Source organism: Shewanella olleyana (assembly GCF_023283825.1).
GTDB lineage: Bacteria > Pseudomonadota > Gammaproteobacteria > Enterobacterales > Shewanellaceae > Shewanella > Shewanella olleyana.
Window position 1 is genome coordinate 1 of the sequence record NZ_JAKILD010000006.1, and the last position, 57671, is coordinate 57671.

The 57671-nt window shown below is 38.9% G+C and carries 49 protein-coding genes (1 of these 49 running past the window's edge); 13 read left to right on the forward strand and 36 right to left on the reverse strand.

Annotated elements, in window-relative coordinates:
• Positions 1-181: 181 nt before the first annotated feature.
• Positions 182-1900, reverse strand: coding sequence for a sodium:solute symporter family protein (locus tag L2735_RS05680; RefSeq protein ID WP_248983788.1), 1719 nt, complete (start codon positions 1898-1900; stop codon positions 182-184).
• Positions 1901-1910: 10 nt separating this feature from the next.
• Entirely contained in the window at positions 1911-2177 is a 267-nt protein-coding gene (locus L2735_RS05685) for a DUF4212 domain-containing protein (protein ID WP_248983789.1), read from the reverse strand.
• Positions 2178-2753: 576 nt separating this feature from the next.
• Between L2735_RS05685 and L2735_RS05690 the strand changes: the two genes are divergently transcribed.
• Together L2735_RS05690 and L2735_RS05695 are read left to right on the forward strand one after the other, a co-directional pair.
• Positions 2754-3143, forward strand: a complete 390-nt coding sequence (locus tag L2735_RS05690) for a substrate-binding domain-containing protein (RefSeq protein ID WP_248983790.1) — start codon at positions 2754-2756, stop codon at positions 3141-3143.
• A gap of 145 nt (positions 3144-3288) precedes the next feature.
• A complete protein-coding gene (locus tag L2735_RS05695) occupies positions 3289-5481 on the forward strand; it encodes a diguanylate cyclase (protein WP_248983791.1) in 2193 nt (730 codons plus the stop codon).
• Here the strand turns inward: L2735_RS05695 and L2735_RS05700 are convergent.
• Entirely contained in the window at positions 5468-7072 is a 1605-nt protein-coding gene (locus L2735_RS05700; protein WP_248983792.1) for an alpha/beta hydrolase, read from the reverse strand. The genes L2735_RS05695 and L2735_RS05700 overlap by 14 nt on opposite strands.
• A gap of 140 nt (positions 7073-7212) precedes the next feature.
• Here L2735_RS05700 and L2735_RS05705 point away from each other — a divergent pair, with 140 nt between their 5' ends.
• The gene (locus tag L2735_RS05705; protein ID WP_248983793.1) at positions 7213-7812 is read left to right on the forward strand and encodes a DUF6942 family protein; all 600 of its coding nucleotides are present in this window, start codon (positions 7213-7215) and stop codon (positions 7810-7812) included.
• Positions 7813-7869: 57 nt separating this feature from the next.
• On the opposite strand, the gene nadE is transcribed toward L2735_RS05705, so the two are convergent.
• The gene (nadE, locus tag L2735_RS05710) at positions 7870-8700 is read right to left on the reverse strand and encodes an NAD(+) synthase (protein WP_346348125.1); all 831 of its coding nucleotides are present in this window, start codon (positions 8698-8700) and stop codon (positions 7870-7872) included.
• Positions 8701-8901: 201 nt separating this feature from the next.
• Positions 8902-10206, reverse strand: a complete 1305-nt coding sequence (locus L2735_RS05715; RefSeq protein ID WP_248983794.1) for an inosine/guanosine kinase — start codon at positions 10204-10206, stop codon at positions 8902-8904.
• Between the two features lie 312 nt (positions 10207-10518).
• On the opposite strand from L2735_RS05715, the gene L2735_RS05720 reads away from it, so the two are divergent.
• Positions 10519-11397 (forward strand): LysR family transcriptional regulator, encoded by an 879-nt coding sequence (locus L2735_RS05720; protein ID WP_248983795.1) that lies wholly within the window; start codon positions 10519-10521, stop codon positions 11395-11397.
• Between the two features lie 24 nt (positions 11398-11421).
• Here the strand turns inward: L2735_RS05720 and L2735_RS05725 are convergent, their stop codons facing one another.
• The gene (locus tag L2735_RS05725) at positions 11422-13335 is read right to left on the reverse strand and encodes an ATP-binding response regulator (RefSeq protein WP_248983796.1); all 1914 of its coding nucleotides are present in this window, start codon (positions 13333-13335) and stop codon (positions 11422-11424) included.
• A gap of 295 nt (positions 13336-13630) precedes the next feature.
• Here L2735_RS05725 and L2735_RS05730 point away from each other — a divergent pair, with 295 nt between their 5' ends.
• The 6 genes from L2735_RS05730 (at position 13631) to L2735_RS05755 (ending at position 19228) form a co-directional block, all read left to right on the forward strand.
• Positions 13631-14032, forward strand: coding sequence for a hypothetical protein (locus L2735_RS05730; RefSeq protein ID WP_248983797.1), 402 nt, complete (start codon positions 13631-13633; stop codon positions 14030-14032).
• A gap of 2 nt (positions 14033-14034) precedes the next feature.
• Complete coding sequence (locus L2735_RS05735) at positions 14035-15204, forward strand: EAL domain-containing response regulator (protein ID WP_248983798.1); 1170 nt, start codon at positions 14035-14037, stop codon at positions 15202-15204.
• A gap of 10 nt (positions 15205-15214) precedes the next feature.
• Entirely contained in the window at positions 15215-15802 is a 588-nt protein-coding gene (locus tag L2735_RS05740; RefSeq protein ID WP_248983799.1) for a response regulator transcription factor, read from the forward strand.
• 13 nt (positions 15803-15815) lie between these two features.
• A complete protein-coding gene (locus L2735_RS05745; protein WP_248983800.1) occupies positions 15816-17162 on the forward strand; it encodes a GGDEF domain-containing protein in 1347 nt (448 codons plus the stop codon).
• Complete coding sequence (locus tag L2735_RS05750) at positions 17152-18471, forward strand: response regulator (protein WP_283104556.1); 1320 nt, start codon at positions 17152-17154, stop codon at positions 18469-18471. Before L2735_RS05745 ends, L2735_RS05750 begins: the two co-directional genes overlap by 11 nt.
• Positions 18472-18601: 130 nt before the next feature.
• Entirely contained in the window at positions 18602-19228 is a 627-nt protein-coding gene (locus tag L2735_RS05755; protein ID WP_248983802.1) for a response regulator transcription factor, read from the forward strand.
• Positions 19229-19445: 217 nt separating this feature from the next.
• On the opposite strand, the gene adk is transcribed toward L2735_RS05755, so the two are convergent.
• From adk to L2735_RS05825, 14 genes are all read right to left on the reverse strand, one after another.
• Positions 19446-20090 carry an adenylate kinase gene (gene adk, locus L2735_RS05760; RefSeq protein ID WP_248983803.1) on the reverse strand — a complete coding sequence of 215 codons (645 nt, stop codon included), beginning with the start codon at positions 20088-20090 and terminating at the stop codon, positions 19446-19448.
• A gap of 133 nt (positions 20091-20223) precedes the next feature.
• Entirely contained in the window at positions 20224-21087 is an 864-nt protein-coding gene (locus L2735_RS05765) for a co-chaperone YbbN (protein ID WP_248983804.1), read from the reverse strand.
• Between the two features lie 110 nt (positions 21088-21197).
• Positions 21198-23117, reverse strand: coding sequence for a molecular chaperone HtpG (htpG, locus tag L2735_RS05770; protein WP_248983805.1), 1920 nt, complete (start codon positions 23115-23117; stop codon positions 21198-21200).
• Between the two features lie 213 nt (positions 23118-23330).
• Positions 23331-23930 (reverse strand): recombination mediator RecR, encoded by a 600-nt coding sequence (recR, locus tag L2735_RS05775; protein ID WP_248983806.1) that lies wholly within the window; start codon positions 23928-23930, stop codon positions 23331-23333.
• 185 nt (positions 23931-24115) lie between these two features.
• On the reverse strand, positions 24116-24349 hold the full coding sequence (locus L2735_RS05780) for a helix-turn-helix transcriptional regulator (RefSeq protein WP_248983807.1): 234 nt from the start codon (positions 24347-24349) through the stop codon (positions 24116-24118).
• Positions 24342-24839, reverse strand: a complete 498-nt coding sequence (locus tag L2735_RS05785; protein ID WP_248983808.1) for a hypothetical protein — start codon at positions 24837-24839, stop codon at positions 24342-24344. The genes L2735_RS05780 and L2735_RS05785 overlap by 8 nt, the downstream gene beginning before the upstream one ends.
• A 386-nt stretch (positions 24840-25225) precedes the next feature.
• Positions 25226-26155, reverse strand: coding sequence for a DMT family transporter (locus L2735_RS05790; RefSeq protein ID WP_248983809.1), 930 nt, complete (start codon positions 26153-26155; stop codon positions 25226-25228).
• Between the two features lie 599 nt (positions 26156-26754).
• On the reverse strand, positions 26755-27084 hold the full coding sequence (locus L2735_RS05795) for a YbaB/EbfC family nucleoid-associated protein (RefSeq protein ID WP_153916128.1): 330 nt from the start codon (positions 27082-27084) through the stop codon (positions 26755-26757).
• A gap of 130 nt (positions 27085-27214) precedes the next feature.
• Positions 27215-29980: a DNA polymerase III subunit gamma/tau gene (dnaX, locus tag L2735_RS05800; RefSeq protein ID WP_248983810.1), complete on the reverse strand. Its 2766-nt coding sequence runs from the start codon at positions 29978-29980 to the stop codon at positions 27215-27217.
• 368 nt (positions 29981-30348) lie between these two features.
• Positions 30349-30900: an adenine phosphoribosyltransferase gene (gene apt, locus L2735_RS05805; RefSeq protein ID WP_194945092.1), complete on the reverse strand. Its 552-nt coding sequence runs from the start codon at positions 30898-30900 to the stop codon at positions 30349-30351.
• A gap of 158 nt (positions 30901-31058) precedes the next feature.
• The gene (locus L2735_RS05810) at positions 31059-31424 is read right to left on the reverse strand and encodes a YbaN family protein (protein WP_248983811.1); all 366 of its coding nucleotides are present in this window, start codon (positions 31422-31424) and stop codon (positions 31059-31061) included.
• Between the two features lie 335 nt (positions 31425-31759).
• Entirely contained in the window at positions 31760-32521 is a 762-nt protein-coding gene (locus tag L2735_RS05815; protein WP_248983812.1) for an HvfC family RiPP maturation protein, read from the reverse strand.
• A complete protein-coding gene (locus tag L2735_RS05820; protein ID WP_248983813.1) occupies positions 32521-33360 on the reverse strand; it encodes an HvfB family MNIO-type RiPP peptide maturase in 840 nt (279 codons plus the stop codon). Before L2735_RS05820 ends, L2735_RS05815 begins: the two co-directional genes overlap by 1 nt.
• Before the next feature lie 144 nt (positions 33361-33504).
• Positions 33505-33912 (reverse strand): HvfA family oxazolone/thioamide-modified RiPP metallophore, encoded by a 408-nt coding sequence (locus L2735_RS05825; protein ID WP_248983814.1) that lies wholly within the window; start codon positions 33910-33912, stop codon positions 33505-33507.
• 314 nt (positions 33913-34226) lie between these two features.
• Between L2735_RS05825 and L2735_RS05830 the strand changes: the two genes are divergently transcribed.
• Positions 34227-35174, forward strand: coding sequence for a tRNA-dihydrouridine synthase (locus L2735_RS05830; RefSeq protein WP_248983913.1), 948 nt, complete (start codon positions 34227-34229; stop codon positions 35172-35174).
• 154 nt (positions 35175-35328) lie between these two features.
• Positions 35329-35697, forward strand: a complete 369-nt coding sequence (locus tag L2735_RS05835; protein ID WP_248983815.1) for a TraR/DksA family transcriptional regulator — start codon at positions 35329-35331, stop codon at positions 35695-35697.
• Positions 35698-35829: 132 nt separating this feature from the next.
• Here the strand turns inward: L2735_RS05835 and L2735_RS05840 are convergent, their stop codons facing one another.
• The 16 genes from L2735_RS05840 to trmJ form a co-directional block, all read right to left on the reverse strand.
• A complete protein-coding gene (locus tag L2735_RS05840; protein WP_248983816.1) occupies positions 35830-38478 on the reverse strand; it encodes a TonB-dependent receptor in 2649 nt (882 codons plus the stop codon).
• 460 nt (positions 38479-38938) lie between these two features.
• Positions 38939-41704, reverse strand: coding sequence for a TonB-dependent receptor (locus L2735_RS05845; RefSeq protein WP_248983817.1), 2766 nt, complete (start codon positions 41702-41704; stop codon positions 38939-38941).
• Between the two features lie 728 nt (positions 41705-42432).
• Entirely contained in the window at positions 42433-42864 is a 432-nt protein-coding gene (gene ndk / locus L2735_RS05850) for a nucleoside-diphosphate kinase (RefSeq protein WP_055024661.1), read from the reverse strand.
• A gap of 208 nt (positions 42865-43072) precedes the next feature.
• On the reverse strand, positions 43073-43720 hold the full coding sequence (locus tag L2735_RS05855) for a TetR/AcrR family transcriptional regulator (protein ID WP_248983818.1): 648 nt from the start codon (positions 43718-43720) through the stop codon (positions 43073-43075).
• A gap of 267 nt (positions 43721-43987) precedes the next feature.
• Complete coding sequence (locus L2735_RS05860) at positions 43988-47032, reverse strand: Lcl domain-containing protein (RefSeq protein ID WP_248983819.1); 3045 nt, start codon at positions 47030-47032, stop codon at positions 43988-43990.
• A gap of 95 nt (positions 47033-47127) precedes the next feature.
• Positions 47128-48519, reverse strand: a complete 1392-nt coding sequence (locus L2735_RS05865) for a sensor histidine kinase (RefSeq protein ID WP_248983820.1) — start codon at positions 48517-48519, stop codon at positions 47128-47130.
• The gene (locus L2735_RS05870) at positions 48516-49196 is read right to left on the reverse strand and encodes a response regulator transcription factor (protein WP_248983821.1); all 681 of its coding nucleotides are present in this window, start codon (positions 49194-49196) and stop codon (positions 48516-48518) included. The genes L2735_RS05865 and L2735_RS05870 overlap by 4 nt, the downstream gene beginning before the upstream one ends.
• 559 nt (positions 49197-49755) lie before the next feature.
• Positions 49756-50094, reverse strand: a complete 339-nt coding sequence (gene fdx / locus L2735_RS05875) for an ISC system 2Fe-2S type ferredoxin (RefSeq protein WP_153916606.1) — start codon at positions 50092-50094, stop codon at positions 49756-49758.
• A gap of 8 nt (positions 50095-50102) precedes the next feature.
• Positions 50103-51965: a Fe-S protein assembly chaperone HscA gene (hscA, locus tag L2735_RS05880; protein ID WP_248983822.1), complete on the reverse strand. Its 1863-nt coding sequence runs from the start codon at positions 51963-51965 to the stop codon at positions 50103-50105.
• Between the two features lie 76 nt (positions 51966-52041).
• Positions 52042-52566 (reverse strand): co-chaperone HscB, encoded by a 525-nt coding sequence (gene hscB, locus L2735_RS05885; RefSeq protein WP_248983823.1) that lies wholly within the window; start codon positions 52564-52566, stop codon positions 52042-52044.
• Between the two features lie 48 nt (positions 52567-52614).
• Entirely contained in the window at positions 52615-52938 is a 324-nt protein-coding gene (gene iscA, locus L2735_RS05890) for an iron-sulfur cluster assembly protein IscA (protein WP_102526361.1), read from the reverse strand.
• Positions 52939-52951: 13 nt separating this feature from the next.
• Positions 52952-53335, reverse strand: a complete 384-nt coding sequence (iscU, locus tag L2735_RS05895) for a Fe-S cluster assembly scaffold IscU (protein WP_102526360.1) — start codon at positions 53333-53335, stop codon at positions 52952-52954.
• A gap of 39 nt (positions 53336-53374) precedes the next feature.
• Complete coding sequence (locus L2735_RS05900; protein WP_153916602.1) at positions 53375-54589, reverse strand: IscS subfamily cysteine desulfurase; 1215 nt, start codon at positions 54587-54589, stop codon at positions 53375-53377.
• A 79-nt stretch (positions 54590-54668) separates the two neighbouring features.
• Positions 54669-55130: a Fe-S cluster assembly transcriptional regulator IscR gene (gene iscR / locus L2735_RS05905; RefSeq protein ID WP_248983824.1), complete on the reverse strand. Its 462-nt coding sequence runs from the start codon at positions 55128-55130 to the stop codon at positions 54669-54671.
• A 312-nt stretch (positions 55131-55442) separates the two neighbouring features.
• Complete coding sequence (cysE, locus tag L2735_RS05910; protein WP_248983825.1) at positions 55443-56264, reverse strand: serine O-acetyltransferase; 822 nt, start codon at positions 56262-56264, stop codon at positions 55443-55445.
• Between the two features lie 59 nt (positions 56265-56323).
• On the reverse strand, positions 56324-57067 hold the full coding sequence (trmJ, locus tag L2735_RS05915; RefSeq protein WP_153916599.1) for a tRNA (cytosine(32)/uridine(32)-2'-O)-methyltransferase TrmJ: 744 nt from the start codon (positions 57065-57067) through the stop codon (positions 56324-56326).
• A gap of 151 nt (positions 57068-57218) precedes the next feature.
• Here trmJ and suhB point away from each other — a divergent pair, with 151 nt between their 5' ends.
• Positions 57219-57671 carry the 5' portion of an inositol-1-monophosphatase gene (gene suhB, locus L2735_RS05920; protein ID WP_248983826.1) on the forward strand. It continues 351 nt past the right edge of the window, so only the first 453 of its 804 coding nucleotides appear in the window; its start codon is at positions 57219-57221; its stop codon lies beyond the right edge, outside the window.

Here is a 57671-nt window from a genome sequence, read left to right on the forward strand (position 1 = left end):
AACCAACAATATTGCTCAAGATGTGTTTTTAAATAAACGTCGTGAAATGCGTATAAACCAATAAAATAAAACCCCCACTTTAAAAAAAGTGGGGGTTTGTCATTAATCTGAAGAGCGCCTAAGCGCTCTTTTAGTGAAAGCATTTCCGAATACGTTAATGCTATTCGATTAATCAATGATTCTAGTGATCGTGCGCTTCACCTGAACCTTTAGGGAAACGAATTGACTCAACCATTGCCACCACATCATCAGGTATTTTCTTAGTCACTTTCGTTACTGCAAATGCAACACCAAAGTTAATGAACATTCCCACCAAACCAAAGCCTTCAGGTGAGATACCTAAGAACCAGTTATCACTGACGTTGGCACTTGGATTAATAAACTTAAAGTAAGCAATATAAGCCGCTGTACATAGTAGGCCAGACAACATACCTGCAATCGCACCTTCTTTATTCACAGTCTTAGAGAAGATACCCATGATAATTGCAGGGAACAGTGATGATGCAGCTAATCCGAATGCAATTGCTACCACCGCGGCCACAAACCCTGGAGGGTTAATCCCGAAGTAACCGGCCATCACAACACCTAAACCTGCTGCAATACGTGCATACTTGAGCTCTTCCTTATCGGAAATATCCGGCATTAAATTCTTCTTCAATAAATCGTGCGATACCGAAGTCGAAATAACCAATAATAAACCTGCTGATGTTGAAAGTGCTGCAGCTAAGCCACCCGCTGCAACAAGTGCAATAACCCATGCAGGCAGTGAAGCAATCTCAGGAGTTGCTAGTACCATGATATCGCGGTCAATCTTCATTTCATTAGCATCACCATTGGTATAATAGATGTTGCCATCATTATTCTTATCATCCCAAGTAATAAGACCTGTTTTTTCCCAGTTCTTAATCCACTCAGGCGCTGATTCATAAGAAACACCAGTTGAATCTGGACCATTGATTGTTTCAATCATATTTACACGAGAGAACGCTGCTAATGCTGGAACTGTTGTGTACATGATTGCAATAAATACTAATGCCCAACCTGCAGAAACACGTGCATCTTTAACTTTAGGCACAGTGAAGAAGCGAACAATAACATGTGGTAAACCTGCCGTACCGAACATTAATGCACCCGTGATAAAGAACACATCAATCATGCTCTTCGAGCCTTCGGTATATTGGGCAAACCCGAGTTCAGCCGACAATCCATCGAGCTTATCAAGTAAGTACACCCCCGTACCATTACCTGCAGCATCAACCATTTCAGCACCAAAACCGATTTGAGGTAAAATATGACCTGTCATCATCACTGAGATGAAAATAGCTGGCACCATGAAGGCAAAGATAAGTACGCAGTACTGAGCAACCTGAGTATAAGTAATCCCTTTCATGCCCCCTAATACAGCGTAGAAGAACACCACAGCCATACCAATATATACACCGGTTTCCACGTCGACTTCTAAGAAGCGAGAGAACACCACGCCTACACCACGCATTTGACCTGCAATATAAGTAAAACAGATAAAGATGGCACACACGACTGCAACGGTACGTGCAGCTTGTGAGTAGTAACGGTCACCGATAAAGTCTGGCACAGTAAACTTACCAAACTTACGTAAATAGGGAGCCATACATAGCGCTAGCAGAACATAGCCACCCGTCCAACCCATTAAATAAACTGAGCCGTCATAACCTGTAAATGAGACAATACCTGCAAGTGAGATAAATGATGCCGCTGACATCCAATCTGCTGCAGTTGCCATACCATTCATGACTGGTGGAACCCCACCACCAGCTACATAGAATTCTTTAGTAGAACCAGCACGAGACCAAATGGCAATACCGATATATAGGGCAAAAGTGACCCCAACAATGAGATAAGTTAACGTTTGAACATCCATGATTTATTCCTTAGTCTTCGTGTACATCATATTTTTTGTCTAAAGCATTCGCTTTCGCTACATACACAAAAATTAGTGCAACAAACACATACATGGCACCTTGTTGTGCAAACCAAAAACCTAATTTAAACCCCATAAAAGTAATTTCGTTTAGTACGTCCACTAATAAAATGCCGCACCCAAAAGATACAAACGCCCAAATTGCGAGTAGTTTTAAAACTAATCGTAAATTTTCGCTCCAATATCCATTTGCCTTGTCTTCATTTTCAAAAGCCATTGTGACTCCCCTGTGCTAATTATTTTTAAAGTCGATTGTTAATCTAGCAACTCAAAATGTGACGACAATCACGACCTTAGTCTATAGCTAAGGATGCACGGCAAAGTGCCAATACAATAAAAACATTAAATTCATCAACTTAACCAACCTAATTTGATTTAACACTTATATTGGCAATGCTACCTGTTTAGACCAAGGTCGAATTAAAAAAGTATTAAAATGATGAGAAAGATGAAGAAATAGATAACTAATAGATGGAAATTAATAAAATAACGAGGAAACACACAATCGTTTTGTTGTGGGTGTACCATTTTTAAGATATTGAGGCAGGGAAACTTAATGAGAGAATACTAATCATATCCTCTTTAGAAAGGAGTAAATTAAGTTCGTTGGAAATAAGAGCCACCGAAGAATGCTCTGATTACTGACAGATTGAATAATCGAAAAAATTAACATACCAGAATGGCTTTTACTGAATATTTATTAAGGGTCACTGTCTAGGGATTATGTTGACGTCTGAAGTATTCATAGCGAAAGTAAAAAGAGGGATGGCGCGTCGAGAAATGCTTTCACTTTTTGACAATAGTACAGCAGTTCCCCAGTAGCCGCTTAGATTGGTTTCACGACAAAAAGGGAGCGGGAAGCCAACATCATTTAGAGCAATGCTTACCGAACAAAACGTCAATATCAATGTCATTTTATATCGCTACTGCTCAACTTGAGCGTGTACTTGTAGTTTATATAGCTCGAGGTAACGCCGACATTGGCTTTGGTTGTCAGGCGGTTGCTGTAGAAAGTGGCCTGCACTTTATTCCCAAGCTTACCGAGTCATTTGAGTTTGTTATGTCCCAAAGTATCTTTTTTAGACGTCAGCTGCAGACATTAATCACCTTGCTGAATCAGCCACAAACCAAGCAATTGGCTAACTTACTATCAGGTTATCAACTAAAAAAAAGTGGCGAATGACTTTGGCGTGGACAGTAAAGAGCGCCTCATGAGTTTATAAGTCTTTCTGATGACATAAAACAAAATGATCCTAATCACGTCAAAGGCTTGTACTAGCTGAATAAGGCAGGTAGTATTTTTTTATAATAATGACAAGGATGATTCATTGAATAAGCAATCCATTAATCCACAACACCTTATTTTTGCACTTGTTCTTGGTGTACTCGGTTTCGCCATCAACTGTTACCCCATCCCCATTTTTGCCAATGTTCAATTGGTGATAGGTAATACTTTTACCATTATTTCTGCAGTTATTTTGGGACCTTGGTATGCCTTAATCACTGCTATTTTGAGCGCTTCAGGTTTAATGCTGACTTGGGACAGCCCTCACGTCTACTTAATATTCGGTGTCGAAGCTTTGTTTATTGGTTATTCTCGCAGGAAAGGCTTATATCCATTATATGGTAGCGCGCTCTACTGGCTAACTATCGGTATGCCACTGACCTACCTTTATATGAAAACCTTTAGTGATTTACCTGACAGCCATATGCCCTTTGCTATTATAAAACAAGGGATTAACGGATTAATCTACGCAAGCTTAGCTTCATTACTCATTATATTAATACCCAAACTTTGGTCATTCAATGGCCAAAGTATTGCTAAAGCTCGCCGCTCTTTTAATGATCAAGTCACCTATTTCATGACGCTTATGCTGACCTTATGTCTGTTAATTTCGGCGCTGACATTCAATTATTTATTCTTAGATAAACAGCAAACCCTATTACATCGAAATTTAACCGATACTACGGTTCACTTAAGCTACGCTACTGAGCAATATATTGATAACCATATAAAAGTTGTCGAATACGCAGCAAACTTTCTCAGCTTAGCCAATACGAGCAGTGATGAATGGCAACCTATGCTGAGTAAATTACACAGTAACTATCCAAGTTTTATCACCATGCTTATTGCTAATGATAAAGCCCAAGTGGTTGCAGGCAGCCCAGGTGTGATGATGTTAGATGAAAATAACATCATCAAGGATATGTCGATTAAAGATAGAGATTATTTCATTGAATCATTTCACAACCGTCAGGTATACGTTTCACCAGTATTTCAAGGGCGAGGATTTGGTAACGATTCAATCATTGCCATAAGCGCACCGTTTTACAATGGCAACAACGAAACCAAAGTAACAGGTATTATCGAAGGCTCACTTGATTTAAGCTTCTTTTCCAGTATTGATAACCAAAATAACTTTGGTGATAAAGAACTACTTGTTTTAGTCGATAATAATAATCAAATTATTTATGCCACATCAGAACTTGGATTAACTAAACACGAAGAGTTTAAGTACTCAAATGATAAAGGCCAGTACCACATTGCGTTAGATGTGATTAAAATTAATAATTTAGAAGCCACTTCACCTGATCATGTTTATACCAAAAAGCAATTGAGTAATGGTTGGCAACTTTATGTACTTCAGCCACTTTCGCCATTATTAAAAACAGCCGAAACCCAGATGTTGGGTACATTTATACTGCTGATTATCTCAATTATCCTCACTTCATTAATTTCGAGAAAAGTATGCCAGTTACTCACTGCCCCATTAGAAATTGTCGCGAATCAATTTGGACAAATGAGTAATGAAGCACTAAAAAGACAAGTTATCGATGAAAACTCCTCTAAAGAAGTATTTAATTTGTATGAACGCTTAACTTCCAGTAAACGGGCTTTGTTGAAGCACCAACTCGAATTGGAAGAAACTGTAGCGATTCGCACCGATGAGTTAGAGCAAGCCAATAAAAAACTATTGGCACTGGTGGACGAAGACCCACTTACTGGTTTAAAAAACCGCCGTTATGCCGAAGATAAATTTGATGGGTTATTGGATTTTTGTTTACGTGGCGAACATGCAATTACAATCGTTATTCTCGATTTAGACTTTTTCAAAAAAGTAAATGATACCTACGGACATCTAGCAGGTGATGAATGTTTACGAGTGGTTTCTAAACTGCTTAAAAATGAATTTAAACGTGATACTGATATCGTTGCCCGATATGGCGGTGAAGAGTTTTTATTGATTTTACCGCTATCCAATGCGCTTAAAATTGAGCAACACTTAAATAACTTCAAACAAAAACTTTCCGAAGTTGTTATCACCTCACCTACAGATAACCAAGTGTTCTCGGTTACCACCAGTATTGGTGCGATCACAGCAAATGCGAGTTTCTCACCTGAGATAGATTTGTGGATTAAAATCGCAGATGACAACCTATATACTGCTAAAGAGCAAGGTAGAAACAAAGTCATTATTAATGTGGTTAATGAAGATTCAGAGGAAATTAAGGCTCAATAAATGCCTCCATTTGTTCAATCATAAATGGATAAAAGGGATTCCATTTTTGCCTTAACATTTCAGCAGCGGGGATCCCAAATAATCCTCGCTCGCCAGTAAATTTCGCTTGGCCAATTTGAATATGGTTTGTTTCCTTTAGATAATTAGGGCCATATAAAGGATCTGATTCAGGAAAAGGCAATGCTACATGGGAAAGTGAGTAAACCCCGCGAGGCCATTCAAGCGCTAATGGCTTAGAAGTTTGACTATCGCCCCCCCCCATTTCATGTTGTTGGACAATTGCTTGCTGGGAGGTAGTTTGTTGAGCACTTGTCATTTGAACACTGCTTTGTTGAATACTAGTTTTTTGAACTCTAGTTTGTTGAACATAGTGCTCACGTTTAATGTCATTTTCAATCATGGTTAGCTTATAGTTCATGGCATTAATTAGCCATATAGATGACATCTCTTCCATAGGATCATTAACGATAAGTTGGCGGTTATTTGGGTTACGATTAATATCAAAAATAACAAGTTCATGTTTATCAGAAGGTAAAAATTGGTATAAATGATCCACTACAGCAGTAGAAGACACAGTATCGTCAGCCAATGATTGAAAGGTGAGTATAGGCGGCAATGCCTGTAATTGCCGATTGTTCATTGTCGATGTGATTTGATAATTCCGCTGTGATAGTTGATAAACCACATCACCGGCATTCACCGCAAATGAGGCGTATTTAAACGGGTCATATTCAACAGAAATGCTGTTCCAAAATAGCTTTTCATAACCTAATACATTGCCTAACATCGCTTGCCACTTAGCGCCGGCAGCAATGGGCTGAAGACCAATAGCTGGTGATATAAATACCATCCCCGAATACACAGGTTGAATAGTTTCTGGCTTACTAGCGCTTACTGAATCATTAGACGTTACAGAATCAATAGAAAGAGTACCCGAAACAGTCTTAGCACTATTTTCCAACTCGAGATTTAATGCCAACGCTGCCCCCGTTGAAAAACCAACAACATATAAAGGCTTACCATTAAGCTTACTTTTCATGTGCTCAGTAGCAAGTTTTACCGCGCTAGCAAGATCTGGCCAAGCTATCCCGGTTAATCCAGCAGGAATGGTGCCGTGTCCTGGAAGTCTTAGGCCTAACACATAAGCAGAATCCCGAAAGTGTTTAGCTAAATGGGATATCGCATAGGGCGAATCAGACATACCGTGAATAAACAACACACCGTATTCAGCCGAAGGATTAGACCACTCAAATGAACGGTTCCAGTTGGTCTGCCACACTCTAGGGTCTGACAAGCTGCCCGTTTCATAGCGATTGATTGGTGAAGGTTTACTTGGCTGATAGGTTTGATAAATCTTATTATCGAGTTCGCTAAATAAATCCTTCTCAAGTGCCATGTACTCATCAAAGTTTTTTAAGCCAGATTGTTGATGATATTCATGTTTCAGCTCGGTAGTATGCCAAAGATCAAGTTCTGAGCGAGCATTAAGCAACCACACTGCAGCAGCTAGAAAAACAATGATACTGCCAAAGAAGCCGTAAATTGCAAAAAATAGCAGTTGCTTAGTTGAGCCAATAACAATCGCTTTCATTTATCTATCCTTGAAGTCAGTAGGCAAGCTTTATGAACCGAGTTGATTTCTGCGCTAATTAACCATGATGTGTTCTCTATTAGAGTCTACCTTACAATAGTGATAATCTAATAAAAATGATTGAATTCACAGACATTAATATGACATCAGACCTGTATAACGATAAAAACTCTGGCTTTAAAATGGGTGTCGATAATCCAGACATTGCCTTTTACCTGCCAAACTTTCCACTCATGCCGAGCCCTAATATCGAGATTGATACTGAAACTAATAGCGAAATTGATAGCACTCTCAATATAGATATCGAAAAGCTAATCGAGTTGAACGGCAATCACTGGCGTAAAATTTTTACCATCATGGCAAAAATTACCGTGTTATATAACAATCAAGACAGCTGGCGTAGCCACAGAAATCAAGTGTTAAAGATCAATGATACTGGCTTGAAAACAGCACTTTTTATCAAGGCTAATAGGTTATGCGTAAACGCCAAGTTTCACATTATTTGTGGTCAGCAAGCATTTGATGACTTAACTGATGATTTGACTGATGATTTGACTAGCATAGGACATTTTACTCACTTAACAGATAGTAAAACTGTAACAGTCCTTGGCGACAAACAAAAAATAATGGCGCATAAGCAAATACTTATTGCGCCATATTTAGACTATCGTCAATTTCCAAACCAGCTCATTTCCGAGCTTCGTGATTACATCAAACAGTCTGGCTGTATAAACGACTAAGCGTTAATAAACTAATCAACTTTTATCAACGGATGTTGCTTATATAAACAATCAAGCCTAGTCGTAAATGGTCGGAATTGGCTGACGTTTATGTTGAGTGCGTTTATAAATAGCAATGAGCTTATCTTCTACACTTGAATCAACAGACTTACCTTCTAAAAAGTCATCTATTTGATCGTAAGTCAATCCAAGTGCCACTTCATCTTCAAGTTGCGGCTTATCATCTTCTAAATCAGCTGTAGGCGCTTTTTTCACTAGCACTTCTGGCGCACCTAAAAAGCTCGCCAATTGACGTACTTGACGTTTATTCAAGCCAAATAAAGGCGCTAAATCGCAAGCGCCATCACCAAACTTAGTATAAAAACCAGTAATATTTTCAGCACTATGATCGGTGCCGACTACTAAACCGCCAGTAAGCCCAGCAATATGATACTGGGCAATCATTCGCATCCGCGCTTTAACATTGCCCCTCACAAAATCAAGGTTGTCATTCTCAGCAACAGTGATACCAGCATCCTCTAAACCAGATACTGTCGCGTTATGTACGCCAACAACACCATCTGCAATATTTACGGTAACTTGTTTAGAAGGTTGGATAAACTGACAAGCTAATTGAGCTTCATCTTCATCTTTTTGTACTTGGTAAGGCAAACGCACCGCAATAAATTGATAAGCATTTTCAGGATTGGCTTGATTCAAACTGTCGACAGCTAACTGGCAAAGTCTACCTGTAACTGATGAGTCAACGCCACCACTTATACCCAATACTAAACAGCGAGCATGGGCTTCAACCAATTTAGTTTTAAGGAACGCTACACGACGTTCAATTTCATAAGCTGGTTCAATCGCCTTAAGTACTTTCATTTCTCTTAAGATTTGTCCCTTCACAATGCTCTCCAATTTAACTGTTAAATCTGTAGTAAGCGCTATTCAGCTCGATTTACTTACAATGAGGTAGTTAACCAATGTACCCAACATCCTACTGAAATTTACCGCAGGTACAAGCACAAGTTGTCTGAATTTACCTTGTAGATTAAAAACAAAAAAGGCGACCATATTGCTATGGTCGCCTTTTCATCAAATCTTCACTTATCTTTCCCAGTAAGACTCTTCTAAACTATCTTCGCGCTCTGGTAACCCACGTGAAAGTCTCGGGCTATGTTGCGCTAAAACCTCATAAGCAACTCGGTTCGCGTATTTACACACTTGCGAAAATGATGAGTAACACAAGCCGTCACGTTGATGCTTACTTGACCCAGGTACATTGGTTTTATGGAATGTATTAGCAGATAAATCGTGCAATAACGCAGCTAATGCTCCATCACCTGCGCCGTTAGTATTACGGATAAGTTCAGGGCCGCCCATATAAGGAGAAATATGCGCAAACACTTTAATTGGGGTTTCACAATCTGTTTTTAATTTAGGACGTGAGAACTCATAACGGTTAAATTCTGGAATCGCCCCTGGTAATAAAAGATGGCTAGTTGCACGTTTTTCAGTGTCTTCTGTGTAACCTGCAGTATATAAGCCTAGCGGGCCAGCTGTGCATAGCACCATATCTGCCCACTCTAGCGCTGCATCACTTGCTAATAACGGATCGCTAAAACCAGTTAACGCTTCACCTTCATCTTCATTCATCGCCAAAATAGTCACATTTTCACGAATAAAGTCTTGCCACCACTTTGGATCTTCTTGAATTAAAAAGCGAGTACCTAAGGTTAATACCACTGGTACATCTGCAGCTTTAGCATATTCAATGGCCTGCATTGCAGCTGAAGTCATGCCGTCGCCTTCACTGGCGCGCATTAAATAAGCAGTAATCACCAAAGCAGAACTATTCTGAATCACTTCTTCGTCGATATACTCAGGGTTAAGTTTGTCCATTGAGCCTTTACTAATAGCAAAGGTACGTTCGCCGTCTTCAGAAATAAGCGTGAAACAGCGACCAATTGGGCCATCAACAGGTTGTAAATAGTTTAAATCGACTTTAGAAGAAGTATGACAAAGGTAGCGGTAAGCATAGCTACCTACCATGATATTTTGGCTCATCACACCGAATAACACTGAACGGTCATCGGCCAAAATAGAATAATTGTGCACCGTATTGCCAATCGTGCCACCGGCAAATTCATCACTGATCATTTCATTGCTTTTAAGCTCGTGGTATAGCTCATGAGCTTGTTGGTCATCGATTAAGGTTGAATTACCCTTTGGCAGATCGTAACGACTTAGTAGCTCGTCTTCTACCTTAGCTTCAATATCAACCAAGGTTTGATCGATACCACAAATATAAGTCGATACTGATTGTTCTTGCTGGGTTAACTGAGCCAGTAACGGGTCTCTGTTATTTACCGGAAAATAGTGCTTAGATTTGCGTTGACCAGGAAACTTCATAATAGGTTCTCATGAATTTGCATACGTGCAGCGGAATGAATGTATCAATTGAATTTCTAACCAACTTATCGTGCTGTAATAGTCAATAAACACGATAACTAGGCTCAAAAAAAGGGGATCGATTATATCATAGTAACTAAAAAGGGATAAATTACTTTTAATGAATTTAACCTTTTAAATCACATATCTGACTTAAAGTCAGACTTTATGAAATGACACAAAACCATGATGAATAATTGATAATGAGAATAAACCTGTTACCAAAACTATGCTATTGTCTACAAGTAACTGAATAATTGGGAGAAAGTGATAATGAATGTCGACTATAACTTACTATATAACTTTATTGTAATAGCAAAGAGTCCAAATCTGAAAACAGCATCCCAAAGATTAAATCGCTCTGAAGGGGCATTAAGTAAAGATATAGCGAAATTAAGAGACAGGTTTAACGATCCACTTATTCAAAGAGTAAACGGAAAAAATGAGCTTAGCCCTTTTGCAAAAACCTTCCTTCCTAAATTACAAATTATTTTTAACCAATTTGAGGAGGCATTATTACCAAAAGAATATAAGGCCAGCGACTATAATGGCAGATTAAAAATTGCTATTAATACCCATACGTTAGAAGCATACGGTTATGAGATTTATAAAAATTTAGTCGCCATATTCCCTCAAGCACAAATTTCCGTAAAAAGTTGGAATAAGCATACAGAGCAATCAATCCTAGATGAAACAGTTGACTTTGGCTTGCATGTTTTTAATCCGGAAAGAAATAAAAGCATTAGACAAATATTGATTAAGGAATTTGAATTATCTTTCATCACTAGTAAAGACTATCCTGCTAACAATATCGAAGAATTAAAGGAAAGAGGAATGGTTCGTATGATGTTGCCCGGTTGGAATGATCATAAGCATATCATCAACGATAAACTCAATCTTTATGGTCTTAACCTAAAAAAACAAATTGAAATAGAAAGCTACCAAACAGCTTTAAGTATTGTTCTTAACAGTGATCTTTTTATGCTTGCGCCGGTAGAGTTTGCTAAGCAATCAGAGGGATTTTTATCTTTACCTATGCCCAATTATGATAATGTGTCAGATCTTAGTATTCACCTGAATGTAAAATCAAACCTTTCCTCATCACCAATGTGCAAGGATGTTATCAAAGCAATCAGCAACGCATTAAGATGATTACTTACCCAACATAATTTTCACTCAATAAAACTCTTTGAGTCTAGCTCTCATTAAGTGACTATAAAATATATCTATATTTAATGGTTTTTGAAGGAAACCAACATCGGTAATAGAATCAAACCCTTCAATTTCATCTTTGTCATTAGCTGATAAAATAAAATAAATAGCTTCCATATTAGGAAAAAGCGAACGGATTTTACTTATCAAACTCAATCCATCTGTCTCGATTAACCGGTAATCTACAATGATGATTTGAGCCCATGATTTAGAAAGTGCATTTAAAGTTTCAAATTCATTACTGGCTGTAGTCACTTCAAACTGGTGACTTTTTAGAAAAACCCTGCCAGCTTCCAAATTGAAGGGATTATCATCAACCATCAGCACTTTATATCCTTGGTATTCAGCAACATCAATAACTTCATGATTCGATAAAAAGCACGGAAAGCGAACGAGAATCTGTGTCCCTTCATCTAAGTGGCTAGACAAACGGAACTTTCCTCCGATAAAGTCCACAATACGTTTACAAGTAAATAAGCCCAAACCAATACCAACATTGCCCGATGTTGTTGGAGTCGTATTCGAAATGAAAGGGTTACTTAGTATAGTTCGGTACTCTTCAGGCATACCTTTGCCATAATCTTTCACTAATATCCGCAAGAATGAATTATTGTTAACTTTAGAGTACAGATCAATGTGCAACTCGATAGTCTCTCCAGTACTATATTTAAAAGAATTATTAACTAAATTAGTCAATAACTGGAAGAACTTAGTGATATCGATATTAATACAATCTGGTAGTTCATCACTAACCTTTAAAATAAGCTTCTTATTCGTCGTTAAACTTATAGGGACATAATAATCCTGAATTTTAGATATAAACTCTTTTATGTTAATTAATTCATTGTTGAGTGACAATGTTCCAGTTTCAGCCTTACTATAAGCTAATGTATTATCAGCAACAGATTTTAGTAGGTTAGCGGCCCACGACAATTTATTTATAATTTTACTTTGTTCTATACTCTTGTTTGATTGTTCCTGCAGTAAATTTGCATATGCTAATATTGCATTTATGGGGGTGCGAACTTCATGGTTAATTGTTGATAACAAGGCAATTTTCGAGCGATTACTGGCATTAATGCTATCAATTAACGTTCTATTCCTGACAAATATGAACAACAAAGTTGACATAGCAACACCCAGAAGAAAAATTAACAGTAAAATAGTAAAAAACTCAAAAAACAGATCAAATTTAAAATAAAAATTCGTCTTAATATTATATGAATATCCTTCACCTGTTGGATTGAGCTTAGATAAAAAATCACTTGAAGAGTTAAAGTTAATATCTGAAACCTTAAAGGACTCCAGAATAGCACTAGGTTTATTAGATAAACATCTCTGACTTTTTAACACTACTTCATTTATATTCATTTCAATACATAGATCTACATTAGTTTCAAACCTTTCAAGTATTCTTTCGTGAGAGACTGCATAGGCAAGTATTGGAGCCTGCTTATCTTGAGTATTAAAAGTAAAAACCGTATAACCCTCAAAATAAATACTTGTTATACCATCAGCATTAACCTGCTTAGTTAAATTATTCAACTTAGATAATAATTTCTTATCTGAGATATGAAAAACTTTATTATTTGGCGTTAATGTAAATGCAAATGCAGCTTTTCTTTTAAGTAATTTTTTAGAAAATGAGTGAAAGTCAGATTTAGTGACATTTTCGGAAGAATTTAAAAATGATTGCAATGAATGTATAACTAGAGCATGCTGCAAAAACATATCATCAATTGATTCAAAAATTTTATTAGACTTTAATTGATGTCGACTATTTAAATCTTTAAAAAAGAAATTAAACTCACTGACAGTCACATACACAGTGAAAAACAAACCAAAAAAGAGAAAAAGAAAAGGAATACGTTTAAGCATAAAGTCACATTATTGATGAATTTTAATCTATTTAAAATAATACTGCATTAAAATCGAATAACAATCTATAAAGAATATTCTGAATAATTATTAAGAAAAAATAACCTACATACTAAGAATTAACCTAACTTTGTGTAAGGTTATTCCTACACAGCGACTAAACCTTAAATATCAATTACTTAGCGCCATAGGTCAAGTTATTTTAACATTGACAGTAATAGTTATATAAGTAAAATGCGTGTTAATTATTTTTAGGTTGATATCGGTTTTAAAACTGAATATTGAGGAGTTTAAATTGCCAACATATACCAATATAGATAAATCAAAACAGTTTAATACAAATATTTATTTAGAAGCAGATAACAAACCTTACAATAAAAATGAACATCTAGAAATAAAACTTTGTAATTTCAACAGGAATGATGCTAACTATTTAAAATCTTTCTATATAAGCAGCTTAATGGATGACAAAAAAAAACTTAAAAATAGTAAAGATAATCTAGTGGAACTATTAAATCATGTTCATAGGATAAAAGGAGCTGCTAGCGTTGCATGTACATTGGCTATTGAGTTGGAATGTAAAAATATTGAATGTTTTTTTACAGAAAAACAAACCACTAGAAAGACTTTAAAAAAAATAAACGATTTAATTATGGTCATCGATGATGTCATTAGTCATAACACGAAAGGTTTGTAACTATGTATAACTTGAACAGTATCAAAATACTCAATATTGAAGATGATGAATTCCAAAGAATTGCAATATCAATGATATTAAGAGGCTTAGGTTACAAGAATATAACAGAAGCAAATGATGGTGCAGAAGCTATCAACAAACTAAAAAATGAAAAATTTGATATTGTTATCACAGATATAAATATGCCAAATACAAGTGGCATTCAATTAATATCATATTTGAATCAATTTCACTGCGATATTGCAGTCATCGTCGTTACCGCAATGGAAGATGATATTTTACAGCTTATAGAGTCTATGAGCTACCATCAGAGCTTCAGTTACTTTGATATAATAAAAAAACCTTTTTACAAATCTGATTTTGAAAGAATTCTAACGAATGTCATGATTAAGGGTATTCAAGCAAAAAGACATAAAATGAATATCGACATTGATAGTTTTGAAAGTGCATTAGCTAATGGGGACATAATTAACTATTACCAACCTCAAGTTGGTAAAAATTCTGATGATTTACAGGGTGTTGAGGCATTAGTCAGATGGCAACATGAAAAATATGGCATATTGTCTCCAATAAACTTCTTAAGTTTTTGCGAAAATAATATTGAATTAGATATGAAGCTATTTGAAACAGTATTAAGTAATGCCATAAATGATTGCAAAAAATATAATATTACTTGCCAGGTTTCAGTCAACATAAGTCAAAAGTGTATAGAGCACCCTGCACTTTTAAAAGTAATTAACTCAATTATAGATAGAACTAATTTTGACATAAGTTTGTTAACTCTAGAGCTAACTGAGTCAGATGTATATAGCGAAACATTGCAAATGCTATTGAACTTATGCGAACTAAAATATAATAAAGTTAAGCTTTCAATAGATGATTTTGGCACAGGGTATTCATCTCTAAAAAAACTTGTTAACTATCCATTTAGTGAATTAAAAATTGATAGAAGTTTTATTTTTGATTGTGCAAATAATAATACAACCGATACTGTAACAAAATTGTCAATTGCATTAGCCCATCAACTAGGTTTAAGCGTCGTCGCTGAAGGCATTGAAGATAAAGAAACATTAGATCATTTAGTTTCTCTTGGGATTGACAAATATCAGGGTTTCTTTACTGGTAAACCTATGCTGCCTGCTGAACTAGAAAACTTTTATATCATGCAGTAAAGGAAAGCTTATGCACAAATTAACAATACTTGCTTTAGATGACCACCCTCTAATCTGTAAAGCGATTGAAAGCATATTAAAAACAGACCCCAAAGTAGAATTAGCAGTTTCAACCACAAATATAAGTGATGCACTTAAAACTTATAAAGAAATAAACCCTAACTTCTTGATTTTAGATGTCAATTTAGGTTCCAGTGAGACAAATGGATTTATCTTTTTTGAAGAGTTAAAAAAACTAGGCTTTACAGGAAAGTCGCTTTGTATTTCCTCTGAAGACAGCCCTGTTCTGTCAGAAGCATCTCAGGGAGCTGGAATGGACGGTTTTATAGCTAAAACCCAAGCAACAGAGTCATTAATTGATTCAATTAATATCATTAGTGCTGGATATAAAATTTTTAAAAAATCAGAAAAAAATGTTGTATTGAGTAATAGAGAATCACAAGTTCTCACGATGCTACTTAGTGGTTCTAAAAATAGTGAAATAGCGGTTAACCTTAATTTAAGTCAAAAAACAATTTCGACTTATAAAGCTAGAGTTCTCAAAAAGTATTCAGTAAATAATCCAATAGAGTTAACAAAGTTTAACGTTAATTTATAGGTGTAAAATTAAAATGCAATCAATAAAACCGTTTGATAAATCAATACTAAAAAAGTATATATGGAAAAACCTTTATTTCTCATTAATTGTGACTTTTGTTTTTGCAACAATTATTTTTATTCTTGGCATCTTTAATGAAAATGAAAGACACATACAACTTAGAACAACTTTACTTAACAACGCAAACTTAGTTCTTGGTAATTTCATTCTAGAGTCAGAGATAATTGAATATGCCATAAAAAACGGTTCAAAAAACAATGAACTAACTATTGACACACTAAAAGACATCTCAAATAAATTTAGCATTAATGAAATTGAAAACAACAAAATATATTTAGATATTTTCAACAGAACATCAAAGAATGAATTTACAAGGTACTCTTTAACAAGGCCTAGAGTGATTTCAAAAATAAATGATAACTCTCACTGTTGGAATGATGAAAAATGCCTTGAAAATAACTTTAATATTAAAGACCTAAATAATAAAATTTTTTTAGAAGAAATTGATAAAACAGCTTATAGCTATTACAAGCCTATTTTTGTTGATAATAAACTTTATGGGAAGATAACCTCTATACACACTCTACCTGACACCTTTGCCAATGCTTACACAATAGATATTAGTCAAGTTATCAAGGGTAAGAATGTAACCCAAACAGTTCGATTAAAATCTAAAAAAGCATTATTTGACGACAAACTGTCAAAAGTGACATCCCAAATGTCTTCAGAAGGCCTGAACCTGGTACTTTACTCTCCGCTTACGTACCCAATTCGTGAAAATGCGCCAACTGTAATATTAGTATTTATAATGACCTTTGTTTTAAGACTAATGTTAAGGAACAGTCAAGAGCTTAAAGCGAAAAATGGCTTGTTATCTATGGAGAACTACAAAGATTCTTTAACTAGCTCCTATAACAGAAAACTGCTCGAAAGTGACTATTTTTTGCAGAGAAATCAGAACCATAGATTAAATGGTGGCGTAATTTCTATCATTTTAATAGATGGTAATCGCATAAAAACTATAAATGATACATATGGCCATTCTATAGGGGATCTAGCAATTCAATATATTGATCAGGCGATTCATGAAAGTATTCGAGAAAGTGATGACTCAATACGCTTAGGTGGCGATGAATTTCTGATAATAGCAAGATGTAAAGAAGCCGATGCAACTTCGCTAATCAACAGAATAATCGTTAATTTACAAACTAGAGTCATTCCTTCAACGAATATTAATGTAGATATTTCGTTTGGCTGCACAGAATATAGCGCAGAAGAAAGCTTTGATGTAGCTATAAGTCGTGCTGATAAATTAATGTACCAAAATAAAAACTCAATTGACGTAGCCGATGAAAATTAACACTATTATCATTGACGACTCAAGCTTCATATTGGCCAGTATTAAGTTATTACTGAAGAGTATGGGAATTGATACCAATTGTATTTATACTAGTAAAACAGCCTCGAATGCAGTACAAATCTGTACAGAAGTTGAAATGGATCTCGTTATATGTGACATCAACCTTGGAAGAGGTATAAGTGGGATCCAACTTATCGACGAATTACGATATAAGTGCATAATCCCTGATTATTGTACATTAATAATGTTAACAGGAGAAAAAAGCCAACATGTTATTTATAGCATTTTGGATATGAATATTGATGACTATTTATTAAAACCTTATACAGGTTTATTTTTTAAAAATAGAGTAATGAAACAGTTAAAAGTTAAGCAATCAGTTAAAGGTGTTTATTTAGAGAAAAATAGAGGAAATCATAGAAACTCCATTAAAATACTCGATAAAATACGTGCAACTAATAAAAACAAAAATTATTATGACAAATTAAAATGCCAAATTTTGAACGACGCTAACAAGCATAATCAAGCGTTAGAGTTATACTCAAAATCCGTAAAGGCCTACGATGAAGATTGGGCTAAAGTTGGCGTTATTCAAAGTTTATTGTCATTATCAGATATTGATAATGCTGATATAAAAATTGATGAGCTAATCTCAGAGAAAGATAAGAATGTGCCATTAAAGTTTTTTGATGTAAAAGTGAATGTCTTGATTTTATCAAAAAAGATTACACAAGCTATTGCGTTACTGGAAAAATTAAACGAAACCACAGCCAACAATTATTCAAGGTGTCAAACTTTAGCACATTTATATATGATTACTGGCCGATACTCAGAAGCAAGAGAACTATATTTACATTATAAAAAGTTAGTTAAGGATACACACTTAAATAATTTTATGAGTGATTACTACCTTATCACCTCCTTATTATTCATTAAAAGCAAAACAAGTAAATCTGTTGACATAAACAAACTTTTCACATTAGATATTTCGAATAAAAATTCAAATGAAAAGCATTTGTATATATTACTTCAAGCACATAGCGAATTGCACAGCAATAATATTAAATCAGCGATTTATAAAATCATGTATTTATTTAAGAATTATAACCAGTTATCAAAAGAGTCACTTCTGCATCTTTCAGTACTACTTAAAATTATTAATAAAATAAATGAATTTGAAAAAATCACTAAACTTTGCCTATCAAAGTTAAATGAAAGTAACACTTGCGTAGATGACGTACTAACAGGTTATTTTATTGAAAGTATCAAAAATGGTGTATCTACGGGTAAGGAATTTTGTGAGCATTAATTCTTAACGCCCTGTAATCGAAAGTCTCTAGCATCAGTATTCATCAGTTAAATTGGAAAAGCTGGTTTTCCCAATATGCATTTAGTATTACGTATTATCTATAGCTCTTATTGCTCTAGAGGTTACTAAAATGCCAACGCATAACTGTTTAACATTTTTGATTATCGAACCAAACCCAATATTAGCTGATAGCTTATTGGGCATTTTTCATAGTCATTACAGCAATGCTAAGGTATTAACAGCAACTACAGTCCATGAAGCAAGACAAGCCACCAAAAATAACAAGATTGATCTAATGATGATTGAGCCAGAGATTGATAAAAATGAAGGTTTTAATTTAATTGCAAACTTTAGTAAGTTCACATCAAACACAAAGATTTTGTGTTATTCAGACCTAAAATTACCTAAGGCAACTACCCTATTACAGCAACTTGGAAGTCATGGTTTAATCTCTAAACAAACCAATAAAATAGAGATAGTTAACGCGATTAACTTTTTACTTTCAGGTTTTACTTTATTCAAATTAGAGTCCGGAACCGAACATGTTAGTTTATCTAAAAGAGAGTCACTTGTTTTTTGCTATTTATGCAAAGGAATGACAAATAAGCAAATATCTCACAAATTATTTTTAAGCGAAAAAACAATAAGTACCTATAAAACAAGATTACTCAAGAAAATGAACACTGATTCATTTATAAGCCTGATAACTCATAATGGATACTTAAATACTGATTTCACGAGCAGCATTCTAGTGTAAAAGTACTGTGGGATTGAACTAGACAAGATACCAATTCACCGTTATCAAAGTTATAAAATTTACTCAATTTTTATTATGACTTACGATTAAATTAATATGATCAAACGTAGTTAACTTAACACTAAGAACAAAAAAGCCTGCAATGCAGGCTTTTTTATGAACAACAGCAACAAGATGCCATTGTTTAACACTTAACTTTATTGATTAACCTGGGCGATTAACCTAGTAACTGTTTAACTTGCTCACTAACAGCTGCAACAGTTTGTGTTCCATCATACTTAGTGTATTGAGTGTTACCTTCAGCAGCAACTTTACCGTAGTACTCAACTAACGGCTTAGTTTGCTCATGGTAAATACCAAGACGCTTACGTACAGTCGTCTCTTCGTCATCAGGACGGATAGATAGATCATCACCCGTCACATCATCTTTACCTTCCACTTTAGGTGGATTGTAAACAATGTGGTAAACACGGCCAGAACCAGAATGAACACGACGTCCACTCATACGCTTAACGATTTCTTCGTCTGGTACATCAATTTCGATTACGTGATCGATTTCGATACCGTTAGCAACCATCGCATCTGCTTGAGGAATAGTGCGTGGGAAACCATCTAATAAGAAACCTTTCACACAATCATCTTGTGCAATACGCTCTTTAACTAAACCAATAATTAGGTCATCTGATACTAACTGGCCCGCATCCATCACTGATTTGGCTTCTAAGCCTAATGCTGTACCAGCTTTAATCGCTGCACGTAGCATGTCACCAGTTGAGATTTGTGGGATACCGTATTGCTCCATAATAAACTGAGCTTGTGTGCCTTTACCGGCACCTGGGGCACCCAATAGTATAATGCGCATCTCAAAAGTCCTCTTTATTGCTTTCATATTTTTAGGCCGCGATTCTCGCACATTTAGCCTGTCTTTAGAAGGCAAAAAGCGAAAGAGTTAGACCAATATCTAATACGTCGCGGCGTACTTAAATGGCTGGTGTTTAATACAACAAACTATACAAACGACGGCGATACTGATTAGCTAAGGTATTGCCCTGCCCTAAAGCCGTAAGTATTTCCATAAACACTTGTTTAACTTTGCCATCGGCCGCCGACAAATCTTTTTGTAAAATCACAAATAAGCTTTCTAGTGCTTCTTCTCCGCGATTGGCTTGGTTCAGCGCTTTAGCTAAATCAATTGAAATATCGGCATTATCAGGTTGTTGTTGTAAAGCTTGTTGTAGCTGACGGATTTCAGGCGTATCAGCCGCATCTTCAGCCAATGTTAGCTTCGCCTTAAGGTTTTGGTAATAGCTGTCTTGATCAGCAAGACCAATCGTTTCCAGTAAGGTTTTCGCATCGGCTAAAATGCCAAGTTGCAGATACACATCAACTAACACCAAGGCCACTTCAGCTTTCTGCTGTGAATCTGCATAAGCGCTTTTAAGTAAAGCTAATGCTTCTTCAAGCTTTTCTTTAGCTGGGTTTTCTTCAACAAGTATTGCTTTAGCGGCATTTAAATCTTGTACCCACATGCCAGGTAAATGCTTATTTAGCAGTTCGTTGACTTGCGCGGCGCTTTGCGTGCCTGCAAAACCATCAATAGGCTGGCCTTTGCTGAGCACCAAATGAGTCGGCAAACTTTGAATTTGGAAATAGTTGGCAATTTCTAACTCAGCTTCACAGTTTACTTTTGCCAGAATAAAGCGACCTGCTTGCTCGTTGGCAAGTTGCTCCATCACTTGCATCATTTGCACACTTTCAGGCTGTTGCTGCGCCCAAAAAGACATGACAACAAAGTTATCCATTGAGGCATCAACAACTTGCTGAATGTTCTCTTTGGTTAAATTAATAATATGTTCCATGGTGGATCCTTATCGCAATGTCATTTCACCAGTATCACACTGGCTAAAAATGAATGCTAATAAAAAGCGGACACTCAGTCCGCTTTTTGTATATGCAAAATAACCTAAGCTTACTTCAAGCTTGCTACTAGCATTTCGTTAGTCAATTTAATGAATGCTGATGGATCTGCTAAACTACCTTTTTCAGAAAGCTGAGCTTGTTGCAGTAATAAGTCTGCCCAGTTAGCAAATAACAACTCATCTTGTTCGTTGTTTAAACGCTCAACTAATGGGTGATGCGGGTTGATTTCAAATGTAGGCTTAGACTCAGGTACAGGCTGACCTGCTGATTGCATAAGCTTAATCATTTGCGATGACATTTCACCTTCACCAGCAACCACACAAGCAGGCGTATCAGTTAAACGTGAAGTCACTTTAACATCAGCCACTTTAGCGCCTAAAGCTGATTTCATGCGCTCAACTAAACCTTCAGCTTCACCGGCAAGTTTCTCTTGCGCTTCTTTTTCTGCCGCATCTTCTAACTCGCCTAGCTCTAAATCGCCACGAGTCACAGAATGCAGTTTCTTGTCTTTAAATTCAGTTAAATGGTTAATTAACCACTCATCAATGCGCTCTGACATTAATAACACTTCAATGTCTTTCTTACGCAATAATTCAAGATGCGGACTGTTTGCAGCGGCTTCATGGCTGTCTGCCACGATGTAGTAAATCTTATCTTGGCCTTCTTTCATACGGCTGATGTAATCATCTAGCGATACGTCAGTAACAGCTGTGTCATTATGCGTTGAAGCAAAACGAAGTAACCCAGAGATGCGTTCACGGTTAGCAAAATCTTCAGCTGGGCCTTCTTTTAACACTTGACCAAATTCAGCCCAAAATGCTTGATACTTCTCAGCATCGTTTTTAGCCATTTTTTCAAGCATGCCAAGTACGCGTTTAGTCACGCCACCACGCAGTGCTTTAGTAACGCTATTGTCTTGTAAGATTTCACGTGACACGTTTAGCGGTAAATCGTTTGAGTCGATTAACCCTTTAACGAAACGCAGGTAAGTCGGCATAAACTGCTCAGCGTCATCCATGATGAATACGCGTTGAACAAATAATTTAAGGCCGTTTTTAGCATCACGGTTAAACATATCCCATGGCGCTTTGCTCGGGATATACAATAAGCTAGTGTATTCTTGCTTACCTTCTACACGGTTATGAGACCAAGTTGCTGCATCACCATAGTCATGTGAAATGTGCTTGTAGAATTCTTGATACTCTTCATCTGAGATATCTGACTTGCTACGAGTCCAAAGCGCAGTCGCTTTGTTCATAGGCTTCCATTGACCTTCAGTCGCAGGTATCGCTTCACCACCCTCTTCTGTCGCTTCAACGGCTGGCGTGCCTTCTTCAAACATTTCTACAGGTACTGAGATATGATCTGAGTACTTAGTAATGATTGAACGTAAACGAGTATCGTCTGCGTATTCTTTCTCTTCGTCACGTAAATGCAACGTAATTTCAGTACCACGGCTGTTTTTAGTGATGGTATCAACGGTGAAGTCGCCTTCGCCTTCTGATTCCCACACAACACCTTGATTAACATCAGCACCAGCAGCACGAGTACGAACCGTAACTTTATCAGCAACAATAAATGCAGAGTAGAAACCTACACCGAACTGACCAATCAGTTGCGAGTCTTTTGACTCTTCACCTGATAAGTTTTTGAAGAAATCAGCAGTACCTGATTTAGCAATAGTCCCTAAATGCTCGATTACACCATCACGTGTCATACCGATACCGTTATCTTCAATCGTAACGGTGCCTTTTTCTTTATCGGTACTGATACGAACGCGAAGCTCGGTATCATCTTCAAATAAGGAGTTGTCAGTTAAGGCAAGGTAACGCAACTTATCAGCAGCATCGGCCGCATTTGAAACTAGTTCACGTAAGAAAATTTCTTTATTTGAATATAAAGAATGGATCATCAGATGAAGAAGTTGTTTTACTTCGGTTTGAAAGCCATGTGTTTCTTGTTGAGACATGAAAATTTCCCTTGGTTTAACGTTAATACAGCAGTCTCATCGAACCGATACGGTATTTTCAATAAGACTAAAATTCTTTGTTACCTAGGAAATGGGGCGTGAAATTACGTTTTCAAGGGGTTTTTTTTCTGATGGCTAAAAAAAACGCAAAAAGGGCTAAATTAGCCCTTAAAAATACGATTTACTCCATTTTGATATAAAGCAGAGACCGCCCTATAACGGAATACGACCGTTAAATGATAATGCCAATGTGGTGCTGTCCACATACTCAAGCTCACCACCCACTGGCACGCCGTGTGCAATACGGCTGATGACCACATTATGACGGCGAGCAATATCAGCAATAAAATGCGCTGTTGCATCGCCTTCAACCGTCGGGTTAGTGGCTAAAATAAGCTCGGTGAGATCCTCTGACGACAAATGCTTTTCAAGTAATGCAAGGCCCAACTCTTCAGGCCCAACACCATCAAGTGGTGATAAATGGCCAAGCAACACAAAGTAGCGCCCCATAAAATGGCCACCAGCTTCAATCGCTAATACGTCTGCTGGCGTTTCAACCACACAAATAACACCTGCATTGCCACGCTTTGGGCTACTACAGATTGGGCATAGCTCTTGTTCAGTAAAGGTACGACACGCTTGGCAATGACCAACTTCACTCATTGAACGTTCTAACGCATTGGCAAGCTTGTGCCCTGCTTTACGATTACGTTCCAATAATTGAAAAGCCATACGCTGAGCGGATTTAGGACCCACCCCCGGTAAACATCGTAACGACTCAATTAACTCATCAACAAGTGGACTAAATTTCATAAACTAATAATGGCCTTAGCAGTGCCGCAGCACTCAATATAATGTTTCAGCTTGGATTACAGATGACCAGCTAAAGGAATGGGTGAATTATTATCTCAAGCGAGAAAGATTGCAAAGAGTTATTGCGTCCATATGTCAGCAATACAGACAATACTAGCCTGCCTGTCATAAATCATGATGGCTCGCTACTTGTCTGAGCGATAACGGAACACTTCTTCTAACGGTAAATTAAATACCTCAGCAATTTTAAATGCCACCTCTAACGTAGGTGAATACTTATTTGACTCGATAGCCATTACTGTTTGTCTAGTGACTCCAATTTGCTCAGCGAGCTGCTTTTGAGTCATTTCATCATGTAAAAACCGCAAAGTACGAATAGAGTTGCTAATACCCATACCTTCTTGATCATTTTTACCCATAAATCTCTCCCGTACGACCTTTGTAGAGCTGCACGCCATAATGTGCCAATTCAGCGGTCAAAAATGCCACCAACAATATGTGTAATGGTAAATGGGGAATAGGCTCAAAAAGAATGGTTTCAGCTTGTTTATCTAAACCGTACTGCACAATGGCTAAAATCACCCCAACTTGTAAAATCATCGCTGAATACTTGTAACCCACCAGATCAATTTGTTTTTCTCTTACATCCATCGGTTGATTCAATTCATCATCACTTACAAAAGCAAGCACGATATAACTCAATACCATTAGCACCACTGAGTAAATGATGATTTCCAGTAAAACGCCTGAAAGCCACACGGTCGATGCAAGCTCTTCAGCACTGGCATAGTACATTCTACTTAGATAAATATAGAAAATGTATGCGGTAACCAAAAAGTCCACCGACAAAGTGACTTCTCTAAAACTGGTTTCTTGTAACCATTGATATAACTTCTGTTTATTCGTCATGTTAATTTAACCTCACTCCATGTTAAAGATATTTAACTTGTGGTTAATTTAAGCTTACTTCTTGTTCATGTCAAATATCTTTAACCTTAAGTTAACTATTGAGTACTTAAGTGTGAGGTAATTTAAAAACAATAAATTTCAAAACTTTGACTTATAAGGCTATGAGAAATTTGATATTTAAAGGAAAAGTGCGAGTTAAACAAAGGAAAATTAAAACGGTGATTACAGGATTGATTAAAAAGTAGAGTCAGAGATTCTAATAAGGAATATCAAGCAAATGCAAATATAAATATAAATATAGACAGGTGGAATAATTTGATATAAATCAGCAACTCAAAGAGCTGCATTTGTTATTAAGTCTGTTTTCCTGCGTACTTTTTGCCTAACTATCGTTTACTTAAATAGTGCTTACCTAAAAGCACTATCATAATTCCGCTCAAGATCACCAATGATGATATTCCGAGCCTTAAAGAAAACACTTCATCAGCAAATATCACCCCACCAATTGCCGCAATAACCGGTACCAGTAATTGAACCACGCTGGCTTGAATTCCAGTTAACCCTGCTAATGCCGCATACCAAATAACGTAACCCACAGCTGATGCGAGGCCGCCAGAGATTATCGTTAGCAAAATTCCTGTGGGTGTTATTGTCGAGAATGGGATAGTGGCAATCGATAAAATGATCACTAATGGTAAGGTGCGGATAAAGTTATAGCTGGTATCACTGATAGGTTCGCTAGACTGCTTACCTTCAAGGGTATAAAAGCCCCATGCAACACCAGACACAGCCATCAATACAAAACCTGAAATTGAAGGCGCACTCGCACCAGGCATGACTAAATAAACAAAACCTGAAAAGGCAATCATGACACCAAACCACTCAGAAAAATGCAGTTTTTGACCTGAAATGGCACCGACAACAATCATGGTGATTTGCACTGCGCCGAATAAAATTAGCGCTCCAGTACCTGTATCTAGTGAGGTATATGCATACGAGAAAGTTAAAGCATAAACAAAAAGCATCAAGGCAGCTTTCCAACTTCCTTTAGACCGTGCTTGGGGACGGTATGATATTAAACCTGCAGATGCATGATTGCTGCTGTGTTGGCTTTGTTGACTTAGTTCACCTGCAAATTTAACACGCTTAAATCTTGCCAATTGCATAATAATAACTAATACCGCAACTCCTGATAATAACCGAATTGCAGTAAAGCTGGCTGGATCAATAAGGTCATTTCCCAATGCTACTCGGCATAAAATAGAATTTCCAGCAAACGCAAGTAATGCAAATAAGGTATAAACAAGGGTCTTCATAAGGGCTGATGTTCACTTTAGTTCTTTCGTCATCTGTGGAATAAATAATATTAAATGTTCCTAGATCATGCTGTGTATGTATTTTGTACTTGTACTTGTACTCAGTGTAAGAATTTAAAGGCAGCTATAGCTCATTAACCGTTAGACTCTCATGTTCAACTCTTCTGTTCTACACTGGCAATTTCACTGAATGTATTGCACCGCATGTATTGTAGCGACAAGTCAGCTTTCTCTTTATACACAATGAAGTTTAAATGAGTTAACTTATTAATATATAGACACGATTTAGCTAACTTATACTTTCAAAGGTTTTTAAGTAAGCTTCTAACTTATTAATCATTTTTGGGGTATCTCCCCCAGATACGTGCAGCCTATCCTTATATTCTATAAGCCCTTATACAATAAATCAGCTCAACTGCTGTCATGTACACCACCAAAATTTCTACTATAGACTACAGGCCTATTTTAGTTACGAATTAAAAACCTAAAGCCAAGTTATACCAATCAGCATAAAAAAGCCCAAGTCGATGACTTGGGCTTTCGTTTAAACTTTAACTAGCTTCTAGCTCTGCATATTGCTTAGCTAGATACTTGTAGTCTTAGAATGGCATTTTCATTCCAGGAGGTAATTGCATACCGCCGGTGACTTCTGCCATTTTAGCTTTTTGGTTCTCTTCGATGCGACGAGCTGCGTCGTTGAATGCTGCAGCAATAAGATCTTCCAACATTTCTTTGTCGTCTTCCATTAAGCTAGGATCGATATCAACTTTACGAATGTTGTGTGCACCAGTCATGGTCACTTTAACTAAACCTGCACCCGCTTCACCAGTCATTTCTGACTGAGCGATCTCTTCTTGCATTTTAGCCATTTTGTCTTGCATCTGCTGGGCTTGTTTCATTAAGTTGCCCATACCGCCTTTTCCAAACATAGTCTTTTCTCTTAATTAGGTTATTAGCAAGCAGCCAAAGTGGGGCTAATCTTACTGAAAAAAAATAAATTGGCAATAAATCTCAGTTTATTGCTATCAAACTTTTGAAGCTGCTAGCGCTTTCGTGTGATTATTGAGCGCCTAAAGCAGGAATTTGTTGGCCAATGGCCTGTAACTTCTCTGCTGGATACACCAAGGTATCAGGATTTAACTGCGCAGCTAATCGTGTGAACATCCATTGTACTTTGTCATCATTAATTAAAGCGTAATTTGCATTAGCTAATAATTCACGATGGAATCTTTTTCTTAATTCTAGTGGTGTTTCATGTTTTCTGTCCAAACCAACGGTAATTGACACAGTTGTCGGCTCACCCAAATACTCTGATAGCGCGTTTTGTAACTGCTCAATGGCAACATCTGCAGCCAAATGCTTTTGGTCTGGCTTTAATAGCAGCGGGATCGGATTATCTAAACGCTGACACACGGAGTTAACCGCTAACTGCCGAACACGTCCACCAATGCTGAGTGATGCCATCACTTTATACCAGTGTAAGTCTAGCTCATCACCGGATATTTCATGCTCACCACTTACGGCTAATGCCGTTGGAGTAGCTACACTAGGCGCTTGATTACCACTATGACCCGCCTCAGCGTTATTGCCTTTATCTAATTCGACTGATGCTGCAATCTGAGGTTCAGCTAATAATGGGCTATTTTCAGATGTTGTGACATGAGTCTCAACCTCTTGAGCCGCACTATCTTTAATAGCCTGAGCATTGGCCATTGCGGGTTCAATAGCGCCTTCAGGCTTATCCCAAGGCGGTCTATCATTCTCATTTGAGGCTGTATCACTATCAACCGAAGTCGTATCAACCGAAGTCGCAATGGCTGATTTATCATCTGATTGCTCATTTGACTCAGCTTGTGAGTTAGAGTCAGTTGATGCATGTCCTTCTGCGGCAATTTTACTGCGTGGTGCGGGTACCTTAATACTAGGGTTCGCTGCCGCTTGTTGCTTTTTTGCTTGTTCACCTTCTGTGGCAAGCGTTGTTAAATCAGCTTTTAATGAATCATTGGTTGCCAAAACAGCATCAAGCAGTGCATCTAAATCGGCCGCTTCTTCTGCTGTCGGTTCTGGCGCTGCTTTTGCTTCAACAGCTTGAGTTTGCTGACTGTCAGTGACATTACTCGCTGATAATTGGCTTTCATCAAACGAAGATGTTGAAAATGAACTCATATCATCGTGTTGATAATCATCCATTGATGCCTCAGAACTCGCTTGAGCAAATTGCTCATAAGCATCCATTGGCATGCCGTCGCTATCACTGAGTGATGAGCTATTAAACGAAGAGTCACTTGATGAAGCATTAATTGAAGAGGCTTGTGATTGCTCGCTCACTTGGGATTGAGTGTTAGCCTTTTCTTCAGTCGTTTTTACTACTTCAGGCAGTTTGCTTTGCTCTGTTGCCGTTACCGTTTTTTGCTCAAAACCTAAACTGCTGGCTTGGCTTAATAGTATCGACTGCTCTGCTGCGAGTGCTTCATCTGACTTATGCTCTACAGCTTCCTCAGATTGGGGGTTATCATCAACACTAGCTGAGGCTTCAGCTTTCACACTCGAAGGTGCTTGAGCTTGCTCGGCCATGCTAGTTGTAACTTCAGGTTTAACTTCTGACTTTGGCTCAGCTTTTTGTTCAGCTTGTGGCTCAGCCTTATTTACAGGCTTTTGCGCCGCTGCTGCAATAGCTTGCGGGCTTGGCGCTGCTGGAAGTGATATTTCTGCGGCATCATCTGTGTGCCACCGTTTAACCGGCTTTTCTGGCACAAAAGCAATAGCTCGCAGTAATGCCATTTCTAATCCTGATTTAGGATCTGGTGCAAAAGCAAGTTCTTTACGACCAGTTAATAATAATTGGTAATAAAGCTGCACTTGCTCAGGAGCTAATTGCTGAGCAAAGGCTAATATTTGTTCACTATATAGTGATTGCTGCGCTGCAGCAGGGGCAAATTGAGTTAAGGTAATTTGATGAAGTAGCTCAAGTAAACTACGCAGCACTTCATCTGCGTCAGCGCCAAAACTAAGCACCTGCTGAATAGTCTGCATCAAATTAGCCACATCGGCATCACACAGCGACTTTAGTAGTGCAAGGACTTGCTGTGCATCAATACTCCCTAGCATCGACTGCACTTGTTGGTGCATGACTTGACCACTACCAAACGCAATGGCTTGATCGGTTAAGCTTAACGCATCGCGCATACTACCATTAGCAGCTTTAGCGAGTAAGTCTAACGCTTGTGGTTCATATTCAAGTTGCTCTTGAGTCAAAATAAAATCAAGCTGCTTGGCGATTTCGTCTTGAGAAAGGCTTTTTAAATTAAACTGCAAACAACGAGACAACACAGTGACAGGCAGTTTTTGCGGATCGGTTGTTGCCAGTAAAAACTTCACATGCTCTGGCGGCTCTTCTAGGGTTTTAAGCAAAGCATTAAAACTGCTGCGAGAGAGCATGTGTACTTCATCGATAAGGTACACTTTGAAGCGTCCACGTGAAGGCTTGTACTGGACGTTGTCGAGTAATTCGCGGGTGTCATCCACTTTGGTGCGCGACGCCGCATCGACTTCGATTAAGTCAACAAAACGCCCTTGGGCAATTTCAACACAACTAGAGCACACACCGCACGGCGTTGATGTTACGCCTTGCTCACAGTTTAAGCCTTTGGCAAATAGCCGCGCTAAACTGGTTTTACCGACACCTCGAGTGCCTGTAAATAAATATGCGTGATGTAAGCGCTGCTGAGTTAATGCATTTGTAAGAGCCAATAAGACATGCGATTGCCCTACCATTTCTTCAAATTTTGCAGGGCGCCACTTACGGGCTAACACCTGATAAGACATGGAATTCCCCAAGCTTCAAATTAAAACGGGATGATTTAGCGACATTATATTTCAAAAGCTCTTTCTAAAAACGTATCTAACACCGTTTCTAAAAGCGGTTTCTAAAGTCAGTACCCGAAAATAAATTTAACAATAACATGCAAGTGAAAGACACGCTATTGATACGCTATTTAACGAGCGGGTTTGGCGAAGATTTAGACTAACTTAATCGCTATACGCTAATTAAGTTGGATGAACCTAAATTAGCGAATAAGAACGGCTCAGATAATGACAAAAATACAGGTTCGATTAAACAGCAGGCATAAAAAAGCAGCGCTAAATGGTCTTCATTTATGCACTGCCCTTAATAGCTATATTTTGGCTAAGGATTACTCGCCTTCGAACTCACATAAGGTCAAGATTTCAATGCCTAATGCTTCAATGCGTTTCTCGCCGCCAATATCAGGCAGTGAAATAACAAAAGCAGCATGAGCAACGTCACCACCGAGTTCACGAATTAACTTAACCGTAGCTTCGATAGTACCGCCAGTTGCTAGCAAATCATCAACGACTAATACTTTGTCACCTGGTTTGATGGCGTCGACATGAATTTCTAAGGTGTCTTTGCCGTATTCAAGATCGTATGTTTGTGCAATGGTCTTTCTTGGTAATTTGCCTGGCTTACGAACAGGAACAAAACCAATACCTAACTCAAGGGCTAATGGCGCACCAAATAAAAAACCACGAGCTTCGGTTCCAACAACTTTGGTGAATCCAAGCGACTTATAGTGGTCAACGAATAAAGCGATAGTGGCTTTATATGCTTCTGCATCTTCTAATAAGCTAGTGACATCGCGAAACATGATGCCTGGAATTGGATAATCAGGAATGGCTTTAATGCTGTCTTTGATTAACGCTAAACTTGCTGGATTCATAGTCATATTGATTTGTCTATTTAAAAAGGAATGGATTAATAGCCACTATGGCAATTCAGATTAAACTGAAATTGTAAAAATAGTATCTGGCATATCACTCGATTTGGCTGATAGTAAGCATGTTTGATGACAGTTGCAACTAACGAGCAAAATACCAGCAACTTTTAATCTAACTCTGGGATCTGCCACATAAAAAGTAATAAAGCACATAACATACAAATTAACATTATCTGTACCCACAATAACGGCACAATAGCGATACTCACCACAAAACTCAGTGTGGTCATTATCATGGCTTTGCGTTTTAACTTCTTATTCATTGAACGCTTATTTTGCCAATCGTTTAACCCTTGGGAAAACCATGGATGTGTCATTAACCAATTATGAAGTCGGTCACTTGAACGGGCAAAGCAATAAGCTGCAAGTAAGATAAAAGGCACGGTTGGCAGTAATGGCACTACAATACCAATGGTACCTAGCGTGACACTGGTTAAACCAACAATGACGAAAAAGCCGCGTTTTAACGACATAACACTCCAAGCAAAATCAAAAAAACCATTCAATAGAATGGTTTTTGGGTAACCGATGCTATCAAAAATAGGTCGGTATAATAACTGAGATTAACAGTTAAATTAAGCCTGCAAGTCTCAAAGCTGAAATAGAAGCTGGTAATGTAGGTAAAAGCAAAACAAGGATAAAACCAATAAAATACAAAATGTTAAATGGGTCTTTAAACGGCTGACTCATGTTATTTGATTCCTAAGAGTAATGTTAACCACCTTCTGGCAGCGTGAACTAGATCACAAAATTCGCGCTATTGTAAGTAAAAAGGTTGCCAATAAAAACCCTAAAATAACTGTGCCATTTATTCTGTTGTATCAGTTTGGTTTAAGCTGCAAATAATGCCCTTTTCAGCCAATTGCTGCAGCATTTGCAAGCAGCCATTTGATAAAGCCTCCGCACTCATCTGAGGGTAAGCATTTTGTAGCCAAGCAATAATATCACTCAAGTAGCAAGTTTCAGCTTGGTTAATAAACGCCAACACTTGCGCTGTTAATGGGTTCAGTTGTAAAAACACCACTTCATCAGTGTCGTCTCGATAAACGCAAAAGCTGTGTGGCTGCTCACTAGGTTCTGTAGGTTGATAATCAACACTAATATGTTGAACCTCATAATGATATTGCGTCACCGTCGCTTTAACCGACATGGTTAATGGCAATTCGGTGATCATGTCACTTGATATAGGCAACTCATTTTCATTATCAAAAACAGTGGCGATATATAACTCAAGCCACTCGTAATGTGCCAGTTCGACCATAAATGGCGGATCGTAATCCAGTGGCTGATAACTGGTTTGTAAAAACGCAATGAACTCTTGGGAGATCTCGATAAAGATTGGCGTTTTACAATCGAAACTGACAAAGAATTGTTGAATTAATTTAAGCCAAGCATCCTCAGTGTATAAGGATTTTAATACAGGAAAAGCACTAGAAACAAAGCCATTAATATTATTGAAAAATAGCTCCCGATACACAGTCATCCGCTCGGCGCTCATACCTTCAGGTAATGGGTTGCTGGGATCGCGAATGTAGTCCATAAACGACTGTTGAGTGTCAATAAAAGTCATTAAGCACTCCTTGTCTTTAAAGAAGCTATCGCTTGCTGTTGATATTGATGAATTTGATTTATTTCTAATAACAATTCTGGCGTTTCTGGGATATTGAAATCACGCTCTAACAGAGTAGGAAATACACCGTGTTGTTGATAGCTCTGTTGCAGTAATGCCCACACAGGATCAATAACATCCGCGCCGTGGGTATCAACCATTAATTCTGGTGTTTCTTGGTAATGCCCAGCAATGTGCATATATTCTATACGCTCTGTTGGCATTGACGCTAAAAATTTTGCGGCATCATATTGGTGATTAATTGAGTTCACATAGATATTATTTACATCCAGCAGTAATTTACAGTCGGCCTCACTAAGCACTGCATTAACAAACTCTTGTTCATTCATTTGCGCGCCAGGCGCTGCATAAAATGACACATTTTCAAGAATAAATGGTCTTTCTAGAATATCTTCGACTTGCTTTATCCGCTTAGCAACATAGCTCACAGCTTCTTGGGTGAAAGGAATAGGCATTAAATCATACATGTGACCAGTGCCTGAGCAGTAGCTTAAATGCTCTGAATAAATTTCAATTTGGTGCAAATCGAGAAAGGCTTTAATGTTTTTCACAAACTCGGTATCAAGAGGCTCTGGACTACCAATGGATAAAGACAAGCCATGACAGAAAAACTCGTGCTGCTCAGTTAATTGTCTAAACTGCTTACCAAACTTTCCGCCTAGGGTCATCCAGTTTTCAGGCGCCACTTCAAAGAAGTTGATTTCGTCAGGCACCTGCTGACAAAACTCGTCAAGCATCTCTCGGCGTAAACCCAGTCCCACTGTTGCTTGCTTTGCCATTACAACACTCCGTTTGTTACTTTTTATCAATTAAAAAGGCCTGCAAAACAGGCCTTATTTGACGACATATTGTTAGCTATTACCTTATATATCAATAAGCTTTAAAGGTTGCTAGCAAATTATCAGTAAGCTATTAAAAATAGATTACTTGCTACCGCCACATTTGCCTTCGCCACACTTACCTTCTTTAGCTTTACCTTCGGCAGCTTTTTTCATGTCGCCACCACACTTACCTTCACCACATTTTCCTTCTTTGGCTTTTTTCATGTCGCCGCCACACTTACCTTCACCGCATTTGCCTTCTGTGGCTTTTTTCATATCGCCGCCACACTTACCTTCACCACATTTTCCTTCAGTGGCTTTTTTATCACCGCCACATTTACCTTCACCGCACTTACCTTCTTTAGATTTGCTTTCGCCACCATCAAGTTGATAACCGGCATTCATTTGTTCAAAGCCAAATGGGTTAGCTTCAACTGAAGTTGAAACACCTGCAGTTAATACCACTGCACCTAAAGCCATTGCTACTGTAGTTTGTTTTACTGAGTTCATAATAATCTTCCTTATATTCAAACTTTATAATGGTGACCAACAACTAACAGTGCTGGCTTACAATTTAATAGACCTACAACTGTTTACTTTTATTTCACAAAAATTGATCTAAATCATAATTATTTTCAGAAATTCTTGCTAGAAAGCCAAGGTTATTTGTAACCATAGTGTAAAATATTGATGTATCAACATGATATTTAAGATTAATATTACTTTTTCAACTTATTTGTATTTTTTCATTGGTTCGAAATGAATTTGTATAAAAAGCTAAAGTCGCTAGAATGGCGCTCCTTTTATTTACAACAGGTTCAGCCGTGCGCGTAGTATTAGCTCCAATGGAAGGCGTCATTGATGATTTGATGCGAGAAATATTGTCTGAAATTAACCCATATGACCTGGTGGTTACCGAGTTTGTACGCGTTATTAGTCAACTGCTTCCCGAAAAGGTGTACTACAAACTGTGTCCTGAATTGCGTAATGGTGGTTTCACCGCGTCTGGCACTCCAGTCCGTATCCAATTACTGGGGCAACACCCAAGTGTAATGGCAGAAAACGCGCAGCGCGCCGTTGAATTGGGTTCTCAAGGTGTCGATGCCAACTTTGGCTGCCCAGCAAAAATGGTTAACCGTAGTAATGGCGGCGCAGTGTTATTGCAATACCCAGATACTATTCATGACATTGTTAAAGCCATGCGCGATGCCGTACCCGCCGAGCAACCTGTCACTGCCAAAATTCGCTTAGGTTTTGAAGATAAATCGTTATTTATGGAAAATGCGTTAGCCGTATATGAAGCCGGCGCCACTGAGCTCGCTATTCATGCACGCAGTAAAGTAGACGGTTACAAACCTCCAGCTTATTGGGAGTACATCACAGAGGTACGTGAACGCTTACCTATCCCGGTGATTGCCAATGGTGAAATTTGGAATGCTGATGACGCTAAACGCTGCATGGAAGTGACAGGTTGTGACAATATCATGCTTGGGCGCGGCGCAATTTCCCTACCCAACTTAGCTGCAACCATTAAAGATGGCACAGCGGCTTATACATGGTCGCAAACCTTGAGCTTATTACTCAGTTACACTCAAAAACAACTTAATGGTAAAAAATCGGATTATTACCCAGCTCGAGTGAAACAGTGGTTCACCTACCTCAATAAGCAATATCCAGAAGCTGATGTCCTGTTTAGAGAGTTGAGAGTCATGAAAACCACAGATGATATCGTGGCTATTTTAGAAAAAGCTTATGACCAACATAATCGATAAATAGTTGCGTTGAATCAAATTTAGGTTTCATTTTAAATAAAGCTTAATGTTCGTTAGCTAAAATGAAGCCTTGGTTTGATCTCCATCATAACAATAGTATCGTTTCGCGTTAGACTACATATCCAGTAAAGCAATTAAGTCATTAGGCCCTTTTGTGAGCACTCAAGAGATACAACAAACATTAATGCAAAAAGAAGCACAACTTAAATATGAGTTGGTGCATCAACTTAACCAGCAGGTTAATGTGAATAGTGCAGCTCAAATTCACTTTAACATGAGCTTGGCTGAGCTCATTGAATTAATGAGTCAACAAAAACTAACCGACAGCCCTCTATTTAGTCAACTCACTCGATTAGATGCAGCACTTTGCCAACTTGAACTTGGCCTATATGGCTTATGTTCCGATTGTGAGTCTGAAATTGAACCTGATAGATTAGCTGCAGATCCAACAGAACAACGTTGCGCCCACTGCGATGAAAAACACCGTAACGAACACCGCCAAGAACTGCGTTTAAGCCACTAAATTTCACCTCAAATTTTTCCCAGCGAAAATTCCTCATTTAATGCAGTCCTCTATTTCTTTTTAAACTAATTTTTAACCATAAAAAAACCTCCGACTAGCGGAGGTTTTTAGTTTTAAACTATGACATTAAGTTTAGAACTTTTGATTTATACGAACATAGTAAGTACGACCTAAAACATCATATAGGTTTGTGTTTACGTCGCGGTAATCAGCATAGTTATAAAACGTCGGTGCTTCTTCATCCAGTAAGTTGTTAACACCCACTGTAACAGAACCATTCATTGAATGATTGTAAGCAAATTGAACATTATGCTTGAAGTAAGAACTGTAATCAGCGTATGCATCATAATCGTATAGATCACGATAGTATTGAGCTGACTGACTGCCGATATAAACTGTTGACCAAGCTGCTGAGTAATCATCGTAATTCCAGCTAAATGCTAGGTTGCCACGCAAATCAGGAGTGTCCTGTAAACCAGCATAATCGACTAATTCAGCTTCTTCATTTGTCTGCTCCTTAAAATCAAGAATGTGAGACAAATCAGCTTTAATTCTGAAATCACCAACCGATGTTTCAAAATTATAAGCAGTCACAAAATCAATACCTGAAGTTTCTACAGTTGCCATGTTTCGGTAACCAGACTCCATGTATAAAATTTTACCTGTTGATGGATCACGAATAATTGACTCAGATGAACCATCACGAAGTTCATCACGTAACAGGTCATCAACACTGACTGCTTCAATTTTATTATCATATGTGATTGAGTAATAAGAAAGCTCGATGTTCCATGCATCGGTTACGTTCCAAACACCGCCGACAGTGAACGAGTTACCTTCTTCAGCCTCAAGGCCACTGTAGCCACCAAACCATGTTTTATGCTGCTGATTCGGATCACAGTATGTTTCATCATTATTACCCGGAGTATTACACCACTTATTGTCTAATGCATCTTCAAAGCTTAACGCTTGAGAAGAAAACATTTCGCCCATGTTTGGTGCACGGAATGAGTCACCATAACTTGCACGTAGCAATAATGAATCAACAGGACGCCAACTTACACCTAACTTTGGTACTACCGCATCAAAAGTAGAAGAGTTAACAACAACACCTTCAGGGCCTGATAATTGGCCTTCTTGCTCATAGCGCTCATAACGAACCGCTGCGGAAATTTCAAAATCAGCAGGAAGCCCAACTTGGAACTCTAAATAACCCGCTGTACGATCACGAGTTGCATCTACGTCATCACCACCTGAACCGCCAGAAATGATACCTGCTGCTGATTCAGGATCTGACATTTGTTTGAAATCAATCATTTCATATTCAGCACCTACAACCATAGCAACTGTCACATTATCACCGTCAAGTAATAGTGTAGAAACTAAGCCATCAACTTGCGTACTTTCAAACTTACCTTGGTAAACACCTGTATGAGCAGCAGCAGAGTACAACTGCGTCATTTGTGAGTTCCAATCATTATATGACATTCCAGTAGTGTTAAAGATGTCATATTCACCAGAATCGATTTCACGTTGAACAATACTGTCATTAACTAAGTTATAGTTGAAAGAATTTGTTGTAGAGTGAGAGTTCTGAACATTGAATTCCCAATCAATGCCATTACCAACATCAGCAAAACCAACAAGGCCTGCCAAAATGTCAAAGTTATTTGTTTCAGTTAACGTATCACGTTCGCCAATTTGTACAGAACGCATATAAACAGTGATATCTTCCCCACCGTTTGCTGCATAAGGGTTATATGGATTATCAGCCGACATTACTGGGAAATTGGTTGAAACAGGTGTACCAGCATAACGTGTGTTTGTTTCAGCAAGAGAAGCGGAAGCACGACCACGGAATTGAATATCATCTGTAATATCGTAACTAAAGTTAGAAAGCACAGAATCACGAGAAACATCACCAAATAATTTTGTTACAGCACCAAAACTGTATAAACAACGACCATCTGCTATACCCACAGTATTCTCTACTTCGCCGCATAGAGCACTATTATCAACCCAACCTGAGTCAGATGCTCCATTTGGTACAGAACTGAATGAACTGTAAGCATTATATGTAGGATCATCCATACGCCAGATATCACGATCCATTACCGAATCGGCTTCGTAGTGCTCGTAAGTTAGGGTAATATTACCTTTATCAGTGTTATAACCCGTTGCAATAGAATAACGTGTCGCATCACCACCTTCTACTTCAGGCATTTCATGGCTTAAATCAATTGAAACGCCGTCAAACTCTTTTTTAGTAATGATGTTAATTACACCAGCAACGGCATCTGAACCGTAAACGGCAGAAGCACCATCACGTAATATTTCAATACGTTCAACAATCGACATAGGAATTGATGAGGTATCTGCTTCTGCACCAGAACTTGAGCTGGTTCCAGGTAAACGACGACCATCTAATAATACTAATGTAGCCGACGATCCTAAACCACGAAGGTTTACGCTACTTGTAGAACTTGCACCTGAACCAAAACCAGATGTACCACGCCATGAACCAAAGCTGTTGATTGCTGAGTTATTCAATACATCAGCTACCGTTTTTTCACCGGTCATTGCGATAGCCGCGGCATCGATGACAGTAACAGGTGAAACTGTTTCCATATCCACTTGCTTGATACGTGAACCTGTTACTTCAATTCTTTCTACTTTTTCTGCTTCTTCAGCAAATGCTACACCTGAAAAAGCTACCGATGCTGCTGTAGCAGCCAAAATACTGCGACGAATCGCCTTAGCTGTTAACGTTAATGAACTCATGTAAATCTCCCTGAATGTTAGTTTTGCTAACACATTGACTTTTTATTGTTTTATTTGGTTAAACCTAAGTTAATAACCTCAACCTGATACTGTTAAAACAAAACAAATCATTCAACATCGGAAACACAAATTTAACCCACCAAGAACAAACTGATACAAAGCAAAGCTGCTGCACTCAAAGAATAAAAAGTAAAAAGCAAAATAATCAAAAACTTAGGTTTGCTGCGTATAAAACCAAAGCCAAAGCAATATTCAGGGATACAAAAACAAACAGAGGTTACAAAACAGTTAAGCCGCCATAGCAAAATGAAACATTTTAAGAGGGTAAACAATTAAGGCTAGAAAACTGACGTTCAATACAGTAAAAAAAAATCATAATTCTATGTGAAAAACAAAAATCCCAGCCGATATATACCGACTGGGATTTTACTAACGAGTTTATTTAAATATTAAATTTTACTTAGAACTTCACACTTGCACGAACGAAGAAGTAACGACCTAGTACATCATAAGTGTATGGATCAGTATTTGAATCGTTGTTACCTGTGTAGTAAGGAGGCTCTTCATCTAATACGTTGTTCACACCACCAGACAATCTAACTGTTTCATTGATATCGTAAGATGCTGAGATATCGTGGTAAACAATTGAATCAACAGAAGGTGCATAACAGTCACTTGGGTCATCTTTACATGCGAATGAATCCATACCGTCAATGTAACGAGCTTCATAAGTCGCTGACCAATCGTCACCTGATGCAGTTAAGTTAAAGTTAGTCTTTAACTCAGCGTATGCACCAACACCACCTGTGATGTAGCCAGTGTAATCAACCGCGTTACCGTCTTGGTCGAATTCTTCATATGTATCTAGGATAGACGTATCAAGACCAGCTCTCCAATCTAGACCTAAAGCATCAAAAGTATAAGCAATGTTGATATCGAAGCCTGAAGTATTTGTTTCACCAATGTTTTGTAAACCATTATCAAATGCAATACGACCAGTGTTATCGATAGAGATATTAGCTGATTGACAAAGCGCTGTACCTTCATTGATTTTGTTACCGTTTGCATCTAAACACTGATTAGCAACATAATTAGAATCAACTGAAGTAATAGTATTTGTAATTGCAATATCATAGTAATCAACAGTTAAAGATAAACCATCAACGTAGCTTGGAGAATATACTAAACCAAGAGTCGTGATATCAGCTTCTTCTGGAGTCAGGAGCTCATTACCACCTACAGTGACTTCTGCTTGAGTTTGCTCAGTTGCTGGATGAACAATTTGATCAAATGATGGAGACTTACCGCCGTAAAGCTCAGATACAGTTGGAGCACGGAATGCTGTAGATTGCACACCACGAAGCATTAAATCATCATATAATCGCCAAGTTAAACCTAACTTCCAAGTAGTATCGTCACCAAAAGTGCTGTAATCGAAATAACGAATCGCGGCGCTTAAATCAACTTGATCAAGTAAAGGGATATCGCTGATTAGTGGAATAGCAAGCTCAACATAAGCTTCATTTACATCAAATGAACCAGCAGTCGCTTCTACACGTGGGTCATTTGCAAGACCTTGAGCAGTTAACGAATCAGGCGTGTAGTAAGCAGACTCTTTACGGAATTCATAACCAGCAGCAAATGCCATAGTACCAGCAGGTAAATCTACGATATCACCAGATAGTGAAAGCGCAGCAATATCTAACTCACTTCCACCCGAATTAACTTCAGTGTAAATAAATGGAGCAATGCTATCGCCCATCCAAGAAGATTGTAAGAATGGGTCAAAATCGCCTTCTAGTACAGCATCGTTGATAGAACCAATATTGTGTAGGTTAGCTAATGTATCAACTGAGTCGTTCTTACCTTTGTTGTAAGAAGCATCCCAGGTCCAACCATTGTCGAACTCACCTTCAAAGCCTGCAACTAAACGTATAGTATCAACAACCTGAGAAAAATCACGAGAACCAGACTCAACCATGCGACGACCGTAACTTAACTCTTCACCTGGTTGAACCCAAGGAAGTAGATCATCAGTCATAAAGCCACCTGCAGACATTGGCTTGTATTCCCAAGGAGAACCATTCCAAATTGGCTGAGGCGCCATTTGTTGATCAGACCAACGCTTAGAGTACATTGCTTCAGAGAAAAACATAACGTTATCTGAAAGCTCGTAAGTACCAGCAAAACTTAGGTTTAAACGCTCCATCGGCGTAGATAAGAAGCTGTCTTTAGCGTAGTTGTAACGGTCATCGTTTGTAAATTCGTGGTAATCACCACCTTTACCACTTAAATCTGCTTCTGATTTACCATCGAAGTATTCAAATTTAGGTTTTCCTTCACCATCGTCGATGTATTGACCATACTCGCCAGCATCGCCAATAATGCTAATTGGGTTTCCTTCTTCATCTTGACCACTCTTGGTCATGTTATGAAGGTAATCTCCCCAAATGTGGCCACCTTCAGAGTATGCACTACCAGCACAATATAGGCCGTCATCACCTTCAGCAATAGGACAATCAGAGAAGTCACGGTCTGCTTGACTTGCATCACCACGCTTAGTGTACTGAGCGTTAATTACAACATTACCTTTATCAAAGGTATTGCCCATAGTGAAATCAATGCTTGATTCGTCAGCGTCACCTTGACCAGACAAACCAGTTTGAACGTTTAGTTCAAAACCATCGAAATCACGCTTTAAAATAACGTTTACCACACCCGCAATAGCGTCAGTACCGTAAACAGCTGAAGCGCCATCTTTAAGTACTTCTACACGTTGGATCATAGAAACTGGAATAGTGTTTAAATCGACTGAAGATGCTGCGCCTGTACCAGATGCAATCATACGACGGCCATTAACAAGTACTAGTGTACGGTTTGAACCTAGACCACGTAAGTTAACGCGTGCATTACCGCCTGAACCGTTATTCACAGCAGCGTTTGTCATTGCGCCACCAGAAGATGTCATCTTCTGTAGTACGTCATCGATAGAAGTTGCACCTGAAGCGATGATAGCTGATGCATCAATTACGCTTACTGGGCTAGCAGTTTCCATATCGGTACGTTTAATACGTGAACCCGTTACTGCAATTCTTTCTACTTTTTCAGCTTGTGCTTCTTCAGCGATAACACTTCCTGAAAAAACTGAACCTGTTGCGACAGTTGTTGCTGCTATTGTCAAAAAGCCACGGCGGATTGCCTTAGCTGTTAAAGATAATGAACTCATTATAAACTCCCTTCGTCATAATCAAACATAAAGTCACGACGTTATATTTTTTGTTTTTAGGTTAATATTTTAATCAACCGAGAGCATTATTGTTAAATAAAATGACAATAGTCAACATCTATTACAAATTAACAACCAAGCACAAGACCTCTGATACAACTTCAACCTTAACATGTGTTAATATTTTGTTAAAACAATAAAAAACAACCGCTTAGAAAAATACAACATCACAAAGTTAAATATAATAACGAATTATGTAAACCATAAGTTAATGGTAACATTAAATTAGATCAAATATTAAACTGGCAGGCCAAGTTGATTAAAATACAAGTTAAGATATAGATCTTAAAACCTTAAGAAATTAACAAAAAATCAACTTAAGTAACAGCTTTTAATTGGAAAATAATTTTTAAATCACAATAAAATTAATAATTAGAAGTTGAACTTGCTTATTATTTAACAATTAAGCGACATTCAGTCAGGTTTGAAAAGAGTAATTACTCAAGCTGATTAGAAGAGAATTGCATTTTCAGCTGCTAGAAAAGGAATACTTATTCACATATTGTGATGAGAAAATCTCGGTTTCATTGGAAGCACAAAGAAAGATCTATCTTTAAAATGGCTATAAGTTCGGAATAGGGTTGGAATAGAAGTACGAAACGTTATCAGCAATTTTTAGGCACAAAAAAGGAGCCATTAGGCTCCTTTTAACATAATTCAATTAAGAATTAACGAGTGCGTGCACATAACTCTTCAGCACTGAAGAAGTAAGCAACTTCACGCTCAGCAGATGCTACAGAATCAGAACCGTGAGCAGCGTTCTCATCAATGCTTTCTGCGAAATCAGCACGGATAGTACCTTCAGCAGCTTCAGCAGGATTAGTAGCACCTAAGATTTCACGGTGAGCTAGAACAGCGTTTTCGCCTTCAAGCGTTTGAACCATGATAGGACCAGAAGTCATGAATGCAACTAAAGCACCGAAGAAAGGACGCTCGCTGTGCTCAGCATAGAAGCCTTCAGCTTGCTCTTTGCTTAAGTGAACCATTTTAGCAGCGATGATTTTCAGGCCAGCAGTTTCAAAACGGTTGTAGATAGCGCCAATGTGGTTTTTTGCAACAGCATCAGGCTTAATGATAGAAAAAGTACGTTCGATAGCCATGAAAAGCTTCCTTCTTGATATAGGGTTTTAAATTCGCGCGGATTATACGAAATTTACGTCAGCATGCATAGGGTTAATAGCATCACATAATCAAAATGTCATCATGTGACTTAGGTTCTGCGAAAATTGTGATTAACCTCAAGCTGTTCTGCACTATATAAAGTGAGCTTATTTGATATGTTTCAGTTTCAGCAGCCAGATTGTTTGACTAGAGCTCACTGAAGCATGGCTTTAAATAGTTAACTAACATTTTAGGCAGTTGCTCAACAAAACTTGCTTGCGACATCGAACAAGCGATTGCTGGGGTAAGGTTTGGATATAATATCTTATCAAGTAAGCCATTTATCATCATATATATCACCATATCAGCAGCATGTTGCTTCATAGAGTCTGACTTTTGACTGCTTTTATGAGTGAATTTTAATAATAAATTAGATAGGCGACTGTATGCTTCATTTCTATCGAGTGTGGGATTGGCAAATATCGTGTCTGAGTGCAACCTCGCGTTTAAATGGATGGTTCTAAAGACACTTTTTCTCGCATCAAGAAACATGTGAGTCGATTCGCACAATATCGTGACTTGCTCTTCAAGTGATGAACACTCTAGAGCTTCCATCTCCTCAATCCACTCACCGAGTTCTTTTCCGAAAGCATCATACAATAGTGGCAATAAGGCTTCCTTATTCTCAAACCTTCTATAAAAAGTGCCTACAGACACCCCCGCGCCTTCAGCTAACTCTTTTATACTGATGTGTTCGAAGTACTTTACTTGCAGGGCATTTTGTAATGATTCGAGAAACTTATCATGGGTTTCTTGACTGCGTTTTTGTTTTGGACGTAAATCGGGTACTGACATTGACTATTCCATTCAAAATCAAAGGTTCGGATAACTCATCGCATCATACAAGTTATCAAAGGCAAACTCTAACTCAAACTCAAATTAGCACTATAAGCAATATAATCTCTAGTAAGCAGTAAACCTTAAAAAAGTGTCTACAGCGGACTCGCTCTAATACATAAAAAAGCAATGGCCTGCTGCCATTGCTTCCTTTATACACTTGAGCAGTTATGTGTTTACTCGCTAAAAGAAATCGGTTTTAACTTTATGCTGCATCGTGCCATTTTATAAATGTGAACCATTTTTATCTTCACCAAGCAGTATCAAATTCGGGTTACTGGTGTAGTCTGGGTGTTGTTGCCAATTACTTTCATCAACAATCCACGGCTGTAAGCAAGTTCTATCGGTAACACAAGGATCAGTTAGTGCATCCATGAACTCGACTACGGTATTAGATTGATCGATGTTGATATCGATTTCTGGCGCTGGTGAATTAGAAGTTGTTTCATCAAAACTTTGACGGAACAAAAAGCGAGTATTGTCGAACGCATAAGGATTCATGTTGTTATAAACCTGCTCACAACTCTCGCCATATTTACTCATGATATCCACTACCGAAGTTAGCTCACAGTACTCAGCATTACCTATTTCATTGAATGAAGCATTAGCATTAAGTATGGTGCTGATCCCGAGTAAATTATTCATCGCACCACCTGGGTTTCCATACACATCCATCACTTGAGTCAATGTCGATAAGGCGCCGTTGTGCATATAAGGCCCCGTCACGGCAACGTTAAGCAGCGGCGAAGTACGAAAATGATACGCATCTCCTATATCACCCGTTACATTCTGACGTCCGAAATCACTCCCTGTGACAAACTGGTTGTCATCACCATTCCCTGGACCAACTTGACCTAAGCCAATGGCATGAAACTCTTCATCGGTAAAATTATCACCTGAGTGGCACTGACTACAGGCTGCTCCGCCTTCATCGCCAGCGGTCATAAACAAAACAGCACCCACTTTTTGGTCAAAGCTTAAGCTGTTGATATCTTTATTCGCTTCACCTCGAAGCGCTCCCACATATTCTTTCCACGGGTTATCAGCGAAAACCATCGACTCTTCAAATGCTGCTAATGCTTCTGCAATCCTATCGAAGGTAATGGTATTACTACCAAAAGCGCTTAGGAATAACTCTTCCCACTGATTATCGCCAACAAATCGTTCAGCTAACATGTCTCGATAAGCCTGATTACTCGTTCCAAGAGGCTCATCGCCACGCATCTCGTTATGGGTAATGGTTGGGAAACGCGATTGTGCATTTGCTAAAGAAGCGCCTGATGGAATGTTGATATCTGCAGTACTTGTATTGGCGGAATCAGGCGTAATAATTCCTGCGTCAGTTCCTCTAGCACCTGGTGTGTTTGACACACTTTCTACTCTAGCATCCCAAAACAAGCCACGATCCATCAACCCTAGATTAAATATTGTCGGCGCGTTACGGCCAATGACAGGATAACCATCAAGCTCGTCTGCATCACTACCATTAAAGTAACGACCAGAACCCAGTAAGTTGGGCTTAAAGTCATGGAATACATCGACTGCGTCATAACCCACAGGCCAAGATAAATTATCACCACCGCCAAGCACCGGATGGTGACAAGATGCACAGGCTGTATCGTATTCGCCACTTAAGCGTTTAGAGTAAAATAATGCTTTACCTAATTGGGCTTTGGCGTCATTGATGTTAGGTAAATCGCGGCCAACGGTTGGATCGCCCGTTAAGCCTTGTTCATTAATCAGCACTTGAGCGTGAACATCAACAGGTTCCATGCTGCCAGATACCGTACCTAAACCATCATCACTGATGATGCCCTCTCCTTCTTGAATATCAACCTCAGCAAGCTGTAAATCGTCAATGCCAGAACGTACTACTCTCACTAACATTGCATCGCTTCGGCCTTTAAACCAATTTAACCCTGTTTTGAAATTAATAAACCAAGAATCCTGTGAAAACTCAATCATAGGTGATGAGCTCCAAGTGTATTCCTGAGTTGTTGAAGGGAAGATATTCAAATTAATCGCCGGTGAAACGGTATTGAAATCAATCAGGGAAAATAACTCTTTATTGTTAGGCAAGCGCCAGTCACTATGACCTGCTAAATCATGACTTTGCGCATAAGCTAACGCATCGCCCCAATCCATAGCTTCAGCAGTACCGCCATCACAGAGCGTGCCATCCAGTCCTGCAACACACTGAGCCCACATGAGTCCAGTGGCTAAATCTGTAACCGTTCCATCTTCATTAACGGTATAGCGCTCATCTGGCGTTTCTTGCATGCTGCTCGATGTTGAAACAGGATCAATGATCCTAACTAAACGTAATGCTGCAGATTGATAACGTTGAATATTTTTATTATTACCAAATACATACTGAAAAGCCCAAGCATAAAACTCCCCATGCTCGCCGCGATATGGCATCGAGCTCCAGTAAAAATCACTGACGGTATTAGGAAAGTAATCATTATCAATTTTAGTTGAACGACTTGAAGCACCAAAATGTGCGATTGACATCAAATGGCTGTTAGTTGGAACACGCCAGTCACTGTAGCCACAAAGGTTTTCTTCGTTAGTTGTTATTATTAAGCCATTCCAGTCGTCGTAATAATCACCTTCTCGCTCGGCATCCTGTCTTTCAAGTGCAGTGAGCCCACCCCAACGATAGGTATTTCCAGCATCACGTACACCGCCATCTCGGGTTTTTACTTCCCACATTAATCCGGTGCGGTTATCACGTACACAAGACCAAGGAGCCGAGTTGTAATTTCCACTGCCACTATACTCAGAGCCATCAGCATTAATACGAGTAAAGTCGAAGCCATTTGCTCCATTTGAATCTGAATCTGCCGCAGCGCTTCGGCCTTGACTACAATCTTGATCAAGAGGAGTTACATTATCACTAGCAGTAATAGTGGTGCTGCAATCACTGCCGTTTCTATCATAATCTGAACCAAAACCTATCCCAGTATCATTCAGTGCAGCCATACCAAGGTTGAAATCTTGTGGCGGTTCTTCACTGCCATCTTCTCCTGTTCCTCCTCCATTATCTTCGCCTTCATCATCTTCACCTTCATCACCACTGTCGTCATCGCCTTTATCTCCATCACCATCTGAGCCGCCAGTATCACCGCCTGTATCAGGAATAGTGGTTTCATCATTTTCAATTGTTGTACTGTCGCTATCACTACCTCCGCAGCCCAACAATAAGAAAGTAAATATCGCAGAACAAAGAATACGAAGTGTGCTTTTAGTTTTTTGTTTGATTATCACAGTCCAGCTCCAATAAGTTGTTAACTTTTTGGTATCTTAAACTTGCAAAGATGAGCGGAAGATGAGCATGGGTTTGAAACCAATAATAAAGAGGGTTAATTGCGAAGCTTTAGACTCATATGTAACTGTTCGCCGTGAAGCTCTGCGCTGAGCTCAAGAGATAAAGCTTGTGCTGCGGTATAGGCAATTGATAAACCTAAGCCGACATGTTTGCTATCCGTTCTAGCTTCGTCTTTGCGCCACAGTCGGTCAAACATAGTACTTAAATCATCACGACTAAGATTGGGAGCATCATTTACCACACGAATAACAGCATCACGACTTTCACTGTCGATACTTATTTTACTATTTGTCGGAGCGTATTCAGCGGCATTACTGATTAGGTTTGAAATAATAACCCGTAGCAATCTTGGGTCACTTTTAATGATAAAGTCATGTTTCACTAACTGATTAGTGGCCAAATTTCGCTCTTGCATTTGGCTGGTGTACAACGACAGGCATTCAGCAACTAGATCGGCGATATTAACGTCTTCAGACAAGGTTTGTGCACCAGAATTTCCGATTCGCGCTAAAGACAACAAACTATCGATAGTCTGTTGCAGCTGCGCCGCAGATTCTGCAATGTAGTGAAAATCCTCAGTAGAAGATTGCTCAGGCCATTTTAAAGCCACTTCACTCGTGGTTCGCATTGCTGCCAATGGCGTACGTAGTTCATGGGCTAAATCATTGTTAAACTGACGTTCTCGAGAAAAGCTTTGTTCTAATCTCGCCAATAGCTGATTTAATCGGGCGACAAGCGGCGTAATTTCAACTGGAATATCTGTTTCAATGAGCCGATTATGTAATGAACCAGCTTCAACATTAGCAACTTGTTCAGACAAGTTCTGTATAGGAATTAACGCTCTTTTAATCGCAAAGACGAGTATTGCTGATAGTAAACCACAAAAAAATACCCCACCTACAATCAATTGTATTGAGAAAGCAGTTAATCGCTGATTGATATCATCTTGATTGATAGCAACAGAAACATCTAATGCAGGTCTTCTTGGACCGCCTTTTAATGAAAACGAATGGACCCGAATGTCACCGCCAAAACTTAACTGACTATCGAACTCAATACCATCATTACTGCTTGCAGTTTCTAGAGCATGGGAACGAGGCAACTGCTCACTGCCTAAACTAGCTGATTTACGTAGTGTTTGACCATTTTCATTCCACGTTTGAAGGTAATAGCCACTTTCTACATCATTAAGTTTTAATACCGTGCTAGCAGCAAAATCTTGTTCTATGGCTGCTGCTGGACCAAAACGAGCAGCAGGTCTCATCAAAGTTAGCTTCATGATACGAGAGAACTCATTGAGCTCGTTATTAAGGTTGGCTTTCAATCTTCGCTGTTCTGTAAAATATAAGGTTGAGCCAGCTAATATAGCAACAATGACAAAGCCAGGAACAAGCCAAAGCAGCAACTTGCAGCGAATACTCTTCATGGTTTTTGCGCACTGATCATATAACCCATTCCTCTACGAGTATGGATAAGCGGCGGGTTAGTTTTAGAAACACTAATGGCTTTTCTTAATGCACAGATAGCAGTATCTACAACATTACTGGTTGGAGAAACTTGTTCGTCATAAATGTGGTGCTCTATTTGAGTTCGGGAAATAACGCTATCAGCGTGTAGCATCAAGTACTCTAATAAGGCATATAATTGAGAAGGTAACACAATGGGTTGTTCTGCTCGTAACACCGTTTTTGCTGATCTATCTAAAACAAGATCGGCAACCATTAGCTTAGGTGAACGATGTTGATATTTACGCCTTGCTAAGGCTTCAACTCTCGCGATAAGTTCTTCAATAGCAAAAGACTTAACTAAATAATCATCAGCACCTAAGCGTAAACCCGCGACCCTATCTTCGATTGAGTCTTTGGCCGTGAGAAACAACACCGGCGTTTCATTATTGACTTCGCGAAGCTGCTTAAGCACTTCGCGACCATCCAAACCAGGCAACATAATATCGAGAATGATGACATCATAGTCATTCTCAAGCGCCATCCATAAGCCTTCTTGGCCATCGCCTGTAGCATCAACTGCAAACCCTGAAGCTTTTAGGGCTTTAACCACTGGTCGACGTAATGCTTCAGAATCTTCGACCAACAATAACTTCATATAACCCCACTTTAAAAGTTGAATATTAAGACAATAAATACAATTAAATCAGAGCGACAAACTCAATGACATAATCATACTAAAGATAACATGAGCAGAAGATTAACATCCAAATTATTCTCCCTCTTTCCTTTTTAATTAAACTATAGATGTGTCATAAAAATGATTAACAAATCAGTTTGCCTGCGTCTCTGCCGGTATAGTTTGGTAAATATCCTTTTCCCATAATGTGATGTTAAGGTTCAGCCATTATTGAGTTAGCAGGTTTAGGCCAGATGCCTCAATTTGAAGATTATGACGCTTTCTTTTCATAAAGCAGTAAATTAATCGATTACGAAAGATAACTATTGTTCGGCGCTAGATCGTATACATATAAAAAAGGGAATAACATCACTGTTATTCCCTTTTTAAATATTCTAACGAAGATATTTTTTATACTAAGGTTCTTTTTATAAAATAATTTCTAGAAATAATCTCTAGATAATAAACCCTTAGAGATTCCCCATAGAAGATGACCCTAGAAGATAACCCATAGAAAAGAGTCTCGTTAAACTTATCTCTAGTGGTCTTCAGAAACCATATTGACAGTGTACTTAGGAATATCAATCACTAAGTCACAGTCGACAACTTTAGCTTGGCAAGACAGACGACTCTCAGGCTCTAAACCCCATGCTTTATCTAGCATGTCATCTTCTAGCTCATCACTTTCTTCAAGTTGGTCAAAACCTTCACGCACAATACAATGACACGTAGTACATGCATTTGATTTCTCACAGGCGTGTTCAATGTGGATGCCATTTTTTAATGCTACATCTAAAATGGTTTCGCCTACTTCGGCTTCAACAACTGCTCCATCTGGACACAGCTCTTCATGTGGTAAAAAAACTAACTGTGGCATTTCATCACCTATATATTATCGACAGACTGACCTTTCAGCGCTGCTCGAATTGAATTATCCATACGACGATTAGCAAACTCTTGAGTTTGTGCATCCAATGCTTCAATCGCTTTTTCAATAGCGTCGGTATCCTCACCCTGAGCAGTTAATTGTAACTGCTCAATGGCGGCGTTAATCTCTGCTTGCTCTTGCGGATTAAGTAAGTCGGCATCTTTGGCCAATGCAGCACTCAAGGTTTCAACCACTCTTGAGGCTTCAACTTGTTGCTCAGCTAACATACGACGAGTGATATCATCTTTTGCATGCTTCATTGAATCTTTTAGCATAGTGGCAATTTCGGTATCAGATAACCCAAATGATGGCTTAACCTGAATCGTCGTTTTCACTTCAGTAGACTTTTCCATTGCCGTAACACTGAGTAAACCATCAGCATCGACTTGGAATGTTACTCGAATATGTGCAGCACCCGCTGCTAATGCAGGTATGCCATTAAGGGTAAAGCGAGCAAGAGAGCGACAATCATCAACTAACTCACGTTCGCCTTGAACAACATGAAAAGCCATTGCTGTTTGGCCGTCTTTAAATGTTGTGAACTCTTGTGCTCTGGCAACCGGGATAGTCGTGTTACGAGTGACGACTTTTTCAATCAATCCGCCCATGGTTTCGATACCAAGAGAAAGCGGGATCACATCCAGTAATAACAAATCTGATTCAGGTTTATTACCGACTAAAATGTCCGCTTGAATCGCTGCGCCAATGGCAACAACACGATCTGGATCGATTGAAGTCAGAGGTGTCTTTTTAAAGAAGTTCTCGACTTGCTCACGCACTAATGGGACGCGAGTAGAACCGCCAACCATTACCGTTTCAATGATCTCATCAGCAGTGACATCTGCATCACGTATTGTGCGGCGACAACTTGCTATCGTCTTTTTAACCAGAGAGCTAATTAATGACTCAAATTCAGCTTTTGTCACTTCAGCATTAACAGTATCACCGTTTTCAAGCGTGATAGATGCTGTACAGGTATCAAGTGTTGTTAGCTGCTCTTTAACTCGACGCGATTCAATTAATAACTGACGCGATAAAGAAGCTGACAATTCAGTCAGTCCAAGTGTTTGTTGTAAATGCGCTTGTAACAGGTGGTCAAAATCATCGCCGCCTAATGCAGAGTCGCCACCTGTAGCTAATACTTCAAATACGCCACGATTCAGACGTAAAATTGAAATATCAAATGTGCCGCCGCCCAAATCATAGATGGCAATAACGCCCTCTTGTTTGGTATCTAATCCATAAGCAATGGCTGCAGCAGTAGGTTCGTTTAATAAACGTAATACTTTAACGCCCAATAACTCTGCAGCATCTTTAGTGCCTTGGCGCTGCGCATCATCAAAATAAGCTGGTACGGTAATTACCACACCTTCTAAATCGCCGCCCAATGTTTTTTCAGCGCGAGTGATAAGTGGCTTAAGAATTTCTGCAGATACTTGTACCGGATTTACCGCACCATTTGCAGTATTGAAAATAGGTAAACCATTTTCACTGGCTGTTAATTCATAGGGAAGTTGATGCTCACCTGATTGAATATCGGCAAGGCTTCGGCCCATAAAACGCTTCACTGAAACTATGGTATTTTTGGGATCTTGAGCAGACTTAACTTGCGCAGCGGCGCCAGTTTCGATGCTATCCACACCGTAATGGACTACTGAAGGTAAAGAATGCTGATTGTCATCATCAGGTAAAGTTAATGCTTCACCACTTCTGACAGCCGCAACTAATGAATTTGTTGTACCTAGGTCGATACCCACGGCAAGGCGATGCTGATGGGGCGCGGCGCTTTGACCGGGCTCAGCGATTTGAAAAAGGGCCATAGTATTCCAATTGTTTAGTAATCAACATTCATCTAATAGAAATAATAAAACGCTGTTATAAAAACAGCGCAATTGATTAGTCTAGTAATGAATCTTCAATTCTTGCGAGTTCATCCTGCAATTTTGCCATAAATTTTAGCTTTCTAATTTGATCCGCTGCAGAAAAATTATTTTCTTCAGTATCAACTGCTAATAATTGCGCAAGTAATTGCGAAAGTGTCTTTTCAAAGTCAGCAAATGACTGATACAAATCATCAATTGATTCATCAGCTTGTTGACTGTCTTTGATATCTTCAAGGGATTCACGCCATTCCATTTGCTGCATTAAAAAAGCAGTATCTTTAACTGTTGTAGTTTCGTGGCTTATGTCGATTCCACGTAAACTCAGCATGTGCTCTGCACGTCTTAATGGATTTTTTAGCGTTTGATAACCGTCATTAACCTGCGCAGTACGCTGCACAGAAAGCAACTTTTGTTGCTCAGACTCGTTAGCAAATTTATCGGGATGAACCGCCCTTTGCAGCTCGCGGTAGCGCTCTGCAAGATTGGCGGTGTCGATATCAAAGGAAGGTGTTATTTGAAATAATTCAAAGTAATTCATTGGCAGATATCATGCTCTTTGTTGGTAAATTTGAGCGAAGCTCCACTGCTAAACAGTAAAGCTTTCACCACAACCGCATTCACCTTTGGCATTAGGGTTGTTAAATTGGAATCCTTCGTTAAGGCCCTCTTTAACAAAATCTAATTCAATGCCTTGAAGATAGATGAAGCTTTTTGCATCAATAATGATGTTAACGCCTTCAATTTCAAAAACGTCATCATCGTCATTTGCTTCATCAACAAACTCAAGCACGTAAGCCATACCAGAACAGCCAGATGTTCTTAACCCTAGGCGTAAACCCAAGCCTTTTCCTCGATTAACTAGGAAAGATTTCACTCGTTCAGCCGCAGCTGGGGTCATTGTTATTGCCATCTTAACTCCGGTATTACTTGTCTTGCTTTGATTTGTACTCATCTAATGCTGCTTTAATAGCGTCTTCGGCTAAAATAGAGCAATGGATTTTAACAGGCGGTAATGCAAGTTCTTCAGCAATGTCAGCATTCTTAATCGTTGCTGCTTCATCAACACTTTTACCTTTAACCCACTCAGTTACCAGTGAGCTAGAAGCGATTGCGCTACCACAGCCATAAGTTTTGAATTTAGCATCTTCAATGATACCGTCTTCGCCGATTTTTAGTTGAAGCTTCATCACGTCACCACATGCTGGTGCGCCAACCATACCTGTTACCACTGAAGGATCATTCTTATCAAATGAACCCACGTTACGTGGATTTTCATAATGTTCGATTACTTTTTCGCTGTAAGCCATAACAATTCTGCTCCGTTTATCGCTATCGATAATAATGTATTAGTGATGTGCCCACTGAACTTGGTCCAGATCGATACCATCTTTGAACATCTCCCAAAGTGGAGACATTTCACGTAACTTACCGATAGAGTCATCAATTACTTTAATTGCATGCTCGATATCTTCATCAGTGGTAAAACGACCAATTGAGAAGCGGATTGAGCTGTGTGCCATTTCATCATTCAAACCTAATGCACGTAGTACATAGCTAGGCTCTAAACTTGCAGATGTACAAGCTGAACCAGATGATACGGCTAAATCTTTAAGCGCCATCATTAATGACTCACCTTCAACAAAGTTGAAGCTCACATTAAAGATACCGCAGTAGCGTTGTTCCATATCGCCGTTGATATAGGTTTCTTCGATATGCTTAATACCTGCCCATAACTTGTCACGTAGACGAAGGATGCGCGCATTGTCTTCAATCATATCTTGCTTAGCGATAGCAGCTGCTTCGCCTAAGCCAACAATTTGGTGTGTTGCTAATGTGCCACTGCGCATGCCACGCTCATGACCGCCGCCGTGCATTTGTGACTCTAAACGAATACGCGGCTTACGACGCACGTATAGTGCACCAATCCCTTTTGGTCCATACATTTTATGGCCAGAGATAGAAATCAAATCAACCTTGGTTGTTTTCACATCAATCGGTAATTTACCTGCACTTTGTGCAGCATCCATATGGAAGAAAATACCTTTTGAGCGACATAACTCACCAATTGCATTGATGTCTTGAACAACACCAATTTCATTATTCACATGCATGATGCTGACTAAAATAGTGTCATCGCGCATTGCACCTTCAATCACTGATAATGGAATAAGTCCATTGTCACTTGGTTCAAGGTAAGTCACTTCGTAATCTTCACGCTCTAATTGACGACAAGCATCAAGAGTCGCTTTATGTTCAGTCTTACTGGTGATGATGTGCTTGCCTTTCTTATTATAGAAATGCGCAATACCTTTAATCGCAAGGTTACTTGACTCTGTAGCACCAGATGTGAAAACGATTTCACGGTGGTCAGCATTGATTAAATCAGCCACTTGGTTACGAGCAATATCAACTGCTTCTTCGGCTTGCCAACCATAACGGTGAGAACGTGATGCTGGATTACCAAACACACCGTCCATTGTCATAAATTGGACCATTTTGTCGGCAACACGTTTGTCGACAGGGGTTGTTGCGGCATAATCTAAATAGATAGGAAGCTTCATCATACACTCCGTACTGTGCAGTCATCTGTGTGACCACTTACAACGTACATATAATTGTTATCGATACAACAACACAAAGTTATAAAACTACTCTGTGCTCATTCTGCATTTCATCTTGCTTTAAAGAGATAAATTGAACATCTCGTTTATGCATTAATCCAGCAAGTGTAATGCCATCTAAAAATTCTGAAATCTGTTTACTTAAATCTCCCCATAACGAATGGGTGAGACAACGGGAGCCACTTTGGCAATTCCCTTTTCCCTGGCAACGAGTCGCATCTACTGACTCGTCTACAGCATGCACGACCATGCCGACAGAGATTTCATTCGCTTCTTGCCCAAGACGATAACCGCCCCCAGGACCACGAACACTTGATACAAGACCATGTTTACGCAGCTTAGCGAAGAGTTGCTCAAGATAGGAAAGCGATATTCCCTGTCTTTCAGAGATATCCGCTAAGGGAACTGGCCCGGTGGCTGAGTGAATAGCAACGTCCAGCATAGCTGTCACTGCGTAGCGACCTTTTGATGTCAGTTTCATAACGTTTTTTGCTCCCATATACTATAGGGCAATTTCACCATACCCGAGTAAATTAGTCAAGTATTTAACCCACTAAATTACTCAAGTATTATATCTCGTTCGCGTCTAACAATTAAGGTCTTAAAAATTGCAGGGGTATTTAACCTTTTTATATCCCAACATTCAATGCTAGACCGCTATTAATTGACCGAATATGCGATAAAACTGCAGTATGTCAAAAAAAACTGATGACTGAGAAAACCTGACGACCTAAAAATAAAAAAGTCGACACCTTTAAATGGGTATCGACTGGTGATGTTTCAAGTCTAATCACTAAATAATGGGGTCAAATTTATCGATTTCTTGTATTCGCTTTTCTGCAGCTTCTTGTTCAGCTTCATTAAAGTCATCAACGTTCAATTCTGGTAGCTTTTCAGTGCAGACTTCACCGCCCATGGTTTGCACCGCTTGGCAGATTTCTTGTACCTTCGAGTCCATTAAATGCATATGATCAAGCATTTGACCAATAGCACTTGCCACAGGGTCTGGGTTATCTGGTGAAACCGCATAAGCATCAAAGCCATACTTTTTCGCCATTGCGCTGCGTCGCTCTGTTTGCTCTTTCGATTGCTCAGATGGTTTAGCAACAACACGCGCTGGAATACCTACTACAGTCGTGTCTTTAGCCACATCCTTAACCACAACAGAATTAGAGCCTACTCTTGCACCATCATGCATGGTGATTGGGCCAAGAATTTGCGCTCCCGCCCCCACAACAACGTTATTTTCGAGCGTTGGGTGACGTTTACCAGCCTGCCATGTGGTGCCACCTAAGGTAACACCATGGTAAAGCGTACAATCATCGCCAATTTCAGCCGTTTCACCAATAACTACGCCCATGCCGTGATCGATAAAGAATCGACGACCGATAGTGGCGCCAGGGTGAATTTCAATACCAGTGAACCAACGTGAGAAAGTCGATAAACATCGTGCTAGCAGATGCCATTTAGCATTCCAAAGCTTATTGCTAATGCGATGTATCCAAATCGCATGCATGCCAGGATAATTTACTAAAATTTCGAAGCTACTATTCGCCGCAGGGTCGCGGTGATAAATAGATTCAATATCTTCCTTCAATCGCGCTATCACGCCCATGTTACTGCCCTTCTTTTTACCACTATAGATTTTTTACTTTAAATGACCCTAACAGCCACTTACGACTCTTTATCATTTTTGATGTCTTCTTTTGGCATTTTTTTATCTATCGAAGTCAAAATACCTCGCAGAATATTCATTTCTGCGGTCTCAACACGGGCACGACTGAATAAGCGTTTTAGCTTAGTCATAATCTGACCAGGATGGTTTTTGATAATGAAGTTGGTCTTGGTTAACGTTGACTCAAGGTGCACATAAAAACGTTGTAAGTCTTCTGAAAGTGGGTATTCCTCTTCAAAAGTCGCTTTTTCATCTAACGCTAAATGGGCCATACGGGTTTCATAACAAATGATTTGCACCGCTTGAGCTAAGTTTAGCGAGCTGTATTCTGGGTTAGCAGGAATAGCAACATGGTAAGTACACTCTTGCAGTTCTTCATTGCTTAAGCCATGATTTTCACGGCCAAATACAATCGCCACAGGACCTTTTAAACTCTCAAGCGCTAACTTTTCACCCGCTTCTTTCGGAACAAGCATAGGCCAATCTAATGTTCTGCTGCGAGCACTTGTCGCTATCACTAAGCTGCAACCTTCAATTGCCTCAGACAATGAATCAACAATAGTCACATCTTTAATTAAATCTGCTGCACCTGCTGCAAGTGCAATAGAATGACCATCTGGCTGTACTCTTGGTTCAGCAAGGTATAAATTTGATAAGCCCATGGTTTTCATGGCTCTAGCGGTAGAACCGATATTTCCGGGATGCGATGTCCCGACTAAAACAACACGTATATTACTCAGCATGAAACTACTTTAATTGTCTAAAAAACTATTTGCGGATAGTAACACAAGCTGTAATTAATTCCTTATATGAAAATCTGCATTTGATAAACCTGTCAAAATGCGTATAATTACGCGGCTGATTTATTCGTTCTTTAACATCCAGGGGATTGCTATGCATCCGATGCTGACTATTGCCACGCGCGCTGCACGCGCTGCGGGCCAAACTATTATGCGCGCCTATACTGAACTCGACAAAGTTGAAGTTGATTCAAAAGGTCTAAATGACTTTGTAACAAGTGTAGACAAGGAAGCAGAAGCTACCATTACATACCAAATTCGTAAATCTTACCCAGATCATACGATTGTTGGCGAAGAAGACGGTGAAAACCGTGGTTCTAATAAAGATTATGTATGGATAGTCGATCCTTTGGATGGTACCAACAACTTCGTTCGTGGTATCCCTCATTTCGCAGTATCTATCGCGGTTCAATATAAAGGCAAAATTGAAGTTGCCGTTATTTACGATCCTGTTCGTGAAGAATTATTCTCTGCAGTACGTGGACAAGGCGCTAAAGTTAATGAATTCCGCCTACGCGTAACGGGCGTAAACGAACTTGCTAATACC

Excerpts from the sequence above, each read along its gene's own strand:
- L2735_RS05680 (WP_248983788.1), bottom strand. The coding sequence starts at position 1,900 with ATGGATGTTCAAACGTTAACTTATCTCATTGTTGGGGTCACTTTTGCC.
- L2735_RS05685 (WP_248983789.1), bottom strand. The coding sequence starts at position 2,177 with ATGGCTTTTGAAAATGAAGACAAGGCAAATGGATATTGGAGCGAAAAT.
- L2735_RS05700 (WP_248983792.1), bottom strand. The coding sequence starts at position 7,072 with ATGAAAGCGATTGTTATTGGCTCAACTAAGCAACTGCTATTTTTTGCA.
- L2735_RS05705 (WP_248983793.1), top strand. The coding sequence starts at position 7,213 with ATGACATCAGACCTGTATAACGATAAAAACTCTGGCTTTAAAATGGGT.
- L2735_RS05715 (WP_248983794.1), bottom strand. The coding sequence starts at position 10,206 with ATGAAGTTTCCTGGTCAACGCAAATCTAAGCACTATTTTCCGGTAAAT.
- L2735_RS05720 (WP_248983795.1), top strand. The coding sequence starts at position 10,519 with ATGAATGTCGACTATAACTTACTATATAACTTTATTGTAATAGCAAAG.
- L2735_RS05725 (WP_248983796.1), bottom strand. The coding sequence starts at position 13,335 with ATGCTTAAACGTATTCCTTTTCTTTTTCTCTTTTTTGGTTTGTTTTTC.
- L2735_RS05735 (WP_248983798.1), top strand. The coding sequence starts at position 14,035 with ATGTATAACTTGAACAGTATCAAAATACTCAATATTGAAGATGATGAA.
- L2735_RS05740 (WP_248983799.1), top strand. The coding sequence starts at position 15,215 with ATGCACAAATTAACAATACTTGCTTTAGATGACCACCCTCTAATCTGT.
- L2735_RS05745 (WP_248983800.1), top strand. The coding sequence starts at position 15,816 with ATGCAATCAATAAAACCGTTTGATAAATCAATACTAAAAAAGTATATA.
- L2735_RS05750 (WP_283104556.1), top strand. The coding sequence starts at position 17,152 with ATGAAAATTAACACTATTATCATTGACGACTCAAGCTTCATATTGGCC.
- L2735_RS05755 (WP_248983802.1), top strand. The coding sequence starts at position 18,602 with ATGCCAACGCATAACTGTTTAACATTTTTGATTATCGAACCAAACCCA.
- adk (WP_248983803.1), bottom strand. The coding sequence starts at position 20,090 with ATGCGCATTATACTATTGGGTGCCCCAGGTGCCGGTAAAGGCACACAA.
- L2735_RS05765 (WP_248983804.1), bottom strand. The coding sequence starts at position 21,087 with ATGGAACATATTATTAATTTAACCAAAGAGAACATTCAGCAAGTTGTT.
- htpG (WP_248983805.1), bottom strand. The coding sequence starts at position 23,117 with ATGTCTCAACAAGAAACACATGGCTTTCAAACCGAAGTAAAACAACTT.
- recR (WP_248983806.1), bottom strand. The coding sequence starts at position 23,930 with ATGAAATTTAGTCCACTTGTTGATGAGTTAATTGAGTCGTTACGATGT.
- L2735_RS05780 (WP_248983807.1), bottom strand. The coding sequence starts at position 24,349 with ATGGGTAAAAATGATCAAGAAGGTATGGGTATTAGCAACTCTATTCGT.
- L2735_RS05785 (WP_248983808.1), bottom strand. The coding sequence starts at position 24,839 with ATGACGAATAAACAGAAGTTATATCAATGGTTACAAGAAACCAGTTTT.
- L2735_RS05790 (WP_248983809.1), bottom strand. The coding sequence starts at position 26,155 with ATGAAGACCCTTGTTTATACCTTATTTGCATTACTTGCGTTTGCTGGA.
- L2735_RS05795 (WP_153916128.1), bottom strand. The coding sequence starts at position 27,084 with ATGTTTGGAAAAGGCGGTATGGGCAACTTAATGAAACAAGCCCAGCAG.
- dnaX (WP_248983810.1), bottom strand. The coding sequence starts at position 29,980 with ATGTCTTATCAGGTGTTAGCCCGTAAGTGGCGCCCTGCAAAATTTGAA.
- apt (WP_194945092.1), bottom strand. The coding sequence starts at position 30,900 with ATGACTATGAATCCAGCAAGTTTAGCGTTAATCAAAGACAGCATTAAA.
- L2735_RS05810 (WP_248983811.1), bottom strand. The coding sequence starts at position 31,424 with ATGTCGTTAAAACGCGGCTTTTTCGTCATTGTTGGTTTAACCAGTGTC.
- L2735_RS05815 (WP_248983812.1), bottom strand. The coding sequence starts at position 32,521 with ATGACTTTTATTGACACTCAACAGTCGTTTATGGACTACATTCGCGAT.
- L2735_RS05820 (WP_248983813.1), bottom strand. The coding sequence starts at position 33,360 with ATGGCAAAGCAAGCAACAGTGGGACTGGGTTTACGCCGAGAGATGCTT.
- L2735_RS05825 (WP_248983814.1), bottom strand. The coding sequence starts at position 33,912 with ATGAACTCAGTAAAACAAACTACAGTAGCAATGGCTTTAGGTGCAGTG.
- L2735_RS05840 (WP_248983816.1), bottom strand. The coding sequence starts at position 38,478 with ATGAGTTCATTAACGTTAACAGCTAAGGCGATTCGTCGCAGTATTTTG.
- L2735_RS05845 (WP_248983817.1), bottom strand. The coding sequence starts at position 41,704 with ATGAGTTCATTATCTTTAACAGCTAAGGCAATCCGCCGTGGCTTTTTG.
- ndk (WP_055024661.1), bottom strand. The coding sequence starts at position 42,864 with ATGGCTATCGAACGTACTTTTTCTATCATTAAGCCTGATGCTGTTGCA.
- L2735_RS05855 (WP_248983818.1), bottom strand. The coding sequence starts at position 43,720 with ATGTCAGTACCCGATTTACGTCCAAAACAAAAACGCAGTCAAGAAACC.
- L2735_RS05865 (WP_248983820.1), bottom strand. The coding sequence starts at position 48,519 with ATGAAGAGTATTCGCTGCAAGTTGCTGCTTTGGCTTGTTCCTGGCTTT.
- L2735_RS05870 (WP_248983821.1), bottom strand. The coding sequence starts at position 49,196 with ATGAAGTTATTGTTGGTCGAAGATTCTGAAGCATTACGTCGACCAGTG.
- fdx (WP_153916606.1), bottom strand. The coding sequence starts at position 50,094 with ATGCCACAGTTAGTTTTTTTACCACATGAAGAGCTGTGTCCAGATGGA.
- hscA (WP_248983822.1), bottom strand. The coding sequence starts at position 51,965 with ATGGCCCTTTTTCAAATCGCTGAGCCCGGTCAAAGCGCCGCGCCCCAT.
- hscB (WP_248983823.1), bottom strand. The coding sequence starts at position 52,566 with ATGAATTACTTTGAATTATTTCAAATAACACCTTCCTTTGATATCGAC.
- iscA (WP_102526361.1), bottom strand. The coding sequence starts at position 52,938 with ATGGCAATAACAATGACCCCAGCTGCGGCTGAACGAGTGAAATCTTTC.
- iscU (WP_102526360.1), bottom strand. The coding sequence starts at position 53,335 with ATGGCTTACAGCGAAAAAGTAATCGAACATTATGAAAATCCACGTAAC.
- L2735_RS05900 (WP_153916602.1), bottom strand. The coding sequence starts at position 54,589 with ATGAAGCTTCCTATCTATTTAGATTATGCCGCAACAACCCCTGTCGAC.
- iscR (WP_248983824.1), bottom strand. The coding sequence starts at position 55,130 with ATGAAACTGACATCAAAAGGTCGCTACGCAGTGACAGCTATGCTGGAC.
- cysE (WP_248983825.1), bottom strand. The coding sequence starts at position 56,264 with ATGGGCGTGATAGCGCGATTGAAGGAAGATATTGAATCTATTTATCAC.
- trmJ (WP_153916599.1), bottom strand. The coding sequence starts at position 57,067 with ATGCTGAGTAATATACGTGTTGTTTTAGTCGGGACATCGCATCCCGGA.